This window comes from Streptomyces sp. LHD-70, assembly GCF_031157275.1.
GTDB lineage: Bacteria > Actinomycetota > Actinomycetes > Streptomycetales > Streptomycetaceae > Streptomyces.
Map to the genome: position 1 here is coordinate 1 of NZ_JAVIFW010000011.1, position 55,867 is coordinate 55,867.

Annotated in this window: 55 protein-coding genes (1 of these 55 cut by a window edge); 28 read left to right on the forward strand and 27 right to left on the reverse strand. The window is 71.0% G+C overall.

Going from position 1 to position 55,867, the window contains the following annotated elements; all coding sequences use genetic code 11:
* Window positions 1–1,056 precede the first annotated feature (1,056 nt).
* The 4 genes from RCO28_RS22030 to RCO28_RS22045 all read left to right on the forward strand — a co-directional run bounded on the left by RCO28_RS22030 (window position 1,057) and on the right by RCO28_RS22045 (window position 4,985).
* Entirely contained in the window at window positions 1,057–1,185 is a 129-nt protein-coding gene (locus RCO28_RS22030; RefSeq protein WP_308942924.1) for a hypothetical protein, read from the forward strand.
* Window positions 1,186–1,423: 238 nt separating this feature from the next.
* Window positions 1,424–2,020, forward strand: a complete 597-nt coding sequence (locus RCO28_RS22035; protein ID WP_308942925.1) for a TetR/AcrR family transcriptional regulator — start codon at window positions 1,424–1,426, stop codon at window positions 2,018–2,020.
* 103 nt (window positions 2,021–2,123) lie between these two features.
* Window positions 2,124–3,404, forward strand: coding sequence for an MFS transporter (locus RCO28_RS22040; RefSeq protein WP_308942926.1), 1,281 nt, complete (start codon window positions 2,124–2,126; stop codon window positions 3,402–3,404).
* Between the two features lie 762 nt (window positions 3,405–4,166).
* Window positions 4,167–4,985, forward strand: a complete 819-nt coding sequence (locus RCO28_RS22045; protein ID WP_308942927.1) for a hypothetical protein — start codon at window positions 4,167–4,169, stop codon at window positions 4,983–4,985.
* Window positions 4,986–5,127: 142 nt separating this feature from the next.
* Here RCO28_RS22045 and RCO28_RS22050 read toward each other — a convergent pair whose 3' ends face one another.
* The 7 genes from RCO28_RS22050 to merB all read right to left on the reverse strand — a co-directional run bounded on the left by RCO28_RS22050 (window position 5,128) and on the right by merB (window position 11,985).
* The gene (locus RCO28_RS22050) at window positions 5,128–6,669 is read right to left on the reverse strand and encodes a PLP-dependent aminotransferase family protein (protein ID WP_308942928.1); all 1,542 of its coding nucleotides are present in this window, start codon (window positions 6,667–6,669) and stop codon (window positions 5,128–5,130) included.
* A gap of 76 nt (window positions 6,670–6,745) precedes the next feature.
* Window positions 6,746–7,447: a phenylalanine--tRNA ligase beta subunit-related protein gene (locus RCO28_RS22055; RefSeq protein WP_308942929.1), complete on the reverse strand. Its 702-nt coding sequence runs from the start codon at window positions 7,445–7,447 to the stop codon at window positions 6,746–6,748.
* A gap of 1 nt (window position 7,448) precedes the next feature.
* Complete coding sequence (locus RCO28_RS22060; protein WP_308942930.1) at window positions 7,449–8,027, reverse strand: LysE family translocator; 579 nt, start codon at window positions 8,025–8,027, stop codon at window positions 7,449–7,451.
* A 141-nt stretch (window positions 8,028–8,168) separates the two neighbouring features.
* The gene (locus tag RCO28_RS22065) at window positions 8,169–8,924 is read right to left on the reverse strand and encodes an SDR family oxidoreductase (RefSeq protein ID WP_308942931.1); all 756 of its coding nucleotides are present in this window, start codon (window positions 8,922–8,924) and stop codon (window positions 8,169–8,171) included.
* A gap of 128 nt (window positions 8,925–9,052) precedes the next feature.
* The gene (locus RCO28_RS22070; RefSeq protein ID WP_308942932.1) at window positions 9,053–9,724 is read right to left on the reverse strand and encodes a hypothetical protein; all 672 of its coding nucleotides are present in this window, start codon (window positions 9,722–9,724) and stop codon (window positions 9,053–9,055) included.
* A 454-nt stretch (window positions 9,725–10,178) separates the two neighbouring features.
* Window positions 10,179–10,322: a hypothetical protein gene (locus tag RCO28_RS22075; RefSeq protein ID WP_308942933.1), complete on the reverse strand. Its 144-nt coding sequence runs from the start codon at window positions 10,320–10,322 to the stop codon at window positions 10,179–10,181.
* A 664-nt stretch (window positions 10,323–10,986) separates the two neighbouring features.
* Entirely contained in the window at window positions 10,987–11,985 is a 999-nt protein-coding gene (gene merB / locus RCO28_RS22080; protein WP_308942934.1) for an organomercurial lyase, read from the reverse strand.
* A 62-nt stretch (window positions 11,986–12,047) separates the two neighbouring features.
* Here merB and RCO28_RS22085 point away from each other — a divergent pair, with 62 nt between their 5' ends.
* On the forward strand, window positions 12,048–12,464 hold the full coding sequence (locus tag RCO28_RS22085) for a heavy metal-responsive transcriptional regulator (RefSeq protein WP_308942935.1): 417 nt from the start codon (window positions 12,048–12,050) through the stop codon (window positions 12,462–12,464).
* A 120-nt stretch (window positions 12,465–12,584) separates the two neighbouring features.
* On the opposite strand, the gene RCO28_RS22090 is transcribed toward RCO28_RS22085, so the two are convergent.
* Window positions 12,585–13,154: a YrhB domain-containing protein gene (locus RCO28_RS22090; RefSeq protein ID WP_308942936.1), complete on the reverse strand. Its 570-nt coding sequence runs from the start codon at window positions 13,152–13,154 to the stop codon at window positions 12,585–12,587.
* 318 nt (window positions 13,155–13,472) lie between these two features.
* Here RCO28_RS22090 and RCO28_RS22095 point away from each other — a divergent pair, with 318 nt between their 5' ends.
* The gene (locus RCO28_RS22095) at window positions 13,473–14,123 is read left to right on the forward strand and encodes a DUF2461 family protein (RefSeq protein ID WP_308942937.1); all 651 of its coding nucleotides are present in this window, start codon (window positions 13,473–13,475) and stop codon (window positions 14,121–14,123) included.
* A 498-nt stretch (window positions 14,124–14,621) separates the two neighbouring features.
* On the opposite strand, the gene RCO28_RS22100 is transcribed toward RCO28_RS22095, so the two are convergent.
* On the reverse strand, window positions 14,622–15,917 hold the full coding sequence (locus RCO28_RS22100) for a cytochrome P450 (RefSeq protein WP_308942938.1): 1,296 nt from the start codon (window positions 15,915–15,917) through the stop codon (window positions 14,622–14,624).
* 99 nt (window positions 15,918–16,016) lie between these two features.
* Between RCO28_RS22100 and RCO28_RS22105 the strand changes: the two genes are divergently transcribed.
* Window positions 16,017–16,646: a helix-turn-helix domain-containing protein gene (locus RCO28_RS22105; protein WP_308942939.1), complete on the forward strand. Its 630-nt coding sequence runs from the start codon at window positions 16,017–16,019 to the stop codon at window positions 16,644–16,646.
* A 546-nt stretch (window positions 16,647–17,192) separates the two neighbouring features.
* A complete protein-coding gene (locus tag RCO28_RS22110; protein ID WP_308942940.1) occupies window positions 17,193–18,806 on the forward strand; it encodes a phosphodiester glycosidase family protein in 1,614 nt (537 codons plus the stop codon).
* Window positions 18,807–18,818: 12 nt separating this feature from the next.
* Here the strand turns inward: RCO28_RS22110 and RCO28_RS22115 are convergent, their stop codons facing one another.
* Window positions 18,819–19,778 (reverse strand): LysR substrate-binding domain-containing protein, encoded by a 960-nt coding sequence (locus RCO28_RS22115; protein ID WP_308942941.1) that lies wholly within the window; start codon window positions 19,776–19,778, stop codon window positions 18,819–18,821.
* 71 nt (window positions 19,779–19,849) lie between these two features.
* Here RCO28_RS22115 and RCO28_RS22120 point away from each other — a divergent pair, with 71 nt between their 5' ends.
* Window positions 19,850–21,103, forward strand: coding sequence for an FAD-dependent monooxygenase (locus RCO28_RS22120; RefSeq protein WP_308942942.1), 1,254 nt, complete (start codon window positions 19,850–19,852; stop codon window positions 21,101–21,103).
* A 113-nt stretch (window positions 21,104–21,216) separates the two neighbouring features.
* On the opposite strand, the gene RCO28_RS22125 is transcribed toward RCO28_RS22120, so the two are convergent.
* The 4 genes from RCO28_RS22125 to RCO28_RS22140 form a co-directional block, all read right to left on the reverse strand.
* The gene (locus tag RCO28_RS22125; protein WP_374991216.1) at window positions 21,217–22,014 is read right to left on the reverse strand and encodes an energy-coupling factor ABC transporter ATP-binding protein; all 798 of its coding nucleotides are present in this window, start codon (window positions 22,012–22,014) and stop codon (window positions 21,217–21,219) included.
* Entirely contained in the window at window positions 22,002–22,763 is a 762-nt protein-coding gene (cbiQ, locus tag RCO28_RS22130; RefSeq protein WP_308942944.1) for a cobalt ECF transporter T component CbiQ, read from the reverse strand. Before cbiQ ends, RCO28_RS22125 begins: the two co-directional genes overlap by 13 nt.
* Window position 22,764: 1 nt before the next feature.
* Window positions 22,765–23,817, reverse strand: coding sequence for an energy-coupling factor ABC transporter permease (locus RCO28_RS22135; protein ID WP_308942945.1), 1,053 nt, complete (start codon window positions 23,815–23,817; stop codon window positions 22,765–22,767).
* A 169-nt stretch (window positions 23,818–23,986) separates the two neighbouring features.
* Window positions 23,987–24,478 carry a MarR family transcriptional regulator gene (locus RCO28_RS22140; RefSeq protein WP_308942946.1) on the reverse strand — a complete coding sequence of 164 codons (492 nt, stop codon included), beginning with the start codon at window positions 24,476–24,478 and terminating at the stop codon, window positions 23,987–23,989.
* A 75-nt stretch (window positions 24,479–24,553) separates the two neighbouring features.
* Between RCO28_RS22140 and RCO28_RS22145 the strand changes: the two genes are divergently transcribed.
* The 4 genes from RCO28_RS22145 to RCO28_RS22160 all read left to right on the forward strand — a co-directional run bounded on the left by RCO28_RS22145 (window position 24,554) and on the right by RCO28_RS22160 (window position 30,883).
* A complete protein-coding gene (locus RCO28_RS22145; RefSeq protein ID WP_308942947.1) occupies window positions 24,554–26,638 on the forward strand; it encodes an MMPL family transporter in 2,085 nt (694 codons plus the stop codon).
* Window positions 26,639–26,824: 186 nt separating this feature from the next.
* The gene (locus tag RCO28_RS22150) at window positions 26,825–27,745 is read left to right on the forward strand and encodes a hypothetical protein (RefSeq protein ID WP_308942948.1); all 921 of its coding nucleotides are present in this window, start codon (window positions 26,825–26,827) and stop codon (window positions 27,743–27,745) included.
* A 54-nt stretch (window positions 27,746–27,799) separates the two neighbouring features.
* Window positions 27,800–29,383 (forward strand): SDR family oxidoreductase, encoded by a 1,584-nt coding sequence (locus RCO28_RS22155; protein WP_308942949.1) that lies wholly within the window; start codon window positions 27,800–27,802, stop codon window positions 29,381–29,383.
* Window positions 29,384–29,500: 117 nt separating this feature from the next.
* Window positions 29,501–30,883: a deoxyribodipyrimidine photo-lyase gene (locus tag RCO28_RS22160; protein WP_308942950.1), complete on the forward strand. Its 1,383-nt coding sequence runs from the start codon at window positions 29,501–29,503 to the stop codon at window positions 30,881–30,883.
* A 136-nt stretch (window positions 30,884–31,019) separates the two neighbouring features.
* Here RCO28_RS22160 and RCO28_RS22165 read toward each other — a convergent pair whose 3' ends face one another.
* Window positions 31,020–31,595, reverse strand: coding sequence for a fasciclin domain-containing protein (locus tag RCO28_RS22165; protein WP_308942951.1), 576 nt, complete (start codon window positions 31,593–31,595; stop codon window positions 31,020–31,022).
* 297 nt (window positions 31,596–31,892) lie between these two features.
* Window positions 31,893–32,600 carry a sigma-70 family RNA polymerase sigma factor gene (locus RCO28_RS22170; RefSeq protein ID WP_308942952.1) on the reverse strand — a complete coding sequence of 236 codons (708 nt, stop codon included), beginning with the start codon at window positions 32,598–32,600 and terminating at the stop codon, window positions 31,893–31,895.
* 238 nt (window positions 32,601–32,838) lie between these two features.
* Here RCO28_RS22170 and RCO28_RS22175 point away from each other — a divergent pair, with 238 nt between their 5' ends.
* The 4 genes from RCO28_RS22175 (at window position 32,839) to RCO28_RS22190 (ending at window position 36,524) form a co-directional block, all read left to right on the forward strand.
* Entirely contained in the window at window positions 32,839–33,090 is a 252-nt protein-coding gene (locus RCO28_RS22175) for a hypothetical protein (protein ID WP_308942953.1), read from the forward strand.
* A gap of 110 nt (window positions 33,091–33,200) precedes the next feature.
* Complete coding sequence (locus tag RCO28_RS22180) at window positions 33,201–34,442, forward strand: NAD(P)/FAD-dependent oxidoreductase (RefSeq protein ID WP_308942954.1); 1,242 nt, start codon at window positions 33,201–33,203, stop codon at window positions 34,440–34,442.
* Complete coding sequence (locus RCO28_RS22185; RefSeq protein WP_374991217.1) at window positions 34,439–35,488, forward strand: MerR family transcriptional regulator; 1,050 nt, start codon at window positions 34,439–34,441, stop codon at window positions 35,486–35,488. The genes RCO28_RS22180 and RCO28_RS22185 overlap by 4 nt, the downstream gene beginning before the upstream one ends.
* Before the next feature lie 103 nt (window positions 35,489–35,591).
* On the forward strand, window positions 35,592–36,524 hold the full coding sequence (locus RCO28_RS22190; protein ID WP_308942955.1) for an immunity 49 family protein: 933 nt from the start codon (window positions 35,592–35,594) through the stop codon (window positions 36,522–36,524).
* Between the two features lie 12 nt (window positions 36,525–36,536).
* On the opposite strand, the gene RCO28_RS22195 is transcribed toward RCO28_RS22190, so the two are convergent.
* Both RCO28_RS22195 and RCO28_RS22200 read right to left on the reverse strand, forming a co-directional pair.
* Window positions 36,537–37,118: a DUF5655 domain-containing protein gene (locus RCO28_RS22195; RefSeq protein ID WP_308942956.1), complete on the reverse strand. Its 582-nt coding sequence runs from the start codon at window positions 37,116–37,118 to the stop codon at window positions 36,537–36,539.
* Window positions 37,119–37,184: 66 nt separating this feature from the next.
* A complete protein-coding gene (locus RCO28_RS22200; protein ID WP_308942957.1) occupies window positions 37,185–37,946 on the reverse strand; it encodes an IclR family transcriptional regulator in 762 nt (253 codons plus the stop codon).
* Between the two features lie 64 nt (window positions 37,947–38,010).
* Here RCO28_RS22200 and RCO28_RS22205 point away from each other — a divergent pair, with 64 nt between their 5' ends.
* From RCO28_RS22205 to RCO28_RS22230, 6 genes are all read left to right on the forward strand, one after another.
* Window positions 38,011–39,096 (forward strand): 2-dehydro-3-deoxygalactonokinase, encoded by a 1,086-nt coding sequence (locus RCO28_RS22205; RefSeq protein ID WP_308942958.1) that lies wholly within the window; start codon window positions 38,011–38,013, stop codon window positions 39,094–39,096.
* The gene (locus RCO28_RS22210; RefSeq protein ID WP_308942959.1) at window positions 39,093–39,734 is read left to right on the forward strand and encodes a 2-dehydro-3-deoxy-6-phosphogalactonate aldolase; all 642 of its coding nucleotides are present in this window, start codon (window positions 39,093–39,095) and stop codon (window positions 39,732–39,734) included. The genes RCO28_RS22205 and RCO28_RS22210 overlap by 4 nt, the downstream gene beginning before the upstream one ends.
* Entirely contained in the window at window positions 39,731–40,879 is a 1,149-nt protein-coding gene (gene dgoD / locus RCO28_RS22215; protein WP_308942960.1) for a galactonate dehydratase, read from the forward strand. Before RCO28_RS22210 ends, dgoD begins: the two co-directional genes overlap by 4 nt.
* 7 nt (window positions 40,880–40,886) lie before the next feature.
* A complete protein-coding gene (locus RCO28_RS22220; RefSeq protein WP_308942961.1) occupies window positions 40,887–42,215 on the forward strand; it encodes an MFS transporter in 1,329 nt (442 codons plus the stop codon).
* Between the two features lie 181 nt (window positions 42,216–42,396).
* Window positions 42,397–42,651 (forward strand): hypothetical protein, encoded by a 255-nt coding sequence (locus RCO28_RS22225; protein ID WP_308942962.1) that lies wholly within the window; start codon window positions 42,397–42,399, stop codon window positions 42,649–42,651.
* A 214-nt stretch (window positions 42,652–42,865) separates the two neighbouring features.
* Window positions 42,866–44,050: a serine hydrolase gene (locus tag RCO28_RS22230; RefSeq protein ID WP_308942963.1), complete on the forward strand. Its 1,185-nt coding sequence runs from the start codon at window positions 42,866–42,868 to the stop codon at window positions 44,048–44,050.
* Here the strand turns inward: RCO28_RS22230 and RCO28_RS22235 are convergent.
* Window positions 44,047–44,856: a YhjD/YihY/BrkB family envelope integrity protein gene (locus RCO28_RS22235; RefSeq protein ID WP_308943184.1), complete on the reverse strand. Its 810-nt coding sequence runs from the start codon at window positions 44,854–44,856 to the stop codon at window positions 44,047–44,049. The two genes, RCO28_RS22230 and RCO28_RS22235, sit on opposite strands and share 4 nt — an antisense overlap.
* Before the next feature lie 386 nt (window positions 44,857–45,242).
* Between RCO28_RS22235 and RCO28_RS22240 the strand changes: the two genes are divergently transcribed.
* The gene (locus RCO28_RS22240; RefSeq protein ID WP_308942964.1) at window positions 45,243–46,079 is read left to right on the forward strand and encodes a VOC family protein; all 837 of its coding nucleotides are present in this window, start codon (window positions 45,243–45,245) and stop codon (window positions 46,077–46,079) included.
* Window positions 46,080–46,161: 82 nt separating this feature from the next.
* On the opposite strand, the gene RCO28_RS22245 is transcribed toward RCO28_RS22240, so the two are convergent.
* A complete protein-coding gene (locus tag RCO28_RS22245; protein ID WP_308942965.1) occupies window positions 46,162–47,091 on the reverse strand; it encodes a hypothetical protein in 930 nt (309 codons plus the stop codon).
* 371 nt (window positions 47,092–47,462) lie between these two features.
* On the opposite strand from RCO28_RS22245, the gene RCO28_RS22250 reads away from it, so the two are divergent.
* Window positions 47,463–47,813, forward strand: coding sequence for a hypothetical protein (locus RCO28_RS22250; RefSeq protein ID WP_308942966.1), 351 nt, complete (start codon window positions 47,463–47,465; stop codon window positions 47,811–47,813).
* A 165-nt stretch (window positions 47,814–47,978) separates the two neighbouring features.
* Here the strand turns inward: RCO28_RS22250 and RCO28_RS22255 are convergent, their stop codons facing one another.
* Window positions 47,979–48,548: a TetR family transcriptional regulator gene (locus tag RCO28_RS22255; RefSeq protein ID WP_308942967.1), complete on the reverse strand. Its 570-nt coding sequence runs from the start codon at window positions 48,546–48,548 to the stop codon at window positions 47,979–47,981.
* A gap of 103 nt (window positions 48,549–48,651) precedes the next feature.
* Here RCO28_RS22255 and RCO28_RS22260 point away from each other — a divergent pair, with 103 nt between their 5' ends.
* Window positions 48,652–49,725, forward strand: a complete 1,074-nt coding sequence (locus tag RCO28_RS22260) for an FAD-dependent monooxygenase (protein WP_308942968.1) — start codon at window positions 48,652–48,654, stop codon at window positions 49,723–49,725.
* A 13-nt stretch (window positions 49,726–49,738) separates the two neighbouring features.
* Here RCO28_RS22260 and RCO28_RS22265 read toward each other — a convergent pair whose 3' ends face one another.
* The 5 genes from RCO28_RS22265 to RCO28_RS22285 form a co-directional block, all read right to left on the reverse strand.
* Window positions 49,739–50,881 (reverse strand): DUF6596 domain-containing protein, encoded by a 1,143-nt coding sequence (locus RCO28_RS22265; protein ID WP_308943185.1) that lies wholly within the window; start codon window positions 50,879–50,881, stop codon window positions 49,739–49,741.
* Between the two features lie 17 nt (window positions 50,882–50,898).
* The gene (locus tag RCO28_RS22270; protein ID WP_308943186.1) at window positions 50,899–51,306 is read right to left on the reverse strand and encodes a YciI family protein; all 408 of its coding nucleotides are present in this window, start codon (window positions 51,304–51,306) and stop codon (window positions 50,899–50,901) included.
* A gap of 170 nt (window positions 51,307–51,476) precedes the next feature.
* Entirely contained in the window at window positions 51,477–52,181 is a 705-nt protein-coding gene (locus RCO28_RS22275) for a class I SAM-dependent methyltransferase (RefSeq protein ID WP_308942969.1), read from the reverse strand.
* Window positions 52,182–52,274: 93 nt separating this feature from the next.
* The gene (locus RCO28_RS22280) at window positions 52,275–52,790 is read right to left on the reverse strand and encodes a hypothetical protein (protein ID WP_308942970.1); all 516 of its coding nucleotides are present in this window, start codon (window positions 52,788–52,790) and stop codon (window positions 52,275–52,277) included.
* Between the two features lie 56 nt (window positions 52,791–52,846).
* Window positions 52,847–53,548 carry a TetR/AcrR family transcriptional regulator gene (locus RCO28_RS22285; protein ID WP_308942971.1) on the reverse strand — a complete coding sequence of 234 codons (702 nt, stop codon included), beginning with the start codon at window positions 53,546–53,548 and terminating at the stop codon, window positions 52,847–52,849.
* Between the two features lie 122 nt (window positions 53,549–53,670).
* Between RCO28_RS22285 and RCO28_RS22290 the strand changes: the two genes are divergently transcribed.
* Entirely contained in the window at window positions 53,671–54,336 is a 666-nt protein-coding gene (locus RCO28_RS22290; RefSeq protein ID WP_308942972.1) for a CatB-related O-acetyltransferase, read from the forward strand.
* Window positions 54,337–54,477: 141 nt separating this feature from the next.
* Window positions 54,478–55,089, forward strand: coding sequence for a TOPRIM nucleotidyl transferase/hydrolase domain-containing protein (locus tag RCO28_RS22295; protein WP_308943187.1), 612 nt, complete (start codon window positions 54,478–54,480; stop codon window positions 55,087–55,089).
* Window positions 55,090–55,194: 105 nt separating this feature from the next.
* Here RCO28_RS22295 and RCO28_RS22300 read toward each other — a convergent pair whose 3' ends face one another.
* Window positions 55,195–55,867, reverse strand: the 3' portion of a protein-coding gene (locus tag RCO28_RS22300; RefSeq protein WP_308942973.1) for a lipase family protein. 539 nt of this gene lie beyond the right edge of the window; 673 of the gene's 1,212 nt are visible here — the last part of the coding sequence; its start codon lies off the right edge, out of view; it ends in the stop codon at window positions 55,195–55,197.

Genomic DNA, 55,867 nt, shown 5'->3' on the forward strand with positions numbered 1-55,867 from the left:
TACGGTCTTCGATCCATGCCCGCATCCCAGCATGCACATGACGAATGGTCGCCTCGTACGGCGATCAGTACCACGATCGAGCGATCACGAACCGAGGAAGATCGGACTTAACGACCTCTAAGACGTCCTCAAGCAGCAGCGGTTCTCGCTCAACTTCCGCCCAACGGCCACTGCGAGTGACCACTACACCTCTCCGAGCCGCTCCTGAACTCGCCCAAAAATGAGCTCCGGCCGGAGGTCCAGGGCTGAAAGCCCTGGCCGTGGAAGAGGTCGCACTCCGGCTAAAAGCCGTTGCTCCCATCGATCCCGGACACCGCGGTACGGCCGGTGGACATCAATATCGAGACAGCGCGCGACGGCACACAAAGCACCGCTGCCGGCGCCGCCTGCCCGAGATGCGGAGCCTGGTCAACTCGGGCTTCACAGCTCCTACTTACGACCTCCCGCCGACGTAGCGAGCGCCGGACGAACTGTCGTACTCCAACTCCGGGTTCGTCACTCCCGGTGCCAAAACACCATCTGTTCGCGCCGGACCTTCATCGAGCAGATCCCCGGACTGACCCGCAGGCACGGCCAACCCGCACCGAACGACTTCGCTCAACCCACACCTACGGGGACTTGAGCACGCCGCGTACGGGCGAGGACCGGTTCCTCCCTGTACGCGCCACCGCGGACCGGATCATGACCTGCTTCCTGGAATACGGTGAAGAAACCGTCACCGTCCACGACCCTCATCCACACCCGCACCAGCGCCACCTGGGCCCTGCACGCCAGCAGCTACCCGAAACTCCGCCTCCGCTCCGCGTGGGTCAGCGAGCAGTGCCGCACAGCCGGCCTCGAGATCACACACGACGAGACGGGGACAGGCGCGCGCTGCGCGTGCTCGCTGCCGTCAGGAGGGAAGGGGCACCTGGACAGGGCAGAGCGGGACCCTCGAGACGCTCGAGACGCTCGAGGCGCTCGAGGCGCTCGAGGACAACGCCGACGACGCACGCGGCATCGTCATGCTCTGGGGGCTCCGGCGAGGGCCTCGGCGAGAGCGCGGACGCCACGCATGTGACGCACATACCCGGCCATCTGGACTACGGGCAGAGCGCGGCCGGCGACCTCGACGGCAACGGGAAGGCGGATCTGCTGCTCGGCCAGGAACACGAAGTGGGCTCGTGCCAGCCACTCGACCCGTAACGCCGTCCAGTGCAGGACGGTCCGTTCAGGCCGAACCGGTTCGCCCCGTAGTGCAGTGGGATGCTGTCGAGTCAGGTGCGGTTCAGCCGGGCGACTTCGAGCAACACCCGTTCCATTGCGGTGAGTTCGTCCAGTTCGGTTGCGATGGTCTGCGGCTCGGGCGTGCTCAGGGCCTGAAGGGGTCCGGGGCCACGGAGAGTTTTGAAACGAGCAGTCCAATACATGCTACGCTTCCGGCATGGCACGACCGAGGACCTTCGACGAGGAACGCGCCCTGGAGGGTGCGATGCGCCTGTTCTGGGAGAAGGGGTACGAAGCCGCGTCCACCCAGGAGCTGTGTACGGCGACCGGTCTGGGGCGCAGCAGTATTTACAACACCTTCGTCAGCAAACACGCCCTGTTCGTCCGGGCGTTGGCGCACTACCTCGACAGCATGACGGACGGTCAGGCGGCCATCCTGGGGGACTTGGCCCTGCCGCCCCTCGCCCGTTTGCGGCAGTTGTTCCGCCGGGTCATCGACACAGAGGAGAGCAACCGTCATGAGCGCCTGGGCATCGGCTGCTTGGGGGTCAACACCAGTGCGGGACTCTCCCTGCGTGACCCAGAGGCCGCCGACCTGCTGCAACGCGATCTGGAGCGTCGCCTCGGGGCGCTTCAGGACGTGATCGCCTCCGGTCAGCACGCCGGAGAGATCTCGCGGGCCCGAGAGCCGCGCGAGGTCGCCCTGTTCCTCAACGCGACCATCGCAGGCATGCGCATCTCGGCCCAGAGCGGCCTCGACCGCACCGCACTCGAGTCGATCGCAGAGACCGCTCTGGACGCACTCGCCCCCTGACGTCTCCCATCTCCACCACTTCGCGCTTCCGTCTACCCCGGTTTTAGATAGCTCAGTACAAAACTATCGCGTAAGCGACCTTCCGTAAGGACGTGACCTGCTCATGCCACGTACCGTCTATGTGCTGGCCCTTGGCATCTTCGCCATGGTGACCAGCGAGTTCGTCGTCGCCGGCCTCATGCCTCAGATGGCGGCGGGGCTCGGTGCGACGATCCCCCAGATCGGCTACCTGATCACCGCATTCGCCGTCGCCATGGCGGTCGGCGGGCCGTTCCTGACCATGGCACTGATGAAGCTGCGTCCCAAGCCTGCGCTACTGGTCCTCTTCGTCATCTTCCTCGTCGGCAACGCACTCGCCGCGACCGCCACCAGCTACGGCGCCATGCTCACCGCCCGCATCATCACCGGCATCGCGGCGCAGGCGTTCTTCGGCGTCGCGATCTCGCTGTGCTCCGCGGTGACGCGGGAGGAGATCCGCGGCCGTGCCATCGGCGTCGCCATGAACGGCCTCATGCTCGGCACCCTCCTCGGCCTGCCGATGGCCACCTTCATCGGCGGCAACGTGGGCTGGCGCGCCGCCTTCTGGGCCATCTCGCTGCTCACCGTCATCGCCGCTGTGGCGACCTTCGTCGGGGTTCCGCGCCTAGAGCGCCCGGGCAGCTCCGGCGGTACGTTCCGGGAAGAGGCCCAGGTCTTCAAGAAGCCGCGGCTCTGGCTCGTGCTCTCCACCAGCACCCTCGTCATCGGCGCGACCTTCTCCGCCTTCAGCTACTTCAACCCCATCCTCACCGAGGCCAGCGGCTTCCGTGAGTCCAGCGTCCCCGCCCTGCTCATCGCCTACGGTGCCGCCACCGTCATCGGCAACAGCGCCGTCGGCCGCCTCGCCGACCGCCGGACCGTGAGCGTCCAGGTCGTCGGACTCGCCCTCAACACACTGTTCCTCGCCGGATTCGCCGTCTTCGCCGACGTCAGTGCGGCCGCGGTCGTCCTGATGACGGGCATCGGCCTGGCCGGCGTGACGATGAACCCAGCGATGGCGACCCGCGTCCAGCGCACCGGCAACCCGGGCCCGCTCGTGAACACGGTCCACTCCTCGTTCATCACCCTCGGCGTCATCATCGGCTCGTCGCTCGGCGGCGTCTTCGTCGAGAGCTTCGGGCTGCGCTCCCCACTCTGGCTCGGCGCAGCGATCGCCGTACTCGGCCTCGCCAGCCTGCTGCCTGAACTGAGCCGACGCAGCCGCACCGCCCCGGCCCCCGTCACGAGGAGGACGCTCACCAACCCGCCCCACCCGGCCACCCCAGCCACCCCAGCCACCCCAGCCAGAGACACCCCCTACCTGGCCCAGGAAGCGGAGCAGGCAGCGGAGCAGGCAGCGGCCTGACCTGCAACCCCGCCCCCTCCCGACCCTGCACGGCCAACTATGCGCTCAGGCCCGGCTCTTCGCTCACCACTGCAACGAGGACCGGGCTCCAGGCGTTGCCCAGCTCTCGTACCCCAGGACCAACAGGCTGAGGACGAACAAGCCCATGGCTACGGGGCGTTGCAACGCCGGAACGACCTGAGCCGCACAGCGAAACCGCCCCCCAAGCCAACCGCCCCTCGAATGGTCCGGGTGCTTCAGCACAGCGTTCGAGACGGCGCCCATCGACATAAGCCGATCGACGACGGAGACGTACCCACGCGCGTCATCCACTACAACAACATCAGGATCGTGGATCTCGCCCAGCAATGAAACCCGGAACCCCTGCCCCAGAACTGTTCGCGATCACGCGTGAGGGCGTTCCCGTGAAGCATGTCATCACCCCTGATGTGAGCAGTAACCGGAATAAAGGCCGCCACCACCACCACCACCACCGCATCAGTCGGCACCAGCACCTCTACGACGCCACCGCCGACCAGCAACCCGACCACGGCCCGGCACGGCTGCGGTGCGGGCCACGGTGCGGTTCTCGTACAGCCTGATCCGTTGGCCGGATTTCGGAGCACCTCCAGTGGCGCAAAGCGGCGCTCCGCCCATAAGCCGCGCCAGCAGGTGGTGGACGAGGTCGCCCCGCTGATCGACGCGATGCGTCGGGCGGAATTCCTGCGTTGTGTGCGCGTTTCGCTTCCTTCTCGAGGTCTCCTTCTCCGATGATCATGGATCATGTGGGTCACTGCGGTCGTTGCGATTTCAGCGCTGGTTATCGGACTGTTGCTCAAGCGCTTCTTACGTGTACGCCTGGTCGGCGAGAACGCTGAATCGGTCACCGTGCGGGACCTCATCAGCCCTGTAGAGACGCTCGCCACCTTGATTCTTGCCTTTGCCATTGTCGTTGCCGCTGAATCCTTCGGAGCCGCAGGAGAAGCGAGCCGAACCGAGGCTGGAGCTGTGGATCACCTCTACGAGGTGGCGGAATTCGTGGAAGGGCCGACCAGGGAGAAACTCCAGGCGGATACGGTCTGTTACGCGCGTGCCGTTCAGTTTCACGAGTGGCCGCGCATGGCCAAGGGCGAGACGTCCGACGTGCCGAGCGTATGGAGCACCCGACTTCGGTCCGACCTGAAGGCGTCCGACAAGAACGGGCCCGCCTTTGAAATGATCGTGGCGGCTGACAACGAACGATCCCAGGCGCGCCAAAAGCGGGTCTCCGAGGCGTCGCCGACCATTCCTGAAGTCATGTACTGGTTCATGCTTCTGGCGCTGGCCGTCGTGATCGCCGGGCTGGCTTTCTGTCTCCCGTACCGCAAACAAGGAACCGAACTTGTCTGCCTTGTCGTACTCTCCGCTCTGATCGCCGGTTGCTTGATGCTGACGCGTGACATCGACCGTCCCTTCGATGGGCTGATCAATATTGACGCAGCGGCCATGCAGGCCGCCCAGACGGATATCAGCGGCGATTTCGCCCGGGCCTATCCCAAGCAACCGCTCCCGTGCGATGCCTCCGGATCCACGACGACACGCCTCTCTGTCGCCTCACCCTGATCGTCGGCTGCCACCAGGCTTCGTCCCGCGCGCCGGTCCCTTTGTCCTCGCACCGGATGAGCTAAATGAGCTGCTCACTGGGCGGCCACCAGGCGCCACACCTGGGATGGTGGGTGGTGTCGTGAGCGCGTTTCGCGGTGTGTCAGCTCAGTTCGCGCAGTGCCTCGCCCAGTGCCGCCACACCTTCGGTGATGGTCCCTGGCGGGGTGGCAGCGTAGCCGAGGACGAGGCCGGGGTTGCCGGGTATCTGGCGGTGCCACGACAGCGGTTGGCACTTCACGCCTCGGGCGAGCGCGGCGGCGGCGAGTTCGGTGTCGGGCACTTCTGGCGCGTAGGTGACGGTCAGGTGCAGGCCGGCGGCTGCGCCGTGCACGACCGCGCCCGGCAGGTGCTCGGCGAGGGCGTCGATCATCGCGTCGCGGCGCCTTCGATGACGGCGGCGCAGCAGGTGGAGGTGCCGCTCCAGGTCTCCGGACTCCATCAGGCGGGCGAGGACCAGCTGCGGCAGTACCGCATTGCCCAGGTCGGTGAAGCGTTTCGCGTCAGTGAGCGGGGCTCGGTAGCGGGGCGGCGGTACCACCCAGCCGATGCGCAGCGCGGGGGCGAGGAGCTTGGACACGCTGCCCATGTAGCACACCTGGTCGGTCAGCAGGGCGCGCAGCGCGGGCACGGGTGGACGGTCGTAGCGGTGTTCCGCGTCGTAGTCGTCCTCCATGATCAGCCCGCCGTCCTGTGCCCAGCGCAGCAGCTCGCGGCGGCGCTCGCCGCTCGTCACCACGCCGGTGGGGAACTGGTGGGCGGGTGTGAGCAGCGCGGCGCGAGCGCCGGTGGCGCGCAGGGCGTCGACGCGCACACCACTGTGGTCGACCGGCACCGGTGGGGTGGCCAGGTTTCCGTTCTGCAGGTGCTGGCGGGTGCCGAGCGAGCCCGGGTCCTCCACCGCAACACTGTCGATCCCGTCGTCCCGCAGGACAGGGTGAAGGAGTGTCAGCGCTTGTGCTGTGCCCGCTACGACGAGAACCTCGTCCGGCTCCACCCGGATGCCGCGGATGGTCGCGAGCCAGGTTGTGACGGCGCGCCGCAGTTGTGGGGCACCCCGGGGGTCGCCGTAGCCGAGGTTCTCGGATGACAGGTCGGTGAGCACGGCTCGTTCGGCGCGTAGCCATGCCGCTCGGGGGAACGTGGTGAGGTCGGGCAGGCCGGGGGTGAAGTCGATGCGCGCGTCGGTGGCGCGCAGGGTGTCGAACACGTCCGCTTCGGGTTCGCCGGCGAACAGGTTCTGGGCCCCTGTGACCGTCCGGTCGGGCGCGGCCGGCGTCGGGCTTCGGAACGGACCGGTCGCGCGGGGCCGCACCTGCGCGAGGGGAGGTGCGGCGACCACCACTGTCCCGCCGCGCCGACGTCCCTCGACATGGCCGTCTTCGGCAAGGCGCCGGTAGGCCTCGGTGATCACCCCGCGCGAGACGCGGAGTTCGGCAGCCAGCACGCGGGTGGGCGGCAGTCTGCTTCCCACGGTCAACTGGCCGTCAGCTATGGCCTGTCGGAGTCGTCGGGCCAGCCAGGCGGCCTTGCCGCCGAGGGGTACGTCGCCTGCGCCGAGTTGCAGGAAGTCGGAGCCGTACGCCGGGGATTCGGGGGACGTGGGCGCGGCGTCGGTCGTGGGTACGGCAGCCGTTCCGTGCATTGCCTGTGTCCCCGTGTTCACCGGGGCCATGCTGTCATACGGCACCTCGGCTTCCCCCTGATCGCAGGGGCCTGGCCTACCCGCCGAAGGCGAACTCTGGTGCGGACGGGGTGAGGAGGGCGGTTGCCGGGTCGGTCGGCCAGTGGGTGGCCAGTTCCTCAGCGAGGGTGTTCAAAAGCTCCGGCACGGCTTCGGTGCCGTCGTCGTGCATGGCTTCCGCCACCACCAGGATCCTGCTGGTGTGCTCGCCGACCGCGGAGTGCCCGCTCTGACGGTTGGTCCAGCGGCGTGCGTGGGCCCGTCCGGTGGAGTCGATGAAGGTCACTTCGCCGGGTGCGGGGTGTTCGGTGCCGCCGCCGAAGGTCGTGCAGTGCTCGTCGCCGCGGGCGTAGCGCACCTCTAGCAGTGGGCCGACGATGCGGTCGGCGTCGAGGACCGCCACCGGCACGGCGTACGCGGCGGAGATCGCGTTGCACAGGTCGACCACCGGGTGGATGCGCGGCAGGTCTCCTTCCCTTCTCAGTCGCCGCAGCAGTGACTCCGAGGCGCAGCGGTACTGCGTCGGCTTGAGCCGCATCCGGGAGAAGGTCCGCCGCCAGGCCAGGACTTCGGGGAAGGTGCTTTCGGTGGCGCCGGCCAGCCGGGCGGCGGCACAGGCGGTGAATTCGGTTACGCGCGGGCCGACTTCGGCGGTGGCACCCACGCCGGTGGCCCGGAGGGCGCCTGCGGTGAGTTCGGGGTAGTCGGACCAGATGGCGTCCGCGTGCCGGAATCGCATGTCACGCCACCGCCAGCCACGCGCTCAGGCCCACGAAGCAGGCGGCGAACCCCCGGCGGATGCCCGTCATCACCTTCGGCCGGGCCAGCAGGCGGTGTCGTACGAGGGCGGCACACATCCCGTACGCAGCGAAGACGACGAAGGTCAGCGCCATGAACACGGCACTGAGCCGGAGCATCGCGCCCAGGGAGCCGGACTCGTCGGCGGGCACGAACTGTGGCAGGAACGCGACGAAGAACATCGTGAGCTTCGGGTTGAGAAGGTTGAGCAGTACCCCGGAAGCGATCAGACGGGCCGCCGGTCGGGGCTCCGTCGTCCTCTCTGCGTCCAGGGCCTCCGTGTCGCGAAGCGTTGCCCACGCCATGTAAAGGAGGTAACCGACACCGAGGTACTTCACCACCTCGTACGCGACGGCGCTGGTGTGCAGGGGTGCGGCGAGGCCGGTGATGGTCGCCGCCAGGTGCGGCAGGATGCCGAGGGTGCAGCCGAATGCGGCGGCTACGCCCGCCCGGCGGCCATGGGACAGTCCGGCGGTGAGTGTGTACACCACTCCGGTGCCGGGGGTGACCACCACGGCCATGGTGGTGAGCAGGAACGCGGGCAGCGCTGTAGCGCCGGTCCGGTGTCACGTTGGTGGACGAGGAAGTGGGCGAGGAAGTGGGCGCTGTCATCGTCGGCTCCTGTGCGTGAGTGTGCCGGGCCGCCGACTGGAGGAGCGGTTTCAGCCCCGGAGGCTGGATCCGCCGTCCACGTACAGGTCGTGCAGCGTGATGTGGCGGGCGCGGTCGGAGGCCAGGAAGGCGACGGCCTCGGCGATGTCGTCGGCAGCCGCGATGCGGCCCAGCGGGACGGGCACCCGGTAGGCAGTCGGATCGCCGTGGACGGCCTGCCCGAGGCCGGCCGGTCCGAGCCACTCTCTCTGCATCGCGGTGTCGGTGGCTCCGGGCGAGACGACGTTGCAGCGCACGCCGCTGGCGGCGAGTTCCAGACCAAGGCACCGGGTGAAGTGCACGGCCGCCGCTTTTGACGCGGCGTAGGCGGCCATCCCCGTACGAGGAACACCCGCCGCGTTGGACCCGACCGTCACGATGCAGCCGCGGCGCTGAGCGGCCATGACCCGGCCCGCCGCGCGACACAGGTGAAAGACGCCGGTCGTGTTGACGGCGAAGGAGTGGGCCCAGTCCTCGTCGGTGGTCTCGGTGGCCGCGGCCGGGCGCAGCACACCGGCGACGTTGACCAGGATGTCGAGGCGCTTGTTGTTCGCGACGATGCTGTCGATCATGGCGTCGACGGCACCGCGGTCGGTGACGTCGAGCTGCTGCGGGCGGCCGCTGCCCGGCGAGGTCACCGGCCCGGCACGGAGGTCGGTGGCCAACACCTGTGCGCCGCGTTCAGCGAGCAGGCGCGCGACCGCCGCCCCGATGCCGCCTGCGGCACCGCTGACCAGCGCGACCTGTCCCTCAAGATCCGATTCCACCGCTCGCTTCCGGTATGTGAGTTGGGCCGGAGGCCCGCCACCGTTGTGGGGGTGGCGGGCCCGTTTCCGACAACCGGTTCTGCCGTCTGACTGCCGGGCTGCTGGCTGCTGGCTGCTGGCTGCTTCTGTCAGGGGGACGGGGCGTCCAGCAGGTCGGTGACGAACTTGCGGACGACGCCGCTCGTCACCGGCGTCACGCCGTGCAGCAGCTGAGCTCCATAGGCGACGGCGGTCCTGGCCGGCGCGTCGGTCGTCCAGCGGGTCTGCGGGAGGCGCTCCGCCCACGTCGGTGACGCGTGGATCTGCGGCGAGGGATCGACCTCGTGGGGAAGGCTGCGGGTCAGTCGCATGCCCTGATGGAAACCGTCTGTCTCGGCGAGTTCGGTGTCCGTCCACAGCTCGGGGCTGGCGGTGGTGGCCACGTAGAACTCACCACCCTGCTGCGCCGCCGTGATGACCACGCCGATCCGGCCGATGCGCTTGGGGTGGGCAAGCGGGTCCGGGATGCCGTCGACGTGGACCGGCACAGAGTCACCCGGGACGATCTCCGCGTACGACCAGGGTGCTGCGGCCACGACAGCGGGCATCACGCGGTTCAGGGACGGCAGGGCACGCTCGAAGGCCTGCTGCAGGACCGACTGTGCCGCGGCAGGAGCACGCTCGTAGCGGGACGAGGGCTCGGCGCCCTCATCCGTCACCGGCGGGTCGGCTGTCATGACCTTCTCGAGCAGAGTGGATTCCTCTTCCGTGAGGAACTCCTCGGTGGTGTGCAAGGCGAAGGTCTCGCTGACGTGAATCACGGGCACCTCTCAGTTCGGGGGACACCATCGAGGTCAACCTGTCAGCCGCGCTCAGCGTTGGCGCTGTGGGAGCGGCATCGGGGTGATGGCCTGATGACTCGTACGCCGAACACAGGCGCCTGTACGTAGAACTGCGTGAAGCCGTGCAGGATCTCCCGGCTGTCGGACCGGTACTCGAGATGAGCCTGGGAACCCATGGGGCGGCCGTCGTCGGCTCCATGCTTCCGCTCGATCAGACCCATGCGTCAACGGTTGCACTCCAGCCGTCGCCGGTGGCAGGGCGCAAACCCGGCGCACATCCCTGCCGGGAGGCGCGAGGGGTCGGCCAGGATCTTGGGACGAGGGGACGTCCCAGCTCGCCGGGTGGCGGCACGGCCGGGCCGTCCACCGAGGGCGAGCGACTCCTTGCCCCCGCACCGCGCCGGATCACGACCGTGCCGAGCTGAACCGAACCTCAATGTGCGCCGGCCCCGAATTCTGCGTGCCGTGCGCGGGCCTCGTACAGATCGCCTGCGCTGACTTCCCGAGGGGCCAGGACGGTACGCCGGGCCTCCGCACGCGCCTGCTCGATCAGCCGGCTGAACTCGTCCTTCGTCATCGCACTCGCCTCACCAGGACTGCATGGCTGTCACTGGTGATTCGACGCCGCACCCGCGCAGGACTGGTGTCAGCCGCAATGAGTCATCGCGTCCCTCGCGCCAGGCCCAACGCCATCGGCCCTGTGGTCCCGGGCCCGAGCGGGAGACGAGAGACCTGGCATGTCTGGCCTCCGAGAGAGTCGCAAGGGTGGGCCTGTCTGGGCGGCGTCCCTGGACCGCGTGGCAGGGTCCTCGCGGCATCGCCCGCCTGGGCCGCACCGTGATCACCTACCGGGCCTGCTTCCGCTGGTCCCTGGGCGCTGTGACAGCGGGCGCCGGTCTGCGATCGGCGGCGGCATCGCCGAGGTGATGGTCCCCACCGGGACGGCCGCCGCCGGCCTGGCCGCGCTCTGGCCGGCGTTCACGCTGCGGGTAATCCGTCTCGGTCCGGCCTGCCCCTCCCCCGGCGGCGGCTCGGGACCCGGCGGCGCCGGCGTGCGCGAGCCCCGCCGAACCCAAGCCCTGCCCGCCGGGCGGGGCGATCGCCCTGCCGCTACCGCTACCGCTGCCGCTGCCGCTGCCGAAGGATCCGTCCGACGGCTCGGCCGCGCCCGCCTGACCGGGATTGCCGGGATTTGCCGGGCTTGCCTGACCGGGCTGACCTGAGCGGGACTGACGGGCTGGTCAGCCGGAGGTCAGCAGCGGGCCGAATGTCCTCCGGCCGATTTCTTCGGCGCGGGCCCGGTCCACGATCTGGCCGTTCACGTCCGGGTGCTGCGTGATCCACGTCTGGGCGGAGGCGGAGCCGGTGAAGAAGTTCAGGGTGTCGCAGCACACCTCGGCCGCGGGCCCGGAACATCCGCCCCTGCGTCCGACGAACACCATCGCCGCCGCGGGCTCCCACACCGTCTGCCCGTTCTCGCTGGTCACCGTGACGCTCTCGCCGGTGACCGGGTCGACGGAGGTGATCACCACATCGCGGCCGAGCATGGCGGGGATGCCGAGCGCGTCGATCGCGCACATCGACCACACCTGCACGCCGCCCGCGATCGTCACCCGGTGCCGGGTCGGTACCGCGGAGAACGGATACGCCGCCCGGATCCGCCCGTCCGGGCCCAGGGTCAGGAAATCCTCCCGTGCCAGCTCGGCCAGCACCTCCGGCGCTGTCCGGCCGACAGCGTTCGCGACCGGCTCCAGCACAGCCGGCTCAGGGGCGCTGCCGGTGTCGGCGAAGTGCCGCAGCACCGCTTGATGTACGGCCCGCAGCCCGTCGGCGTCGGGCGCGAGACGCCCTCGGCCGTCCCGGCCGACCAGGTCCAGCGCGTCCACCGCACAGCAGTCGTCGGCCGCGGACTCGGGCAGGCCCGCCGCGGTCAGGGCCTCGCGCAGTTCGTCCACCGTCGGGGCCCCGTCGGCCTTGCCGTCAGCATGCCGATAGATCCGGCACGACACACTCGGCGCCGCCCCCACGATCCCGAACGGGTCGGTGCCATCGAGCAGCACCGTTGGCGACCCGGTCATCCCCGATCGCTCGGCCTCCGCCGACCCGGTCACTTCCACGCGCTCCACCTCAGCCGTCCGCCCGTTCAGGGCGGCAGTGATCCGCTCCTGCACGACAGGCCCGTTGGGACAGTCCGGAACCGTCAGCACCGTGATCCGCATGGCGTCGTCCTCCCAGTTCATAGCCTCTGCAGCCGAGGCTAGACCTTCCAGCACGCTGGAAGGTCAAGGGCTAGTCTTGAGGCATGCGCATCGGGGACCTCGCCACGAGAAGCGGACTGACCACCAAGACCATCCGCTACTACGAACAGGCCGGCCTGATGCCGGATCCACCACGAACCTCAGGCGGCTACCGCGACTACCCGCCCGCCGCCGAAACCCGTCTCGCGTTCATCCGCGACGCCCAGCACGCCGGCCTCACCCTCGCCGAGATCCGCGGCATTCTCGCCCTTCGCGACAGCGGCGAGGCCCCCTGCGGGCACGTCACCGACCTCATCAACCAGCACCTCGACGAGATCAAGCGGCGCATGACCGAACTCCGCAAGACCCGCACCGCCCTCCGTGACCTTGCCCAGCGGGCCGCCGAGACCGACCCGCAGTCCTGCAGCGACGCCGACCACATCTGCCGCATCATCAGCCCACCCCGACCGCGTGAAATCTGAACCTCGCCACAGCGACACCCCACTGAGACGCAGACCGACACGGCTCGCTGCGAGATCGACGTGGTCGGGCTGTCGAGGTCGATGAGCTTCCAGGTGGAGAGGATCACGCCGCGGGGAAGGTCAGGGTGCGCTACGGTGCCCAGCTCTGCGGATGGTCCGTACCGACAGAACCGGCTCGACAGGCGGCACCAGCTCTGCCATGGCGACTTCTACCAGGTGTGCTGGAGCGTCGCCGTCTTTCAGGGCGGTTACGTACTCGATGACCTGAGCGTGGGAGAGCGCGGGAACCCTTTGGCGCATGGTGTGCATGGCATATATCCGTCCGCGATCGGTCGCTGCCGTCCGGACTTCATCGTGCAGATCGTCCACCGGGGTCCGTATGGCCTGACGTCGAATCCGGACTCGGTAGTCGGCCTCCCACGCCTTGGTTGCCGCGGACACGACGCCGATCTGATGCAGATCTCCGTCGACGCGGTCAACCAGGTATGGCCCGTTCCCGGCCGGCATGAAGTTCGGGTTTCGGGTCCGCAGATACTCCTCGGACGTCCAGGAGACGATCCACACCAGTTCGTGCTGCTCCACATGCGCCACAGCCATGCGGATCGGGTCCAGCCCCGACGACAACTCCCTCTGATAGTCGCGTTCCAGCTCTTCTTCAACGATCCGAACCGCGGCATCCTGCTCAATCACGCGTGCAGCATCCCCTATGGGCTGAGACAACGACCACCAGGTTTCCCGCCCGTAGCAAGAGGTCGAATGCGCCAAGAGTTGCGTATGACCCGGATGAGCGGTCCCGCGCTGTGGCCCAGGATCGCGAAGGGCCTCGGGTGGCGCGCGAGGTGGGTGGTGAGCTCCCTTCCCACCGGCCCGGCATGGCCGAGCGATCCGCAGCCAGCCTCTCCGGCCGGATCCCACGCATTGCATCGCATGCCTCGCATCGCATCGCCTCACCGGCGAACTCCCGTGATCCCGGGCCCATTAGGGCCCTGTGGTTCGTAGGGTGAGGCCATGCCCAGACAGTTCACCGGCTGGCCGGCCGGGGCCTTCGACGTACTGCTCCGCCTGCAGGGAGAGCCCGCGCGCGACCAGCGCGAGCGGCACCGCAAGGACCGGGAGCATCTCGTGCGCCGCCCCATGATCGCGCTCCTCAACGACCTCGCGGACCTCGACTCCGCCTACGAGGACTTCTCGGTCTGGGGTTTCCAGAAGAACCACTGGTGGTGGCAGCACCAGGGCGGGATCATCCGCATGTCGCGCAACGTCGAGATCAGCCTCCGGTTCGACCTCGACGGCCTTCACGTACGCGGGGCCTGGTGGTACCCGGACCCGGCGCAGCTCGCCAGGTTCCGCGCGGCGGTGGCCGACAGCGGACGCGGCGACGAACTGGCCGGTGTCGTCGAGTCGCTGAAGGCTCTGGGGTACGAGATCACCGGCGACGTCATGAAGCGCCCTCCGCGTGGCTTTCCGCCGGACCATCCGCGCAGCGCCCTCCTGCGGCATCGCTCGCTCATCGCCGAACGCCCCCTGGGTGGCGGGAACTGGATCCACACGGCGGCCGCCGTGGACCACGTACGCCGTACGTGCGAGGACCTGAAGCCCTTCCTGAGCTGGCTCACGCGCCACGTCAACGACGCCCGCCCCGCCGACGGCCTCCGATGATCGACGAACCGCGGCAGATCGGGGTGCAAGGACGTACAAGACCGGCCGTCCAGTCCTGGGTCAGCCTCAAGGGGCCACTGGCGGCGCCTGAGGTCGACCGTCGATACAAGTTCGTCGTAGCTCTCAAGGGGAAGCTTCCGCCGGGGGGGTGGCGGCGAATGGCGGCGTCGCGCCTGCGCCTGGACTGGCCGCCAAGGCCGCCAAGGCCGCCAAGGCCGCCACCGAACAGCCGGATCTGCTGCGCAAGATGTCCTTCCTCAGGTTCCAGGACGCCGACGGCGGAAGTCACGCGCCCCTCTCCGGGCTCCCTTGTCGTCCTCGAAGGGCGCCCGGCCTGGGTCCGGCGGTTGCGTGATCAGGCCGACGCTTCAGGGCTCCTGTACACCGACTTCACCGCGTTCTCTCTGCTGAACTGACCCCGGGATCCAGGATGTATCCGTCAGGATCTACGGCGTCACCGGCTCCCCCGAACCGCCCCAACATGCTCGCGTGCTCGCGTCACCAGCGCAGCGGCAGGCGGTTCAGGCCGCGGAGGAGGCTGGGGCGCCAGTCGGGGGTGGGGTCGCCGTCGATGGCCAGGTCCGGGAAGCGGTCGAGGAGGGCGCGCAGGGCGAGGTTCGCTTCGAGGCGGGCCAGGGGTGCGCCGAGGCAGTGGTGGATGCCGTGGCCGAAGGCGAGATGGGAGCGGGTCAGGGTCGGGTTCCGGTGGATGTCGAAGCGTTCCGGGTCGGGGAAGCGTTCCGGGTCGCGGTTGGCGGAGGCGAGGGAGATGACCACGCGCGCGCCCTGCGGGATGGGGGTGCCGGCGATGGTGACGGGCTCGGCGGTGTAGCGGTACGTGCCGGCCGGGGTGGGCGGTTCAAAGCGCAGTGCCTCCTCCAGCGCGTTCTCCAGGAGGTCGCCGTCGGCGCGCAGGGCGGCGAGCTGGTCGGGGTGGGTGAGCAGCAGATGGACGGCGTTGGCGATGAGGTTGACGGTCGTCTCGTGTCCGGCGACGAGCAGCAGGAAGGCCATGCCGAGGAGTTCCTCGTCGGTGAGGCGGTCGCCGTCCTCGTCGTGGGCGCGGACGAGGGCGTGCAGCAGGTCGCTCTCCGGGGCGTCCGCGGCCTCCCCGACCTCCCCGACCTCCGCGTCTTCTGCGGAGCGCCGCTTCTCCTCGATCAGGCCGGCCAGGTAGACCGTCATCTCCTGGGCCGCCAGGCCCGAGGCCTCCGGTTCGCCGATGGTGAGGATCTTCGCGGTCCAGGCGCGGAAGCGGTCGCGGTCGACGCCGGGGACGCCGAGCAGTTCGCAGATGACGGTGAGCGGCAGGGGGAAGGCGAAGGTGTCGATGAGGTCGGCGCGGCCCAACGGGCCCATGGCGTCGAGGAGTTGGTCCGCCGCTTCCTGGATGCGTGCCCGCAGCGCCTTGATGCGGCGCGCGGTGAACTCGCGGGCGACGAGGGAACGCAGCCGGGTGTGGTCGGGCGGGTCGGTCTGCAGCATGTTGCGGCCGATGGAGTACAGCCCGTCGCTGTCGTACTCGGCGGAGTGGCGGACGTCGTGGCGCAGTCGCGTGTCCGCGAGGGCGGCACGGGCCTCCTCGTGGCCGAGGATCATCCAGGCGGTGTCCCCGGTGGGGAAGCGGACGTAGTGGACGGGCCCCCGCTCCCGCAGGGCCCGGAGGGCCGAGTAGGGGTCGACGGCGAAATCTTCGGTCCAGGCGGCAAGTTCTTCGGTGGGCTGCGCGGGCGTGGACTGTCCGGGCGTGGGCTGTGCGGGCATGGGCTGTGCGGGCATGGGCTGTGCGGGCATGGCGAGCTCCCTTAAAGTGGGGACTATTCCCCGCTTCCTCTTCCCGGGGACCCTAACAGGAACTGGGGAGTGCTCCACAGATCCTGTACGGTGCGGTACGTGAGAAGGGACGCGCAGCGCAACCGTGAGCTGGTCCTCGCCGCCGCCCGGGAGGTGTATGCCGAGCAGGGCGTCGAGGCGCCGCTCGATGTGATCGCCCGCCGGGCCGGAGTCGGCAACGCCACCCTCTACCGCCGCTTCCCCGACCGGGCGGCCCTGATCGAGGCCGTCTTCCATGCGACGCTCAGCGCCGTGATCGAGGCCTGCGAGGAGGCGCGGCAGGCCGAGGACCCCTGGGCGGGCCTGAACGGCTATCTGGACCGGGTGTTCACGGTCCTCGCCGCCGACCGGGGCGCCAACGACCTGATGACGACCGGCATCCAGGGTGTGCCGACCCTGGAGAAGCTGCACGTCCACAACGCGGAGACCTTCGGCGGCCTGCTGGAACGCTGCCGCCGCCAGGGCCTCGTACGCGCGGATGCGGTCACCGAGGATCTGCTGCTCAGCCTCGCCGCACTCGGCCGGACGGCGCCCGCACTGGAGGCCGCCGTACCCGGCTCGTGGCGGCGGCCGCTCGCCCTCCTGGTCGACGGGCTGCGCGCCGAGGGGGCCCACGAGCTGCCCACGGAGCCCCTCACCGCGGAGCAACTCGCCGCAGCGCTCAGCGAGATGAACCGCCCCCGGAGGTGAGGCCGGGCCCGGGTCACGGACTCGGCGGTCGGTGCACCCGTCGGCATCGTCGGATCCGGGTGCGCGGAGCGGGTCGTAGGTCGCTACGAATTATCAGGATTTCTCTTGACATGAGAGGTACGCGGAGGACACTGGTTAACACACCAGAAAACCGAGGAATCGCACCGTCCGATAGAGACGTCTGTCGGCAAGAGATTCTGAAGGCTCTGGCCAGGCCCCCGAAGCCCCTCGCTACCGGAGCCTCAGCGACGACTGAGGTAGATGGCAACGGTGAGGACTCCGGGGACTGTTTTGTTCGGGCCCGTTTCGTTCGGGCCCTTTTTGTTTGCGCCGCAGTCCGCTTGCTTGCGCCGCAGTCCGCTTGTTTGCGCCGCAGTCCGCGCTCTACGGGGTGGGCCCGCCACGGTGTGTGGCGAGGTGCTGTGTGTCGGTACCGCGCACCGCCTTCCGCACACGTCTTGACGAGTGGTCTCGACCACCCGCACCGTTCCCGTTCGTGGTCATCCGTTTCCAGTTCGTGGTCAGGACTCGTGGTCAGGGGTGCGTGTGAAGGTCCAACTGCTCGGCGCGGGTGTGGTGTTGTCCTTGGTCGCGGTGGCGGGGGTACTGCAGGCGCCCGCGGCCGCCGGTCCGCGCGCGGAGCCGGAGCGGGAGCTGCCGCTGGGCGCGCCCGGACTGTCCGAGACACGGACCACGACGACGCTGCAGCCCGGCGTGACGCTCACCCGTATCGTGCGCGGCGCCGAGGCACCGGCGTTGCCGTGGACGGTGGAGGTGTCCATCCCGGGCGGGGAGACGTCACCGGACCCCGATGCCCCGCCGACCGCCCTGAAGGACCGGGCGAGCGCCGACGAGCTGGTCGGGAGGCTGCGCCGGGACGGCTTCGAGGCCCGGGCCGAACGGGTGGTCACGCCGGCCGTCGCCGACTACCGGGGCGGCACGCTCGGCTGGCGTGTGCGCGTGGGGACCTTCGCGGCACGCTCCGGCGCCGACGCCGAGCGGTCCCGCCTCACCGGCGCGGGCTACGCCGGCTCGGCGCTCTACACCGGCTGGGACGGCGATGCCCAGGACCGCGGCCCGTGGCGGGTCGATGTGCTCACGGTCGACCCGCGCCGGTTCCGCGGCAGCCTCGACGCGTCGTACGGAACGGACCTGGAGCGGCGTGAGCGGACCAGTGAACTCGCGGACGCGGGCGGGGCGTTGGCGGCGGTGAACGGCGGGTTCTTCGTCCTCGACCCGCGCTCCGGCGCACCCGGGGATCCGGCCGGAACGGGGGTGTATCGCGGCCGTACGTTGAGTGAGCCCGTGGGCGGGCGTCCCGTTCTGATGACGGATGCGGGCGGCCGGAGCCGGGTCGTCCGTACGGTCTGGTCGGGCAGGGTCGTCGGCCGTGACGCGGCCCTCCCCCTCGACGGCGTCAACCGCGTGCCGGGGCTGGTGCGGAACTGCGGCGGCACGGCGGACGACACCCCCACCGGGCGGCCGCTGCACGATGTGACCTGCCAGGACCCCGACGAACTCGTCGCGTTCACCGCCGACTTCGGCCCTCGTACGCCCGCGGGCGAGGGCGTGGAGGCCGTGCTCGACGCGCGGGGGCGGGTGGTGGAACTCCGGTCGGCGCGGGGCGGGGTGCTCCCGGACGGCGGCAGTTCGGTGCAGGCCACCGGCGAGCAGGCGGACCGGCTCGCCCGGCTGGCCCGGGTCGGCGAGCGCCTGCGCGTCGAGGAGGGGCTGCGGGACGAGCGAGGCCGGGTGCTGGCCGCGTCGCCGTCGACGAGTGTCGTCAACGGCGGGCCCGAGCTGGTCCGCGACGGACGCCCGCACGTCACACCGGCCGCCGACGGCATGGTGCACGCGGACAACCCGAGCTTCTACTACGGCTGGATGCACAAGCGGAATCCACGCACCCTGGCCGGGACCGATGCCGCCGGGCGGACCGTACTGATCACCGCCGACGGGCGCGACACGGACGCGCTCGGGCTCAGCATCCCCGAGAGCGCGGCCGTCGCCCGGTCGCTCGGGCTGCGCGACGCGGTCAACCTGGACGGGGGCGGCTCGACCGCGATGGTCGTGAACGGAGAACTGATCACCGACCCGTCCGACGCCGCCGGTGAACGACCCGTCGGGGACGCCCTGTTGATCCGGCCGCACCGGGACTGACAGATACGGAATTCACTCGGAGACCGTGGTCGTCATGGCCCTGGTCGTCAGGGCTGCAGCCGTCAAGGCCGTAGTCGTCAGGGCCGTAGTCGTCAGGGCCGTGCGGGCATGGGACAGGAAGGCCCGGGCCGCTGGGCTCTCGGTCTCTGCCGAGCGCCATGCCAGGGCGAGTCGGCCGCGCACGGCGGGGTCGAGGGACAGGACATGCAGCTCTTCCGGGTGGTCGCGGGCGATCGGCTCCGGCAGGATCGCCGTGCCCATGCCGTGCGCCGCGAGCCGTGCCAGTACGCCGGGGTCGCTCGCCTCGAAGGCGATGCGCGGCCGGAAACCGGCGGCGGCGCAGGCGGCGTCGATGACTCCCCGGGTGCCGGTGGTGTGGGTGAACGTGATGAGTGTGCGGTCGGCCAGCTCCGTGAGCATGAGCCGGTCCCGCCCGGACCGTGCGTACGGGTCGTCCCGGCTCACGGCGGCCACCAGCGGTTCGTCGGCGATGATCTGCAACTCGACGCCGGGCGGGGGCGTACGGGCCGGGGCGAGCACGGCCGCGTCGAGCCGGCCGGCGGTGACGGCCGCGGCCAGTTCGTCCGAGCCGGACTCCCTGAGGCTGAGGTCCACGGCCGGGTGGCGGCGGTGGAAGGAGGCGAGGAGCCCGGGCAGATCGAGCGCGGGCGCCAGCGTGACCGTGCCGACCGCGACATGGCCGCGCAGCAGTCCGGTGTACTCGTCCACCGCGAGTCGGGCACCCGCCACCGAGGCGAGCGCGGACCGCGCGTACTCCAGCACGGTGGCCCCGACCTCGGTGGGGCGGACCGTGCGGCCGGAGCGGTCCAGGAGCGGCTGGCCGAGCTCGCGCTCCAGCTGGCGTATCTGGGAGCTCACTCCCGGCTGGGTGACATGGAGCCGGGCCGCGGCCCTGGTGAAACTGGCCTCCTCGACGACGGCCACCAGATATTCGAGCTGCCTCAACTCCATAACTGACAAGCATAGTTGGGCGAAGAAGTACTACTTGGACTTCTGGACTCCTGCTGATCGACAGTGAATCCATGGCAACCAACGAACGCAGCAGCGCCGAGGAGACCGGTGTCCTGATCGCCGGAGCCGGCATCGGCGGACTGACGGCCGCGCTCGCCCTGCACGCGGAAGGCGTCAGGGTGACCGTCGTCGAGCGGGTCCGGCGGATCACTCCCCTCGGAGTGGGCATCAGCCTCCAGCCGCACGCGGTGCGCGAACTGACCCGGCTCGGCCTCGGGGACACGCTCGCCGCGACCGGCGTCCCCACCGCCGAGCAGGTCTACGCCGACGAACGCGGCGGCCGCCGGTTTGCCGAGGCGGTCGGGACGGCGGCCGGGTACCGATGGCCGCAGTACGCCATCCACCGGGGCGAGTTGCAGCTTCTGCTGCTCGACGCGGTACGGGAGCGGCTCGGCCCGGACGCGGTCCGCACGGGCACGTGTCTGGAGTCCTTCGCCGAGGAACGGGGTGCGGTACGGGTCACGGTGACCGACCGGGCGACCGGGGCGACCGCGCTGATCGAGGCTCGGGCGCTGGTCGGCGCGGACGGGGCCAGGTCGAGGGTGCGGGCGGCTCTGCACCCGGACGAGGGTCCGATGTGCTGGTCGGGCGCACGGATGTGGCGGGGCGTCACGGAGACGGCGCCGTTCCTGACGGGCCGGACCTCGGTCATCGCGAGCGGCGGGCGGAACGTCCAACTGGTCGTGTACCCGATCTCGGCGCGGCGCCCGCTGCTCAACTGGGTGTGCGCGGCGCCGGAGGCGGAGCCGGGACCGCTGGCCGAGAACGCGGGGTGGAACCGCGAGGGAAGCGCCGCCGACGTACTGCGCCACCTGGAGGGCTGGGACTTCGGCCCGCTCGGCCTGGACATCCACGCGCTGATCACCGGCAGCGGGGCCCTCTTCGCGTACCCCATGGTGGACCGGGACCCGCTGCCGCGTTGGGGCCGGGGGCGTACGACGCTGCTCGGCGACGCCGCGCACCCGCTGTATCCGACGGGCGCCAACGGCGCCTCCCAGGCGATCGTGGACGCCCGGGCCCTCGCGACGGAACTGGCGGCGGAACTGGCAGCGGGGGGCGGTGTGGTGGCCGGGGGCGGTGTGGCCGCAGCGCTCGCCCGCTACGAGGCGGCGCGGGTCGGGCCCACGGGCGACGTGCTGCGCGCGAACCGGGAGATGGACCGGAGCATGCGCGGCAGGGTCGGCGGGGATCCCGTCGCGGCGATCACGGAGAGGTACCGGCGGGCGACGGGCGGGGACGCGACGGCGGTCAACGCGAAGGCCTGACACCGTGCGGCCGCCCCTCCCCCGCCGCGCACCGGGTCTTCACCCGAGCGAGCCGCTCGGGTGAAGACCGCCGGTCGGCGTCACCGCCTCGCGGTGAACCAGTCCGGCAGGCGCTATCCCCCCGCCGCCACCGTCCGCGGGTCGAAGCCGAAGGGCAGTTCCAGGCGGTGGGCCCGCATCAGGTCCTCGTCGGCCAGGATGTCCCCGGTCGGCCCGTCCGCCGCGATGGCGCCCTCGCTCAGCACCAGGGAGCGGGGGCACAGCTCCAGGGCGTACGGCAGGTCGTGCGTGACCATCAGGACCGTGACGTCCAACGACCGCAGGACGTCGGCCAGTTCACGGCGGGAGGCCGGGTCGAGGTTGGACGACGGCTCGTCCAGGACCAGGATCTCCGGCTCCATGGCGAGGACGGTCGCGACGGCGACGCGGCGGCGCTGCCCGAACGACAGGTGATGCGGGGGCCGGTCCGCGTACTCCTCCATGCCGACCCGCTCAAGTGCCGTGCGTACGCAGGATTCGAGCTCGGCGCCACGCAGGCCCGCCGCCGCGGGGCCGAACGCCACGTCCTCACGCACCGTCGGCATGAAGAGCTGGTCGTCCGGATCCTGGAAGACGATGCCGACCCGGCGCCGCACCTCGGACAAGTGCCGCTTCCCGACCGGGAGTCCGGCGACGGCGACCGAACCGGCGCCCGCCGTCAGAATGCCGTTGAGATGCAGGACGAGTGTGGTCTTCCCGGCCCCGTTGGGCCCGAGCAGGGCGACCCGCTCGCCGCGGCCGATCCGGAAGTCGACGCCGAACAGGGCCTGGTGCCCGTCGGGGTAGGCATACGCGAGGCCGGAGACCTCCAGCGAGGGGGCCGCGGCAGGAGCCGCCTCGGGAGCGGGAACGGGTGGAGTCACAGGAACCATCCCAACAGACAGACCGCCAGGGCGGACAGCGGGAGCGTCAGGGCGTACGACCACTGCGCGCGCGAGGCCGTCACCTCGTCGATGACGGGCATGGACCCGGCGTAGCCCCGGCTGACCATCGCCAGGTGGACGCGCTCGCCACGCTCGTAGGAGCGGATGAAGAGCGCGCCCGCCGACTTGGCGAGGACGCCCCACTGACGTACGCCGCGGGCCTCGTATCCGCGGGACTCGCGGGCGATCCGCATCCGCCGCATCTCGTCGGTGATCACGTCCCCGTACCGGATCATGAAGGACGCGATCTGGACGAGCAGCGGCGGCAGCTTCAGGCGTTGCAGGCCGAGCAGCAGTTCGCGCAGTTCGGTGGTGGCGGCGAGCAGGACGGAGGCGGCGACTCCGAGGGTGCCCTTGGCGAGTACGTTCCAGGCGCCCCAGAGGCCGTCGGCGCTGAGCGACAGGCCGAGGACGTCGACCTGTTCGCCGCGTGCGACGAACGGGAGCAGCACGGCGAACGCCACGAACGGCACCTCGATGAGCAGCCGCTTCAGCAGGAACCCGGCCGGTACGCGGGCCGCGTGGGCGACCGTCGCGAGCAGCGCGGCGTACAGGCCGAAGGCCCACATGGCCTCGCGGGGTGTGGCGACCACGACGACCACGAAGCAGAGCACGGCGGCGAGTTTGCAGTGCGGCGGCAGCGCGTGCACCGGCGAGTCTCCTCGCCGGTAGAGCCGGTGGGCGTGACCGGCGCCCATCTCAGGCGGTCTCCTCGGATCGCGTCGAAGCGGCCGTGTGGGCAGGGGTGTTGCGGCGGCGCACCGCCCAGAAGACCCCGGTGCCGGCGGCCACCGTGACGCCCACGCCGATCACTCCGGCGAGGCCGCCGGAGAGGCGCCCGTCGGCGATGTCCTCGACTCCGTAGTCGGCGAGCGGGGAGTTCGCCGTCGCGTGCTCCTCGGCCTCCTTGTCCATGCCCTTGTCGGCGGCGACCTTCTCCAGGCCGTCGGGGCTCGCGGAGGCGTAGAAGCTGACGAAGCCCGCGAGGACGACGGAGGCGACGAGTCCGGTGATCCACACCTTGCGCGGGGACCGGACCGGTTCCCGGGCGGTGGCCGGGGCGGCGTCCACGAGCTCGTCGCCGACCCGCAGCTTCAGCGGCGCGGTCAGGCCGCGGGCGCCGTACACCAGGTCGGGGCGTACGGCGATGACGGCGCCGACGGTGGCGGCGGTGATGGCGGCCTCGCCGAGGCCGATCAGCGTGTGCACGCCGACCATGGCCGTGAGGACCGTGTCGACGGGGACGTAGGTGGTGCCGCCGAGCGCGTACATGCCGGTGAAGGCGGCGGCGGCCGCGGGCACGGAGACGAGCGCGGCGAGGAAGGAGGCGACGGTCACCGAACGGCGCTTCTTCGGCAGCACCTTGACCAGGCCGCGGAAGAGCGCGTAGGCGACGAGGACGGTGACGACGCCCATGTTCGTGATGTTCACGCCGAGCGCGGTGAGGCCGCCGTCGGCGAAGAGGACGCCCTGCATGAGCAGCACGACCGATATGCAGAGCACTCCTGTGTACGGGCCGACGAGGATCGCCGCGAGTGCGCCGCCCAGGAGATGGCCGCTGGTGCCCGCGGCGACCGGGAAGTTCAGCATCTGGACGGCGAAGACGAACGCCGCCACCAGGCCGGCGAGCGGCGCGGTGCGCTCGTCGAGCTCCCTGCGCGCGCCGCGCAGGGACACGGCGACGGCGCCGGCCGCGACGACTCCGGTGACCGCGGAGACAGGCGCGTTGATGAATCCGTCGGGTACATGCATCGGCAGGCTCCGCTCTCGGCCTTCGGGGGCTGGCGGTTGATGATAGAGCCCTGTTGCAAGTGATGTGCAAGAGCGGCCGGGACGGAACGCTCCGCGGGAGGCCCGTCCCGTCGCCTCAGCCGTGCTTCAGGTCAGGGTTTCGAGCTCCCGGTCTGCACGCTCCCGGTCTTCACCTCAGGAGTTCGAGCTCCCGGTTCATCTCGGCGAGGAACCGCGCCACCACCTCGAGTTCCTCGACGGTGAAGCGTCCTCGGGCGGCCTCGGTGCCGTGGGCCAGCGGCCGGAAGTAGTCCCTCGCGACGCCCTTCGCGGCCTCGGCGTAGTGCAGGTGCACGACGCGGCGGTCGTCGGCCGCCCGGACGCGGTGGATGTGTCCCGCCTTCTCCAGGCGGTCGAGGCATGCCGTCACCGCTCCGGACGTCAGGTTGAGCTGCTTGCGCAGGCGCCCCGGGGTCATGGGGTCGGCCGTCCCGTCCTCCCTGGCGTCCAGGATCGCGATCAGGGCCTGTACGTCGGTCAGATGCAGGCCTTGGGCGTGCGCGAACTCCTGGGCGATGCGGTTGAACTCTCCGTTCATGCGGCGCAGCAGAACCGCGAAGGACTGCAACCCGACGGGGCTGTCATCAGGAAGAGGTGACGGGGGGCTGCCAGAACCACTCATGCCCCCAGCATAAGATTACTCAATCATTGAGATACTTGATCTCAGACTTATTTCGACGTTCAGCTGAGGAACACCATGAGAACCGCACCGCGCTGGGCCAGGTGGCTCGTACCCCTCGTCCTGCTCCTCGTCTGGTTGGGGGTCGGCGGCATGCTCGGTCCCTACGCGGGCAAGTTGGGTGAAGTCGCGACCAACGACCAGGCGGCCTTCCTGCCGCGGAGTGCCGAGTCCACCCGGGTGCTCGAGGCACGCGAGGCGTTCGACCAGTCCGAGACCCTGCCCGCCATCGTGGTGTGGACAGCGGACGGGAAGCGCGTCACGGGCGAGCAGCGGAAGGCGGCCACCGATGCCATGGCGGAGCTGGCGGGCGAGGAGGGCGTGGTCGGCCGCCCCTCCCCCGCCCTGCTCTCCGACGACGCGGAGGCCATGCAGGCCGTCGTGCAGCTCCAGCCCGACCTCGGCGAGGAGCTGCCGACCGTCCTGGGCGAGGTGGGCCAGGCCGCGGAGCGGGTGCCGGGGACCACGGCTCAGCTCGCGGGTCCTGCGGCCAGTCAGGCCGATCTGTCGGACGCCTTCGGGGGTATCGACGGGCTGCTCCTGGGCGTCGCCCTCGGCGCCGTGCTGCTGATCCTCCTGCTCGTGTACCGGAGTGTCCTGCTGCCTCTCGTGATCATCCTGGGCTCGGTCTTCGCCCTGGGGCTCGCCTGCGCGGTCGTGTACGCGCTGGCGGAGCGCGATGTGGTGCGGGTCGACGGCCAGGTGCAGGGCATCCTCTCCATCCTCGTCATCGGCGCTGCGACCGACTACGCCCTGCTCCTGGCCGCCCGGTTCCGCGAGGAGCTCGCGACGAGCGACACCGCGGCCGGGGCCGCGGCGGCGGCCGTGCGGAGGTCCTTCGGCGCGATCACCGCGAGCGCGGGCACGGTGGCCCTCGGCCTGTTGGCCCTGCTGGCCAGCGATCTCACGAACAACCGCGCCCTCGGCCCTGTCGGCGCCATCGGCATCGTCTGCGCCGTGCTCTCCGCACTGACCTTCCTCCCTGCCGTCCTCGCACTCCTCGGCCGCGCCGCGTACTGGCCTTCCCGGCCCAAGGAGGCCGACGCCTCGGTCGAGGGGCACGGTGTGTGGCGGCGTATCGCCGCGACGGTGGACCGTCGGCCGCGGCTGGTGTGGGTGGCGACCGCCGTGGCGCTCGGTGTGTTCGCGGCCTTCTCGCCGTCGCTCTCGGCGAAGGGGGTGCCGCTCGACGAGATCTTCGTCAACGACGCGCCGTCCGTCGCCGCCCAGGAGACGCTGGCCCAGCACTTCCCCGGCGGCTCCGGGAACCCGGCGGTCATCATCGCGGACGCCGACCGTGCGGGACAGGTGAGGGACGCGGCGGAGCAGACCGAGGGTGTGGCCTCCGCGGCCCCGCTCGCCGCTTCGGGGCGACCGGGTGGGGGCGAGCCCCTCGTCGTCGACGGGCGCGTGCGCATCGACGCCACCCTGAACGCCGCCGCCGACAGCGACGCGGCCAAGGAGACCGTCGAGCGGCTGCGCGACGAGGTCCACGCGGTGTCCGGGGCGGACGCGCTGGTCGGCGGCTACACGGCCCAGCAGGTCGACACCCAGCAGACGGCCGCGGAGGACCGGGCTCTGATCATTCCGATCGTGCTCGGCATCATCCTGCTGATCCTCGTCCTCCTGCTGCGCTCCCTGCTCGTGCCCGTTCTGCTGGTCGCGACCGTCGCGCTCAACTTCCTGGCGGCGCTCGGTGTGTCGACGCTCGTCTTCGACCTGCTCGGATTCAGCGGTACGGACGCGTCGGTGCCCCTGTACGGATTCGTGTTCCTGGTCGCGCTGGGGGTCGACTACAACATCTTCCTGATGTCCCGCGTACGGGAAGAGGCCCTCGTGCACGGAACCCGGCAGGGCGTGCTGCGCGGGCTCACCACGACCGGCGGAGTGATCACGTCGGCGGGCGTGGTGCTCGCCGCGACGTTCGCCGCCCTGATGGTGATCCCGCTGGCGTTCCTCGTACAGATCGCCTTCATCGTGGCCTTCGGCGTCCTCCTGGACACGCTCGTCGTCCGCTCCCTGCTGGTCCCCGCGCTGGTGATCGACATCGGCCCCAGGGCGTGGTGGCCGAGTGCCCTGTCCCGCAGGGACGCCGACAGCTGACGCATCCGTACGCCGGAGCGGCCCCGCCTCGCGTCGAGGCGGGGCCGCCTCGGGACGTGCACGCTTGCCGGCACCGGCTTGCATCCGCGAAGACCCGCTCTGCGGAACATCATGGAGAGACGGGAACGACTGCCGCACCTCGCGGTGGGAGGCGCGTCAGCATGGACGGTGGGCAGGGACGGTGTCATGAGGAGCGAACAGCCGGTCGGCCGAGATTCCCCCGGCCCCGCCCAGCCCGGCACGGCGGCCCGGGCCGCCGAGAACGACGGCTCCGTCACCTGGTCGGAGATCGGCCTGGACACGATGGCGTCGATGCTGGTCGTCTCGCTCGGACGGAACAGCAGCCACAGCTTCACGGGGCACTGCCAGTGGCCTCGGCTGCATCCCCTCAACGAGCGTCGGCTTCCGGCTGTGCCGCATCCCCTGATCATGGTCGAGTCGACCCGCCAGCTCGCCAGGGCCATCGAACGCCGTCACCTCCGCGAAGCGGCGGTCGCCGCACTCGAACCGGTCAGTGTGAGTGCCGGTCTGCGACCGGAGGTACAGCCGCAGGAGGGGGACAGTGCCACCGCTGTCGAGGCCCGGCTGCTGCTGAGCGACCTCTCCACCTGCTCGTACGGACCCACCTCGTACCGGGTGACAGCCGAGTTCGCCCACCGCGGTGTGCCGTTCGCGTCCTGCACCATGCTCCTGGCCGGTGCGAGCCGCACCTGGGAGTTCCGCTCGGACGAGGGGAGCCTGGCGCGCCTGCTCCATCCCCCGGCCGCGGCGGTGGGTGCCGCCGCCGACACGGACGTCATGGTGGCGCGGGCCCCGCAAGGGCGCCTTGTGCTCCTCCCCCGCGATCCGGGCCATCCGGTGCTCCTGCCCGGCCGGCCGGACTTCCTGCCCGCCGCCGCCGTCCTGGAGGCAGGCCGCCAGGCGACGCTGCTGCACGCGGGGCGGACGGCCGATGCGGTGGTCGGGCTCTCCGTCGACCTGCGGGGGCCGGTGCCGTCGCGCGGGGCCGCGATCGAGGTGGATTCCGAGTCCGGGGGCGCGCGTTTCCTCGTCACGGCCGCCGGGCGCGCCGTCGCGACCGGTTCGGTGATGCTCCTGCAACCGTGATCGCCGTACAGGCGAATCCAACAGTGGACACGTCCGCAGGAAGGAGCCGTGAGCGTGAGCCCGCAGGACGAGCGACATGAGGGACGACAAGGGGCGGAGCAGCCGCTGCGCTGCCTGGTGACGGGGGCATCCGGGTACATCGGCGGCCGTCTGGTGCCGGAACTCCTTGCGGCCGGGCACAGCGTCCGGTGCCTGGCCCGCACCCCCCAGAAGCTGCGCGACCATCCCTGGTCGGAAGAGGTCGAGACCGTACGCGGCGATGTCACGGACGCCCGGTCGGTCGCCGCCGCGATGGAGGGCGTCGACGTCGCGTACTACCTCGTGCACGCCCTCGGGGCGGGCTCGGACTTCGAGGACACCGACCGCCGCGCGGCACAGATCTTCGCCGAGCAGGCGCAGACGGCCGGTGTGGGCCGGATCGTCTATCTGGGCGGACTCACGCCGCACGGCGTACCCGAACGGTCCCTGTCCCCGCACCTTCGCTCCCGTGCCGAAGTGGGGCGCATCTTCCTGGACTCACCCGTGCCCGCCACGGTGCTGCGCGCCGCCGTCGTCATGGGATCGGGGTCGGCCTCCTTCGAGATGCTGAGGTATCTCACCGAACGGCTTCCCGTCATGGTCACGCCGAGCTGGGTCCACACCCGGACGCAGCCCATCGGGGTACGGGACGTGCTCCGCTATCTGGTCGGCTCTGCCCGCATGCCCGGGGACGTGGACCGGGCGTTCGACATCGGCGGGCCGGACATCCTCACGTACCGGGAGATGATGCGCCGATTCGCCCGTGTCGCGGGGCTCCCGCGGCGCGTCATCGTCCCGGTTCCGGTCCTCACCCCCAGGTTGTCCAGCCTCTGGGTCGGCCTGGTCACCCCCGTCCCGACCAAGCTCGCCCGCCCGCTCACGGAGTCCCTGCGCCACGAGGTCGTGTGCCGTGAGCACGACATCGCCCGCTACGTACCGGATCTCCCCGGCCGGCCGCTGTCGTTCGACGAGGCGCTGGCCCTGGCCGTACGGCGGGTCCGCGAGGCGCAGGTCGCCACCCGCTGGTCGTCGGCCGCCGTCCCGGGGGCGCCCAGCGATCCGCTGCCCACGGACCCGAACTGGGCCGGCGGCAGCCTCTACGAGGACGAGCGGCACCTGCCGGTCGACGCCTCCCGCGAAGCGCTGTGGAAGGTGATCGAGGGAATCGGCGGCGACAACGGCTGGTACTCCTTCCCGCTCGCCTGGGCGGTCCGCGGCTGGCTGGACCGGTTCGTCGGCGGGGTCGGCCTGCGCCGCGGGCGACGCGACGCCGAGCGCCTGCGGGTCGGCGACTCGCTCGACTTCTGGCGGGTCGAGGAGATCGAGCCCGTACGGCTGCTGCGGCTGCGGGCGGAGATGCGGCTGCCGGGTCTGGCCTGGCTGGAGATGTACGTCGAGGAGGACGACGAGGGGCGTACCCGGTTCGGGCAGCGCGCGCTGTTCCATCCGCGGGGGCTCCTCGGGCACGCGTACTGGTGGTCCGTCTATCCGTTCCACAACGCCGTGTTCGGCGGCATGGCGCGCAACATCACCGAGACCGCCGCCAACGGCAAGCGGCCGCCGGATTCACCGCTCGGGCGCATCCGACGGGCCGTCCGCCGGCGAAGAGTCCGGCAGTGACCGGCCCACAGGCCGTCGCACCCCCCCGCACCACAGCGCCCCCGAACCACTAGCGCCAGGGCGCCACATCACCACCGCACCACATCACCACCGCACTTCCGCACCAGGAGTTCCGAAATGACCGTCGCGGTCGTCCTGTTCACCTCCGACCTTCGCCTGCACGACCATCCCCCGCTGCGCGCCGCCCTGCGCGCGGCGGACGAGGTGGTCCCGCTGTTCGTGCAGGACCCCGGTGTGCACGCCGTGGGCTTCGACTCGCCCAACCGGCAGGCGTTCCTGGCCGATTGCCTGACCGACCTCGACGCCGCGTTGCGCGGCCGTGGTGGCCGGCTGGTGGTGCGGGCGGGGCCGGTCGTCCGGGAAGTGTGCGCGGTCGCCTCGGAGTGCCGGGCCGTGGAGGTGCACATGGCAGCGGACGTCACGGCGTACGCGCACCGGCGTGAGCGCCGACTGCGTGAGGCGCTCGACGAGCGGGGCGTGGCCCTGCACGTGCACGACACCGTGACGACCGCCGTGGCGCCCGGAGTTGTGACGCCGTCCGGTTCCGGTTCCGATCACTACGCCGTGTTCACTCCCTACTTCCGCCGCTGGTCGCAAGTGCCGCTGCGCAAGCCGCTGCCGACCCCGCGCGTGGTGCCTGTGCCGGACGCGGTGGAGGGTCTCGCACCACCGGCGGCCGCGGACGTCGAGGGCACCTCACCCGGTCTGGCGGAGGGCGGGGAGACGGCCGGTCGTGAGCACTGCTCCCGGTGGTGGTCCGGCGGGGACCTCGGCCGGTACGAGGAGCAGCACGACGACCTGGCCGGGGACGCCACCTCCCGGCTGTCGCCGTATCTGCACTTCGGGGCGGTCTCGCCGGTGGAGCTCGTCACACGGGCCCGGGACCACGGAGGTCCCGGGGCGGACGCGTTCGTACGGCAGTTGTGCTGGCGCGACTTCCACCACCAGGTCCTTGCGGCACGCCCCGACGCGTCGACTGCCGACTACCGTGACAGGGACGACCGTTGGCGGAGCGAGGACGAGGCGGCGGAGGACATCGCCGCCTGGCGTGAAGGGCGTACCGGCTACCCGGTCGTGGACGCGGGGATGCGCCAGCTGCGGCACGAGGGCTGGATGCACAACCGCGCCCGCCTGCTGGTCGCGAGCTTCCTGACGAAGACGCTGTACGTGGACTGGCGGGTCGGGGCGCGGCACTTCCTGGATCTGCTGGTGGACGGTGACATCGCCAACAACCAGCTCAACTGGCAGTGGGTCGCCGGGACCGGCACCGACACCCGCCCGCACCGGGTCCTCAACCCCGTGGTCCAGGGCAAGCGCTTCGACCCGCAGGGCTCGTACGTACGCCGATGGGTGCCCGAGCTGCGCGAGGTGCCGGACCGCTGGGTGCACGAACCGTGGAAGCTCCCGAACGACGAGCGCTCCCAGGTCGGTTACCCGGAACCGCTGATCGACCTCGCCGACGGACTGGCCCGCTTCAAGCGGGCGCGCGGGCGCGACTGAGGAGCGGGAGCGCCGTCGTATACGCCGTCGTATACGGGAGCGCTCGTACGCGGGAGCGCGCCGAGCTGATGCGGCCGGACAGGAGCCGCACCAGCTCGGTGCGAGTCTGCGGACGTCACCGGTTCAGGACCGCCGCTCACGCCTTGGGCATCAGGACGGTGTCGATGACGTGGACGGTGGCGTTCTGGGTCGCCACGTCGCCGCAGACGACGGAGGCGCTGTCGTTGACCTTGTACGAGTCGCCGGAGCCGGCCGTGGTCAGCTCGCCGCCCTCCAGCGTCTTGTACGTGCCGTCGGCGAGCTTGTCCTTGGAGACCTTCTCGCCCACCACGTGGTAGGTCAGCACCTTGGTCAGCTGTTCCTTGTCGGCCAGGAGCTTGTCGAGGTCGGCCTTGGGAACCTTCGCGAACGCGTCGTTGGTCGGCGCGAACACCGTGACGTTCTTGGCGTTGTTCAGCGTGTCGACGAGCCCGGCCTTCTTGACGGCGCTGACGAGCGTCGACAGCTCGGGGTTGTTGGAAGCCGCCGTGGCCACCGGGTCGTCCGACATCCCCTCGGCACTGCCCTCGCCCGAGGTCGGCAGCGACGAACAGGCCGGCCCGAACGGCTCTGCCGGTGCTGCGGCCAGCGCGGACGGTGCGGCTCCGAGAGCCAGGGGCAGGGCGAGCAGGCTCGCGCAGACGGCTGAGCGTCGAAGTGTTGAGGTTTTCATGGCTCGTTCCTCCTCGATCGAGGGCGCGGGGCCCGGGCGCCGAGTCTCCGGGGCCGAGTCTCCGGGGCGTTCACGGAGCCGGCCTCGGCCTGTCGGCCTGATGCCTCGGCTGGGTGCCTCGGCGGGGTGCCTCGGCTGGGATGGGGGTCAGGCCCTCTGCCCATCTGCCACACCTCTTGTTCCGCCGGTACGTGTGGTTCGGATGCGCCTGGAGGGAAGCCGTGAGTCCGGTGAGCGTCCGGGGAGTCCAGGGTGCTCATGCGGCGGTCCGGTCGATGGCACCTGGCGGTGCGACGGTCAGGGGTCGCTGCTCTCCAGGCGCCGCTTCAGGGTGTGCATGCCCCGTCGTGCGTGGCTCTTGACCGTTCCGAGCGGCATGCCCAGGCACGCGGCGATCTGGGTCTGCGGGAGGTCCGAGTAGAAGGCGAGGCGGAGGACGGCCCGCTGCGCGGGAGGAAGCTGTTCCAGTTCGTGCTGGACGGCGACCCGGTCCACGGCCTGCTGGGCCAGATGACCGTCGCGCGTCGGGGATCGGGCTTCGAGCTCCGATTCCACCGAGGCGGCGAGCCGTGCCCGGCGGGTCCGCGCGGTCAGCGCGTCCGCGATCTTGTGCCGGGCGATGCCGACCAGCCACGAGCCCGCGGTCCCCCGGACCGGCCGATAGCCGCGGCGGTTCCGCCAGGCGGCGATGAACACTTGCTGCGCGACGTCCTCCGCCTCGAACGAGTCGCCGAGCGTGCGCCGCGCGATCGTGTGCACGAGCCCGGCCCACTGCTCGTACAGCTGCCTGAACGCTTCTTCGTCGCCCGCACGGAACGAAGCCGCGATCGCCTGCTCGCGCCGGATCCGTGCGTCCTCGGCGGGGGCGGAGGCGGAGGTGGCGTGGCCGGTGCCCGTGACCGTGCCTGTGGAAGTGCCCGTGCCCGTGGACGTTGCCGTGCCCATGCCCGTGGCCTTGGCTGCGGCTGCGCCACGGCCTTGGTTCAGCAGTCGTGACGAGGTCATCCTGCACGCTCCTCGGACGGGTCCACCGGGGCCCGGCGATGGCCACCGGCGACGCGGGATCGCGTCCGCCGCAAGGTTCGGCCAGAGTGATAGCGACGCACAATGTGCATCGTTTGTGAGTCGTTTCGCCGAGGCGGCGCAACCGGGAGCGGGTCTGCCGCCGAACAGTCCCAGGAGGACGTCGCCGCCGAGCGACGCGTGATCCCGCAGGTGAGCGTGGCGGGGAAGGGAGGCGGAGGTGACGCACATCGAGGCGGACGCACTGATCGCCGTCGCCCTTGGCGAGTCGCCGCGCGCAGCCGATCACCGTCACCTGTCACGCTGCGCCGCCTGCTCGAAGCACCTGGCAGCGCTGGTACGGATCGTGGAAGCCGCCAGGTCGAGCACGCCCGCCGACATTCCTCAGCCGCCCCCGGAACGGCTGTGGCACGCCATAGAACACGCCATCCGACGCGGCGGCGCATCCGGAGGTCCCCCGGATCACGAATAGACGACGCACCTCCCGGGGGGGGAATGGACGACGTACTTCCCGGGGCGGGAATGGACGACGCACTTCCCTCGACGGGAGTGGCGAGACCGCTGCGGAACTGAGGAGTCACCGTGACATGCGAACGAGCCCGGAGCGACGTGATCGTCGTCGGTGCGGGGCTGGCCGGGCTTGCCTGCGCCCGCGATCTCTCGGCGGCAGGACAGCACGTACGCGTTCTGGAGGCGTCCGACGCCGTGGGCGGGCGGATGCGCACGGACACGAGCGACGGCTTCCTGCTCGACCGCGGATTCCAGGTCCTGAACACCGCCTACCCGCAGCTGAGGCGCCGGGCAGAGCTCCGAGACCTGCGCCTGAGCCCCTTCACGCCGTCCGTCCTGACGCACACCCCGCAGGGCCGGCTCCGCTACAGCGATCCCACCCGGCGGCCTCGCGACATCGCCCTCTTCGCACGTCGGGGTCGGCACTCCGTACGGGACGGTGCCGGACTCGCGGCGCAGTCCCTGCTTGCGGCACTCGCCCCTGCCCGTGCGCTCAAGGGGCGTGCCGAACGCACGACGAGCGATGAACTGGGCCGCAGCGGCATCAAGGGCGACGTCCTTGAGGAATTTCTGCACCCGTTCCTGGCCGGAGTGTTCCTCGACGACCGGCTTGAGACGTCGAGCCGGGTGTTCCACATGGTCTGGCGGAGCTTCCTGCGCGGTACGGTCACGCTGCCGGCGGGTGGGATCGGCGCCGTTCCCGCGTATCTGGCCACCCGACTCCCGCCGGGCACCGTGCGGTTCGAGAGCCCGGTCGCTCAACTCACCACCGGGGGCGTACTGTTGGCCGACGGCCAGGAGCTGGACACGTCCGCGGTCGTGGTGGCCACCGACGCGGAGACCGCGTCGCGCCTGGTGCCGCAGCTGACGGTGCCGCCGACGCGCACCGTCACCACGTACTACTACGCGGCGCCCCGCTCTCCCCTGAAGGAGCCCACGTTGCTGCTTGACTCGCGGCGCAGGTTCCTCAACACCTGTGTGCCGAGCCAGGTCGTTCCCGGCTACGCGCCGCGGGGTCAGGCGCTGGTCTCCGCGTCGGTGCTCGGCGCGCACACCTCCGAGGGGAGCCCGGCACTGCGCGAGGCGCTCGCCGACGCCTACGAGACCGACACGTCCGGCTGGGAGGAGATCGCCCACTACACGATCCGCGGCGCCCTGCCCGCCATGGTCCCGCCCTGGCCGCTGTCGCGCCCCACCAGGATCGGGGCCCGGCTGTATGTGTGCGGCGACCACCGCGCGACCGGTTCGGTCCAGGGGGCCCTGGCGTCGGGGGCGCGGGCGGCGCGCGAGGTTCTGGCCTCGGGGTTGCTGTGACACCTCGGCGCGAGGTTCGCCGTCCCGCCGCGGAGCCCGCCGCCGGGACCGACGCACCGGAAGCCCACCTGACCACCGGGGCGCTCGCCCGCAGACTCGGAGTCGCGCCGACCACGCTGCGTACGTGGGAACGCCGTTACGGCATCGGCCCCAGCCACCGCGACCAGGGGCGGCACCGCCGCTGGTCCCCCACGGACGTGGCCAGGCTCGAGGACATGTGCCGCCTCACCGCGCGCGGGGTCGCCCCCTCGGAAGCGGCCCGTCTCGCGTTGTCGGGGACCCGCCCCTCGAAGGGTGCCGCGTCCCCGGGCCGGTCGCGGCCTCGCGGCACCGGCGGCTTCCGCGATCTGCCTCTGGGGCAGGTCTGGCCCGAGAGCCGAGGACTGGCACGCGCCGCCGTCCGCCTCGACTCCTCCGCGGTACAGGCCCAGTTGCGATCCGCCATCGATACGTACGGGATCGTGGTGGCCTGGGAGCAGATCATCGCGCCCACCTTGCACGCCGTCGGCCGCAAATGGGCCACGGCCGACGCGTCGTACGTGGAGGTGGAGCATCTGCTGTCCTGGCATGTCTCCACCACGCTGCGCTCGACCGTCGCCGTGCCCGGGGGCAAGGCCGCTCCGATCCTGCTGGCCTGCATGCCGGACGAGCAGCACAGCCTTCCGATCGAGGCACTCTGGGCGGCACTGGTGGAGCGCGGGCTCCCCACCCGCATCTTCGGCGCCGCCGTCCCCGCCGAGGCACTGCAGTCGGCCGTCCGCAGGCTCGGCCCCTGCGCCGTGGTGCTGTGGTCCCAGTCCCGGCACACCGCCGACGTCGGTGTGGTCCGCGCTCTGCTGGCGCTCGAGTGGGGCATGCGGGGCGCGCGGAGTCATCCCTTGGCGCTCCTGGCGGGGCCGGGCTGGGAGAGCGCACCCTCCGAGCCGGGAGCGGGCCGCCTCACCGGACTGGCGTCCGGCCTGGCCCTGCTGGAATCCCTGTTCCGCACCGTCAGAACCCCACCGCCGGCCCCGGATCCGGACTCGACGCGCCACGGCGCCACCTGAGGGCCCTTGCTCGCTCAACCATGGTCAGGTCACCCGTCCCAGGTCGATCGGAGGGTGTCAGAGGCCGCTGATAGCGTGCTGTGCCACTGAAACGATCACGGGGGTGGCAGTGCAGGACGTATCTCGTCACGAGGTCGACGAGCGGCTCATGGCCCGAGCGCTCGACGGCATCAAGGACCGGACCCTCAACCACTGGTACGGCCTGCGGTACGGCAGCCCGTCCCTGCGGAACGTCGCGGTGCTGCGCGACGAGCTCCTCGACCACGTCGCCGCGAGCGTCCAGGACGACGGGAGCCTGGCCGGGCCGTGGCGGAGGGTCCTGGAGACCGCCGCGGAGTGCGCTCTCGGGATCCTGAGCGTCGGTTGCTACCCCGACGGGGACCAGGAGATCCGCCTGCCGCTCCTCGGGGAGGAGATCAGCACGGATGACGACGAGGTCGAGTTCGGTGACCTCATGGTGAGTCAGGCGCCCACGACCGCGACGTGGGTGGAGGCCTTCTCGCTGTGCCTGGTCAGCGGCCTGATCCTGGAATGGCGACGGGTGATCGGTCCGCTGCTGCAGGACGAGTACGCGGGCGAGATCCGGAGCGGAGTGCCGTACTCCGAGCTGGAGTCGCGGTCGGAGCCCGCGGGGCTGGCAGAGATGGACGCGCTGAGCCTGTACCTCGCCCCGGCCACCGGCCACCGTCCCAGCGACTGGCCCCGTGTGCCCCTGCGCGAGCCCACCGCCGAGGAACGCGTGGCGGCGGCCGGTCAACTGGACGCGAGCGGGCCCCTGTCCCCGGACCAGCAGCTCTTGCGCGTGCTCCTGGACGACGATCAGCAGGCGTTCGAGCAGGCCCTGGCGGCTCGGCTCGTACGGCACCGCGAGAGCGTGGGATCCGACCCGGCTCCCCGTTCGTTGCTCCCGCTCGGCGCCCTCGCGCCGGCCGCGCTCGCGGTCCAGGTGCACGGGTGGGAGCTGGGTGTCAGCTCCGGCTACCTGCCGTACGACCTGCTGAGGTCCTCGCAGGCGCCGGGCGGCTCGGGTTCATGAAGGACGCCGGCGTCACAGCGCGTTCGCGTCGTACGCCCGGCGCAAGAGACCTGCGAAGGGTTCGTCCACCTCTTCGACGGTGGTGAGGGGTACGCGTACGTCCATGCCGTCGCCCAGGCCCTTCGCTGTCAGCAGTCGTCCGTCCGGCTCGGCGCTGGGGATCCGCAGACCCACGTCGAGACGGGTGCGGGTGGTGGGCCGTACGCGGGCGAAGGTTCGGCGGGGGCCGACCAGGGCCACGAATGTCTTGCGTACCTGGACGGTCACCTCGCCCAGTTCGGCGGCCCGCAGCAGGACGGCGTCCAGGACGGGGCGCAGTCCGGGGCGGTCCTCGTACTGGGCGTCGATGAGTTCGTCCGCGCTCTGGAGGAGGAACTCCGGGTAGCCGAAGGTCTCGTGCACCAGGAGCATTTGCGCGTATCCCTGGACGCCTTGGCCGCTCAGCCAGTCACGCAGTTCCTGCTCCGATCCCGGTGCCTGTTCGCGGATGCGCTCCGTCCACTCCGCGAGGGTCGCGCCGCTGCCCCGTTCCAGGAGGCCGATCTGCCAGTCCCGCATCTCCTGCCAGGACTTGACCTCGGGTGCGCCGGTCAAAACGATCACCTGCTGTCTGCGGTCTTGAAGTGCCTCGTACGGCAAAAGCTACCGGCCCGCGGCGGTTCAGGGTTCGCGGTGGCCGAGGGTTGCTGAGATGCGTTGGGCGGCGCGGCCGATGACGGTGGTCAGGCCGCGCATGCGGGCGGCGGGCATGTAGGGACGGGTGGCGGAGACGCTGATGGCGCCGGCGATGGCCCCGGTGGCGTCGCGGATGGGGGCGGCCACGCAGCGGATGCCGGGTTCGTTGTCCTCCAGGTCCATCGCCACGCCCGACTCGGCGTACGCGCGCATGCGGGCCAGGAAGGCGTCGAGGTCCTGCGGGTGGACCTGGTCGGGTGCCGTGGGGGCTTCCGCCTGGTAGAGCGCGGGCCACTGCGGTTCGGAGTCCAGGAGGAGGGCCATGCCGACGCCGGTGCGCGTGAGCGGCATGCGGTGGCCGATGCGGGAGCGCATCTCGGCTCCGCGGGTGCCGGGGAGTTTGTCGAGGTAGAGGACCGAGTCCCCGTCGCGCACGGCGAGGTGCAGGGTGTCGTGCAGTTGCGCGGAGAGTTCCTCGAGGACGGGTCTGGCCACCACGGGCAGCGGGTTGCCGTGCAGGGCCTGGAAGCCGAGTTCAATGAGGGTGGGGCCGAGGGTGTAACCGTCCCGCCCGCTGCGCAAGTAGCCCTCGGTGACGAGGAGTTGGGTGAGCCGGTGGGCGGTGCTGCGGCCCAGGCCGGTGCGTTCGACGAGGGTGCGCAGGTCGTCGGCGCCGTCGGCGACCGCGCGGATGATCGCGAGTCCGCGGGCGAGTGTCTGGGTGCCGGGCGCCGGGGTGTCAGCCATGGCTCGATCCTACATATAGGGACGGCGTTCGCATTATCGGGAACGGCCTCGCAGAGTGACGCCCATGACGGACACCGAACCGGGCCTGGTCGCGCTCGACTGGGGGACTTCCGGCCTGCGCGCCTGGCTGCTCGACGCAGGCGGTCGCATCATCGACACCCGCAGGTCGGGGCGCGGACTGCTCGCCACCACGGAGGGCATCGACGCCCACGACCCGAAGGCACGGGAGGCTGCCTACGAAGAGGCTCTCCGGGAGGCGTGCGGCGACTGGCTCACCTCGTACCCGCGGGTGCCCGTGGTCGCGTGCGGGATGGTGGGCAGCGCGCAGGGCTGGGTCGACAGCGGGTACCGCACCGTGCCGACCGCGGTGGACTTCGCCTCGCTCGTACCGGTGGAGCACCGCGCGGGCGTGCTGCATGTGGTGCCGGGGCTGCGCGTCGCCTCGGGCATGGCGCCGGGCGAGGCGCCGGGCGATGTGATGCGCGGCGAGGAGTGCCAACTCGCCGGTGTGCTGGCCGAGTTGGGCGACCGCGACGAGCCGTTCACGGTGGTGCTGCCGGGCACGCACACCAAGTGGGTCCGCGTCGACCGCGGCCGGGTGACCGGCTTCAGCACGGCGATGTCGGGTGAGGTGTACGGCCTGTTGACCCGGCACGGGATCCTCGCGCGTACGGCCGGTTCCGCCGTACGGGACGACGCGGCGTTCGCGCGGGGTCTTGCCGCCGACCGGTCGCGAGGGCTTGCCGCGGAGCTGTTCGGGGCGCGGCCGCTGGTGCTCGACGGCGTGCTCGATCCGGCCTCGCTGCCGGACTACGTCTCGGGCGTGCTCATCGCCGACGAGGTGGCACATCTGCTGCCCGCCGACGGCTCGGGCACGCCGGGCGAGGTGGTGCTGTGCGGCGCGGCCGATCTGTGCCGCCGCTATGCCACGGCGCTCGCGAACCGGGGGGTGCGGGCCACCGTCCTCGGCGAGGAGGTCACCGCCCGCGGGTTGTGGCGCATCGCGGGCCGGGCTGGGCTGCTCGGCCGTCAGGACGACGAAGGCGACGAAGGCGACGTACGCGATGCACGCGATGCACGCGACGTAAGCGACGTAAGCGACGTAAGCGACGTAAGCGACGGACGTATGGAAGGGACACGGAGACGATGACAGGGCTGATCGCGATCCTGCGAGGCGTCACGCCCGCCGAGGTCGTAGGGGTGGGCCGGGCGCTCGCCGACGCCGGCGTCACCACCATCGAGGTGCCGCTCAACTCGCCCGACCCGTTCACGAGTGTGCGTCTGCTCGCCGACGCACTGGGCGAGCGGTGTGCGATCGGTGCGGGCACCGTGCTCACCGTGGAGGACGTGGAGCGGGCGCGGGCGGCCGGGGCGCGGATGGTGGTGGCACCGAACTGCGACCGTGCGGTGATCTCCGCAGCGGTGGCGGCGGGCCTGACGCCGTATCCGGGGGTGGCCACGCCCACCGAGGCGTTCGCCGCGATCGCCGCGGGTGCCCGTCGGTTGAAGGTCTTCCCGGCGGAGACGGTCGGCATCAGCGGGGTGCGGGCCTGGCGGGCGGTGCTTCCGCCGGATGTCGGTCTGGTGCCGGTCGGCGGGGTCGACGTATCGAATCTGGCCGCGTGGGCGGCTGCCGGTGTGGCGGGGGTCGGGCTCGGTTCCGGTCTCTACCGGCCGGGCGACACGGCCGAGGCGGTCGGTGCCCGGGCTCGTGAGCTCTGCCGGATCTGGGAAGAGGCCGTCGGCCGGGACGCGGGCGGCCCCGTTGCAGGAGTGAGGAACGCATGAGAATCACGTCAGTGACGACGTATCAGGTGCCGCCGCGCTGGTGTTTCCTGAAGATCGAGACCGATGCGGGCATCACCGGGTGGGGCGAGCCGGTCCTGGAGGGCCGGGCCGCGTCGGTGGCCGCCACGGTGGAGGAGCTCTCCGACTACCTGATCGGGAAGGACCCTTCGCAGGTCGAGGACCTGTGGACGGTGCTCTACCGGGGCGGGTTCTACCGCGGTGGCGGCATCCACATGAGTGCGCTCGCCGGGATCGACCAGGCCCTGTGGGACATCAAGGGCAAGGCGCTCGGTGTGCCGGTGCACGAGCTGCTCGGCGGGCGCGTCCGTGACCGGATCAAGGTGTACTCGTGGATCGGCGGCGACCGTCCCGCGGAGACGGCCCGGGCCGCGCGGGAGGTGGTGGACCGCGGGTTCTCCGCGGTGAAGATGAACGGGACCGAGGAGCTGTCGTACCTCGACACCTGGGACAAGGTGGACCAGTGCATCGCCAATGTGGACGCGGTGCGGCAGGCGGTGGGCCCGAACGTCGGTATCGGTGTCGACTTCCACGGCCGGGTGCACAAGCCGATGGCGAAGGTGCTGCTGCGTGAACTGGAGCCGTACCGGCTGATGTTCGTCGAGGAGCCGGTGCTCTCCGAGCACATCGACGGCTTCGCCGACGTACTGCGCAACTCGCCGATCCCGATCGCACTCGGCGAACGGCTGTACTCCCGTTGGGACTTCAAGTCGGTGCTCGCCTCCGGGGCCGTGGACATCGTCCAGCCCGACCCGTCGCACTGCGGCGGCATCACCGAGGCCCGCAAGATCGCGCACATGGCCGAGGCGTACGACGTCGGCCTCGCCCTGCACTGCCCGCTCGGCCCGATCGCGCTTGCCGCCTGCCTGCAGATCGACGCCGGCTGCTACAACGCGACGATCCAGGAACAGAGCCTGGGCATCCACTACAACACCAGCAACGACCTGCTCGACTACCTGGTGGATCCCGCGGTGTTCACCTACCGCGACGGCCAGGTCACCATCCCCTCCGGTCCCGGTCTCGGCATCGAGGTCGACGAGGAGTACATCGCCGAGCGCGCCGCCGAGGGGCACCGCTGGCGCAACCCCGTGTGGCGGCACTCCGACGGCTCGTTCGCGGAGTGGTGAGCGGACGATGACACAGACCTCCCCCGCGCGTGCCGCCCAGGCCACGCGAGCGTCCCGCGCCCGTGCGCTCATCGCGGTGATGCTGTTCGTCACCGTCGTGATCAACTATCTGGACCGCTCGAACCTGTCGATCGCGCTGCCCGAGATCGCGCGCGAACTCGACCTGAACACGGCCCAACAGGGCCTGCTCCTCTCGGCGTTCGGCTGGACCTACGCCGCGCTGCAGATACCCGGCGGGTGGCTGGTGGACCGGGTGCCCGCGCGGGTCCTCTACCCGGTGTGCCTGACCCTGTGGTCCCTCGCGACCCTGTTCATGGGGATCGTGGGCGGTTTCGTGGCGCTGATCGTGCTGCGGCTGCTCGTGGGTGTCTTCGAGGCTCCCGCGTATCCGATCAACAGCAAGGTCGCGACCGTATGGTTCCCGGAGCGGGAACGCGCCACGGCCATCGGCTTCTACACCTCCGGCCAGTTCATCGGCCTCGCGCTGCTCACCCCCGTCCTGTCCTGGCTGCAGGCGACGGTCTCCTGGCACTGGGTCTTCATCGCCACAGGCCTGGTCGGCATCGTGTGGGCGCTGTTCTGGTACGGCTGGTTCCGCGAACCGCGCGACTCGCGGGCCAACGCGGCGGAGATCGAGCTGATCCGCGACGGCGGGGGCCTGGTGGACGCGACGCGGGAGCGGCCGCAGCGGGCACGGATCAGCCGCGCGGACCTTGCCGCGGTGCTCGGCCGACGGAAGCTGTGGGGCCTGTACCTGGGCCAGTTCTGCCTGACGTCGACCCTCTGGTTCTTCCTGACGTGGTTCCCGACGTACCTGGTCGAGTACCGGAACATGGACTACATCAAGTCCGGGTTCCTGGCCTCGCTGCCGTTCGTCGCCGCGCTGGTGGGTGTGCTTGCCTCCGGTGTCCTGTCGGACTTCCTGCTGCGGCGCAGGGTTTCGCTCGGCGCGGCCCGCAAGGGCCCGATCATCGCGGGGCTGCTGCTGAGCACGCTGATGGTCGGCGCGAGCTTCACCGACTCGACCGCGCTGGTCATCGTGTTCCTGTCGGTGGCGTTCTTCGGCAACGGTCTGGCCTCCATCACCTGGTCGCTGGTGTCCGCGATGGCGCCGCAGCGGCTGCTCGGGCTCACCGGCGGGATGTTCAACTTCATCGGCAACCTGTCGTCGATCGCGACGCCGATCGTCATCGGCATGATCATCACCGATGAGAGCTTCGCGCCCGGCTTCGCCTACATGACCGTGATCACCGTCGTGGGTGTCCTGTCGTACGTCTTCCTCGTCGGCAGGGTCGAACGCGTCGCGGACCCAGAGGAGTTGTCGGCGAAGGCTTGAGCCGACGCCGTGGAGAGCCCCGCGCCCCTTCAGGGGGTGCGGGGCTCTCGTGCTGCTGCGAGAGGGGGTGCGGGGCTCGTGCTGCGAGCGGGACGCTGCAGGTCAGGCGGCCCCGGCAGGGCACAGCTACTCGCCCACGGGTCCGGGCGGTCCAGGGTGTGGCGACACCGTCACCCTGCGGGTGGAGCCGCAGAGCGAGCAGACGACCTGGGTCAGGCACCCGGGCCGGTCGCCCGGTCCGGAGTGCGACCTCACCGGTCCAGGAACTGCCATCGGGGGCTCCGGAGGCCTCGTCGCGCTTGCGGGCGGGCTGACGCTGGCCGTCCTTCTTCCGGTCGTCGGCATCAGCGTCGACGCCGTCACCGCCCTCGTCACCGCCGTCCGCCGCGGCTCCCGTCGCAAGCGGCTCTCCCCTGCCGAACGTGCGGGCTCCTGACGTTCGACGCCGGTATCGGTGACGGTTTCGGGCCGACCGCTTCCCGAACTATTCGTTCAGGAACATCCCCCCTCATGGGGGCAGCAGGGGGCGACCAAATCTTCAATCGAGCAAGCCCAACAACCCTTGTCGAGCCTCCAACCCTTACTGATTTACCGAACAACTTGTACGGTAACGAGATGTGGCAACCATCCTCGATCAAGCGGAGTGACACGTGACCGGCACGACCTCACTGGCCGACCTCGTCTGGGCGCGGGGGTTCACGGACTCGACCTGGGCACGGCAACTCACGACGGCGGGCCGGGAGATCATGCCGAGCCGTCCCGTTTGGCGGGGTCCGGGGCGACCCGGCGTCCTTCCGGCGGCAGCGCCCGGAGCACTCGACGACCTGCGCGTGCCCGGCTCGTACGGGCGCACCCTGACGCTCCCGGAACTGCTCGCCGAGGCGGAGACCGACGCCCTGCTCGTCCTGCACCGGGGCAGCCTCGTCCACGAGCAGTACCTGCATGGTTACGAACCCCATGTCCCGCACTTCAACGCCTCCGCCGCCAAGTCCTATCTCGGACTCCTGGCCGCGACTCTCGCCCACGAAGGGCTGCTCGACCGCAGCGCCGAGGTCGGCAAGTACGTTCCGGAGCTCGCCGGCACCGCCTTCGGGGAAGCCCGGGTCGACGATCTCCTGCACATGGGCACGCAGATGAGCTACGCGGGCCGCCCCTACGACAAGGCCCTGGAGGCGCAGCGCTACTTCGCCGTCCTCACTCCACGGCTCCGCCCCTACGGCTACTCGGGTCCCGCCACGATTCGCGAGCACCTGGCGACCGCGCGGGCCACGGGAGCGCCTGGCGTCGAGTTCCGTTACGAGAACGGCAACGTCGAGGCACTCGCGGAGGTCCTGCGGCGGGTCACCGGGGTCAGCACCTCCGCGCTGCTGTCCGAGATGATCTGGTCCCGGATCGGCGCCGAGGAGGACGCGTACTACCTCGTCGACGCCGAAGGCACCGAGGCGGCCTGCGGCGGGTTCAGTGCCACCGCGCGGGACGTGGCACGCCTGGGTGAGCTCATACGGTGCGGCGGCGCCGTCGGCGACCGGCAGATCGTGCCGGAAGAGGTGACCGCCGTCGTCGCCGGTGTGCCCGACGGCTACCCGCGTCGCGTCCGCTTCCCCTCGGCCCCGGCCGACGCGCCCGCGACGCTCTCGTACCACGACCTGTGGTGGGTCCTGAACGATCCCTACGGGTCCTTCATGGCCAGCGGCATCCACGGTCAGCGGCTGTTCATCTCCCCCGCCCTCGACCTCGTCATCGTCCACTTCGCCTCGCAGGTCGTCTCCCCCGCCGTACCTCAGGCACCCCTGGTCAAGGCCTTCCTCGCGATCGGCAGGCACCTGGGGGCCTAGGTGCGGCGCCCCAGCAGCAAGTGCGCGAAGCGCGGGTAGTCCTCGTGCACCAGCCGCCCCACGACCGCGCCGCCGAAGACCACGACCGAGACGCCGACCAGCCAGGACTGGACGACGAGCACGGTGCCGTACGGCCCGTACGTCAACGCGTTCGAGGCGATCAGCGGGGAGAACACCAGCTGCGAGAAGACCCGCAGGCCGACGAGGCCGATCGCCGTGGCCACCGCGCCGGGGAGCAGGGCCTTCCACCCGACCCGGCCGCAGAGGAGCAGCCGCTGCGACCACCAGAAGAACAGCACGGCGCTCAGTACGGCGGTGGCGAAGTGCCACAGGGACGTCACGAAGGCGGCGCCCTGCGAGGCGCGGTCCAGGGTGATCTGGGCGGCCGCGAAGAGGTAGCCGATGAGCGCGGCCAGCCAGACCGCGTGCCGCCACATGGTGTGCCAGCGGGCGGCGGGCAGTTCCCACACCTTTTCGTAGCCGGTCTGCAGGGCCGAGCCGAAGGTGAGGCCGAAGACGGCGAGCGCGGCGAGACCGTAGGCGGTGGTGGCCTCCAGTGCCTTGCGGGGTGAGGCGAACAGGTCCTCGACCTCCTGCTGTGCGCTCACCGACACGCCCAGGCCTCTCCCGAGCCACTCGGCGAAGCCCTGGCCCTGGGCCGGGTCGACCGCCGCCACCACGACGAGGAGCGGCACCAGCGTGAGGAAGCCGAGGGCCGCGAGCCCCATCGACCGGTGCATCAGCTCCAGCTCGCCGCTCCGCCGCCAGCCGCGCGCCGCGGCGGACCGGACCGTCGCCCGGTACATCCGCCGCCACACCGAACCGCCGCCGTCCGCGTCGCCCTCTGAGCCCGGGTCGTCGGCGCCGGAAGACTTCTCGTGCATGCGATGTGGCCCACCCTCCGTGGTCGCGCCGACTGTCGATCATCCCGGCAGGGTGCGGCTCCATAAGTCCGCGGAGGTCACCTGGCCTGCCGTTCGCCCACAGTGACCATTCATGCCGCACCGGAGCGGCCCGCGACCCGGGTCATCCGGATGGGGTCCGGAAAGCCCTCGCGGGAGGGACGATCCCCGAGCCGGGGACGTCCGGGCCGCACAGCGTTTCGCGGGCGAGGGGACGGGAACCCGGCCGATGGCATCGAGAGCCGGCATGCCCGAAGGGCCGGCGGCAGCAGGACCGGAACGGTACGCATATGAACAGCCAGAAGGCAGTGAGCAGCAGAGCCGTCGCGAGTGGCTCGGTGTACGGGGCGCCCTGCTGGGTGAGCCTGACCACCTGTGATCTGTCGGCCGCCGAGAAGTTCTACACCGCCGTACTGGGGTGGGAATGGCGCACCGGAAAGCTGGGGGACCAATACCGGTTCGCGAGTGTCGGCGGAGTCCCGGTGGCGGGCGTTTCCGCCGTGGCGGCCATGCAGCCGAAGGCTTTCGCGTGGACCCCGTATTTCGCTACGGCCGACGCCGACGAAACCGTCTCCCGCAGCCAGGAGCGCGGGGGCACGACCGCCGTCGGGCCGCTTTCCTTTCCTCCGGGACGGGCCGCTCTGCTGGCCGATCGCGACGGCGCGGTCTTCGGCATCTGGGAGGGCGAACTGGTCTCCCGTTGGGAGGAGTGGCGCCGCGCGGCTCCCGTCTTCGTGGAGCTCCATACGCGGGACGCCTTCGACGCGGCCATTTTCTACGCGGAGGTTCTCAGCTGGGCCTCGGACACCAAGGACTGCTGCGAGGTTCATTACGAGAACGAGAAGGTCATCCTGCGCAGCCGGGGCGATGTCGTGGCCCATATTCATTCGGGTGCGGTCGACTCCGCCCGCGACCCCTCGATGCGGCCGCGCTGGCAGATCCACTTCGCCGTCACCGACGTCCATGCGTGCATCGAGGCGGCCCTGGGCCACGGCGGCGGTCTCGTACGGGAGGTAAGTGACGTCGGTGAGGCGATCCTGAGCGACCCCGAGGGGGCGCGTTTCGTGGTGAATGCGCGGGAGCAGTTCTCGCCCCGGTCCCGGGGGAACGGTCTCGGGATTCACTGAGGACTTTCGGAAATTCAGTGAGGACTTTCGGGAATTCAGGGGTGTGGACGGAAATTCTTCCCGGGGAAGAAGTCGCCCTCAACTACCCGCAGACGGAAGCCGTGGTGACGAATCCGCCCAGGTTCTCGTCGTCCGTGCCGAGTACCGCTTCGGGGCTGTCCGGGAGGCATTCCAGCGCCTCGATCTTGCGGTCGCCGAACGTCCCGAGAACGGTCGGAGAGGAGTCGATGCGCAGCCGTACTCGCGAGCCCGCCGCGTCGACGGTGACCGTGCCCGCTTCGCTCACCGCGGAGGCGAACGGCCCGTTGTCGCCCGCGTCCGAGGCCGAACTCACCAGGATGCGCCCGGAGTCGGTGACGGCGATGTCGGAGACGTGCCGCACCTCGCCCTCGGGCGCCGAGGCCCGGAAGCGGTCCTGTTCCACGGCTCCGAACGAGGCCTTCCCGTACGCGTCGAAGGAGAACGGGGCGGCGAAGACCGTCGCCGGGCGGCTCGCACCCGCTCCCCTGTCGGCCCAGACCGCGACCATCTCGCCGTGCTGCGAGGTGAGCGCGAAGCTTTCAAAGTCGGCGCCCTCGTTGATGGCGGGCAGGGGCGACACGTCGAGCACCTTCACGCCGCTGTCGTCGGCGCGCAGGTGATAGACGAGGCCGCGGCTGGCCAGCGCGACGTACTCGCCGGGCGTTCCGGGCACCGCCTCCACGGCCTCCAGGTCGACCGGCTCCGGGCCCTCCCACGCGATCGGCGCGACGGACGCCGAGCCCGACTCGCCCTGCTCGTAGGAGAGTTGGCCGATCCTGCTGTCTCCCGGCTTCTTGTTGTCGCGTACGACGAGTGCCTCGATGTCCTCGGTCGGGCTCCCGGTGAGGGCCAGGCCGCTGATGCCGGTCTTCGCGTCGTCGCCGACCTGCCGCCAGGCGGCTTCGGGCGCGGCGCCGGTATGTGCGGCGGTCGCCGTCAGGGCGAGGGTGGCGACGGCGGCCAGGAGCAGGGGCTTGTGGTGCGGCTGCATGAGGGCCTTTCAGGTGGGTGTGGGGGAGGGAGTGCGAGCGCTGGAGCGACGCGCGTAGATGCGTTTGGGCGGGACCGTAGCGATCTTCGTGAGGGGAGGCAAGAAGCCGCGCAGCGACGGGTCTTGAGGTGGGGTTCGCGGTGGGGTCAGCCGTGGGGTTGGCCTATGGGTTGGCCTATGGGTTGGCCGACTTGGGGACGGAGCACCGGGTGCACGCGTCGGAACCGGTCCCCGTAGTTCTTCGGACGCCCCGTCCCTACGCCGGGCGGGTGACGGCGAAACCTTACGTCTGCGGGACCGTGCATCGGGGCGGCGTGAGGCAGGTATGGGTGAGGCGCTCTGATCCACTTCCACACGAAACGAGAACCTTCGTGCGTCTGCGCAACACCCTCGCCGCTGCCGGCGGCGCCCTCGCCCTCACCGCCGTCCTCGCCGGCCCCGCCCACGCCGCGACCGGCGACTTCTCCTACAGCTACATCGGGGCCAACGGCGCCCGTCAGTCGGCCACGCTCCACAACCCCGAGAACGGGATGTGCCAGAACCTCCCCGAGGTCGGCTCCCCCCAGGCTCCTCCCGCCTTCGCTCCGCACAACAGCACCGACGCGTACGCGATGGTCTTCACCGGGCCCAACTGCAGCGGCGACTCATGGACGTTGCGCCCGCACGGCCGCCCGGCCACCGACCGGCTGACGCTGCGGTCCGTGGTCTTCCTCCCCGCCTGAGGCCACCCGATCTGCCTGAATTCGACTGAGACCGACTGAGCCGACTCAGGCCGACTGAGACTGGCTCACGGTGTTCGAGCCCCGCCCGGCGTTCGGGCGGGGCTCGTCGCGGTCGTGTACGTCGGCGCCCGGGCGCCAATCGTGCTGTGAGGACGAACTCACCGGCTAAGACTGCGCGGGCGAAGCCAGGAACGCGCCCAGGAGCACTCGGATGCCAGGTTCGGGATCGGCGGGTGCAGGTGCCGTGGCGAGCTGGTGGAAGAGGAAGCCGTCGAGGTAGTCGAAGAGGATCGTGCAGTGGTCCAGCGGGGCCGGTGAACCGAGTTCCGCCAGCCAGGCCGAGGTCAGTTCGATCATCGACGTACGGGCGCGGCTCATGGCCTCGCGCACTGCGGGGCGGGCGATACCTTCGAGCGCCAGGGCGTAGCGGGCGGCGGTGCGGTGGCGGGCGGGGCCGAGCATGTGTCCCACCACGCGCGCGAGCGCCCGCACCAGCGCTTCCGGATCGCCGGCGGGGGCGGTGGCCGCGAAGCGTTTCCAGTCCCGGGCGTCGAGGGTCTCCAGGTGGGTCACCACGCCTGTCACCAGCAGGTCATGGCTGCGGAAGTGGTTCGACGTGGTCCCGGCCGGCGTTCCCGCCGCCCTGTCGACCGCCTGGTACGTCAGTCCGCGCAGGCCTTTGGTGCCCAGCACCCGCACTGCCGCGTCCAGCACCTCGTCACGCCTGCTCGGCATTCCGTCTCCTGCCCTTCCGGCGGTTGGTGCCGGGTGTGCCCGGCCTGGCCCGCTTCACTACACACATAGTACCGAACACTATGAACGTAGTAGCGTGTGCTGCATGCAGAGGAGAGCGATCGTCATCGGTGGCGGGGTCGGGGGCCTCACCACCGCGGTGGCCTTGCGGGCCGCCGGCTGGAACGTGGAAGTCCATGAGCGCGCCTCCGGGCCGCCGGACACCGGGAGTTCGCTGGGGCTGTGGCCCGGTGCGCTGCGGGCTCTCGACGGGCTCGGCCTTGCCGACTCCACGCGCCGCGCGGCCCGGCCCGCGGCCTACGGGACCTTCGTACGCGCCGACGGCACCCGCATCGGGGACGTCGACATGGCCGCCCTGCAGCGCCGCAGCGGAGACCGCGTCCACGTCGTCGCCCGGCCCGTCCTGCTCAGGGCGCTCACCGATGCGCTCGACGAGGGCATCGTGCGCTACGGCTCCCGCATCACCGACGTTCAGCACCTTGACCATGACGTGGTCATCGCGGCCGACGGCCTGCGCAGTCGTGCCCGTACCGCACTCTTCGGGGACGCCCACGGTCCGCGCTACAGCGGCGTCACCGCCTGGCACGGCACCGTCGGCTTCGACACCGACGGCATGACCGAGACCTGGGGCCGGCGTGCCCGCTTCGGCGTCATCCCGCGCGCCGGGGGCCTGACCCACTGGTTCGCCTGTGCGCCGGCCGCCGAGCTTGAGCCGTCGCCGGGCGGTGAACTGGCAGCTCTGCAGGGGTGGTTCGGCGACTGGCATCCCGGTGTCCGCCGCGTCCTTGACCACCTCGCCGAGGCCGGTGAGGCCGCCATCGGCCGGAACGACCTGTACGACCTCAGCACCCCGCTGCCGCACTACACCAGCGGCCGCATCGCGCTGATCGGCGACGCCGCCCATGCCATGACGCCCGACCTCGGGCGGGGCGCGTGCGAGGCGATCGTCGACGGCGTCACCCTGGCCCGCGCGCTCACGACCCACGCCGACGTCCAGGACGCCCTCACCGTGTACGACACGATCCGCCGCCGCCCCACGCAGCGACTCGCGCGCGCCGCCCGCCTCATGAACCGCGTGGTGCACACCCCGCGCCGTGTCACCAGGGTGCGGGACGCCGCCATGAAACTGTTCCTGGCGGTCGGGAGACCACCGGCCTGAACCGGCCCCGGGCTCAGGGGAGTTGGGCGTTGAGGCGGGCCGCCCGGCGGGTGAGGTGGTCGCGTTCGGCGAGGTTGGATGCCTTGAGGGCCGCCTCCGCGTACAGCCGTTGTGCCGTCGCGAGGTCACCGGCGCGCTCGTGCAGGTACGCCGCGACGGCCGCGTGGCGAGGCAGTGCGGTGTCAAGGCCGTCGAGCGCGGCGAGGCCGGCGCGCGGTCCGTCCGCCTCACCCACGGCCACCGCGCGGTTGAGCCGGACGACGGGGCTGCCGGTGAGGCGTACGAGCTCGTCGTACCACTCGACGATCTGCACCCAGTCCGTCTCCTCGGCGGTGGGGGCGTCGGCGTGGAGGGCCGCGACGGCGGCCTGGGCCTGGAACTCGCCGAGGCGATCACGGGCGAGGGCCGCCTGCAGGATCTCGACGCCCTCGGCGATCGACGCGGTGTCCCACCGGCCGCGGTCCTGCTCCGCCAGCGGTACGAGGCTGCCGTCGGGAGCGGTACGGGCGGCGCGGCGGGCGTGGTGCAGCAGCATGAGCGCGAGCAGGCCCGACACCTCGGGGTGGTCGATGGCCGCCGCGAGTCGGCGGGTGAGGCGGATGGCTTCGGCGGCGAGGTCGACGTCGCCGGAGTAGCCCTCGTTGAAGACCAGGTAGAGGACGCGCAGCACGGTCGCGACGTCGCCGGCCTTGTCGAACCGGACGCCGGAGACGGTGCGCTTGGCCCGGCTGATCCGCTGCGCCATGGTCGCCTCGGGCACCAGGTAGGCCTGGGCGATCTGCCGGGTGGTGAGGCCGCCGACGGCGCGCAGGGTGAGTGCGACGGCGGACGACGGGGTCAGCGACGGGTGGGCGCACAGGAAGTACAGCTGGAGCGTGTCGTCCGCCGCGGGCGCGGGCCCGGGCGCGGGTTCCTGGTCGACGGTCTCCTCGCGCCGGCGGCGGGCGGTGTCCGACCGGGCCGCGTCGAGGAATTTGCGCCAGGCCACGGTGATCAGCCAGCCCTTGGGGTCGCGCGGCGGGTCGGCAGGCCAGGCGCGGACCGCTTCGAGCAGCGCGTCCTGGACGGCGTCCTCGGCCGCCGCGAAGTCGGCTCCGCGGCGGACGAGGACGGCGAGCACGCCCGGTGTGAGGGTTCTGAGCCGGGCCTCGTCCATGGCGTCCATGGGCTGTGTCATTCCGTGATGGTGGGCTGCTCACCGTAGAACGGGCGCAGTTCCAGCCACTCGTGGATCGGCTTGCCACCCGCTCCCGGGGCCGCCGAGAGCTCCCCGGCCAGTTCGAGGGCGCGTTCGTAGGTGTCGACGTCGATCACCATCCAGCCGGCGATCAGGTCCTTGGTCTCCGCGAACGGGCCGTCGGTGACCGGCGGGCGGCCTGCGCCGTCGAACCGCACCCAGGTCCCCTCCTGGGCGAGCGCCTGGCTGTCGACGTACTCGCCGGTCTTCTCCAGGCGGTCCGCGAAGTCCTGCATGTACTGCACGTGGGCCGAGATCTCCTCCGGCTTCCACTGGTCCATGGGGATGTCGTTCACCGCGGCCGGGGCGCCGCGGTAGTGCTTGAGCAGCAGGTACTTGGCCATCGTCGTCTCCTCGGTGCTGTGCGGCCCATTGTGGTCGCGTTCATAGCGGAGACGGAGCCGTTCGCTGCTTCTCGACATCCCCGTACGCATTCTTTCGGCCCTCGGGGATGACCCCTGTGGTCACGCCGGAGAACGCCGGAGAACGCCGGAGAACGCCGGAGGACGCGGGGTCAGCGGCGGACGTACCGGCGCAGCAAACGGTCACCGGTGAGGAACCGGAATCCGGCCTGTTCCAGGAGGGCCTCGGACTTCTCCTGGGGGAAGAGACGGAAGCTCAGGCGCTGGTGCGCGACGAGGGTGTCGTGCCGCCTGATGAAGTAGTCCTTGGTGTGCCGGCCCTCCGGGTCCACCTCGATCTCCTGGGCGTACGTGAGCCCTCCGGGCAGGGGGCGTTCGTAGGGTTCGTGCGGCCCTTGGACCGACATCAGGAGCAGGCCGCCGGGTTCGAGGGCCGTGGCGATGTTCTTCAGCGCGGTCGCGGTCTCTTCCTCCTCCATCAGGTGGCTGCTCATCCACCAGCGGTCGCCGTCCTCGACGATGAGGCAGACGCCGCCCACGGAGTACGCCACGTCGAAGTCCTCGGAGAACGACAGGTCCATGGCGTCCTCGGCCTGGAGCCGCACGCGGCTGCCGAGTCGGTCGCGGGCCTTGTCCAGCATGCTGTCGGTGTGGTCGATACCGGTGATCCGCAGGTCGGGCGGCCCCAGTCGGAGGAGGCTCTCGCAGACCAGGCCGGTGCCCACTCCGACCTCGAGGAGGTCCCGTCGGTCGCCGACGGCGTCCAGGAGGGCCTGGGCGTAGGTGTCGTAGTCGTAGTAGCCCGAGGTCATGATGAGGTCGTAGTGGTCGGCCAGATCGGTGTAGGAATCAGGCATGCGCGGGACGGTAGCCACGGGACGGTGGGCGTCACCAGGGCGCGAATGAGCCATGGGGTCGCCTGGGCCGACGCGCGCTCCTGGTCGGGGAGTTCAGTCGTCGGCGATCTGCAGGGCGAGGACGAAGTGCTCGCCGTCCGTTCCGGCGAGCAGGCTGTCGAACAGTGGGGTGAGCCCGTTCACGGCACCGCAGTCCTCATCGTGGTTGGTCCACCAACTGGCCTCCGCCCCCAGCAGGGACACCACGCGCGCCGCCCCGCGTTCGGCGGCCTCGGCGGGCAGGTGGCGGTGGCTCGGCCACACCAGGTCGACGGCCACGACCTGGGCGAGGAACGCCGCGACGGCGTGCGTCTCGACCGGTTCCAGGGCGGCGCAGAGCTGCGGGACGGGGGCCGGGCGGTACCTGTGCAGGTAGCGCTGCCAGGGCTCATCCGCCGCGACCATGTCGAGGAGCGCGCGGATCCGGGCCGCGAGCTCCGGCAGGTCGGGGTCGGGCTCGGTGAATCGTCCGGCCGTCACGTACACGCGGTGCGGGGTGGCCAGCCGCGTCACGGAGTCCGTGAGCTGGGCCAGTCGGGGCTTCGACGGCACCAGGGGATTGTTCCGCACGCCGTCGGCCGCTGCTCCTGGGTGGCGATCGTGGCCGACGCTCCGACGCGGCGTGCTCATCGCGCATCCCGACGCGGGCCGAACGCCCCCGCGTTCGCCGCCGCCGTCGCCATCTCCGCCGCTTCCAGGGGCAGTTGAGGGCGCGCGGGGGTACGGAGGAGGATCAGCTCGTGGTACAGCGGTGCCGTTGCCGCGATCAGGAGGCGGCGGGCGTCCGTGCCGGGTGGGAGTTCGGCGCGCCGGACGGCACGTTCGACGATCACCCCGCACTGCGCGTACCGCCCCTCCCAGAGCCGCTGTTGCGCGTGGGCCGCCCGGTCGGAGTGGAACGAGGCGGCGATCAGCGCGGCGGGGACGGACGCCGGGGTGCGGAGTGAATCGTAGATCTCGGTGTTGAGGGCGTGCAGGTCGCCGTGGAGTGAGCCGGTGTCCGGGGGCTGCCAGGTGGTGTCCTCCCCCGCCGCGTCCAGCGCGTCGGCGAGGAGGCCGCCGACGTCCTGCCAGCGCCGGTAGACCGTCGTGCGGTGCACCCCCGCGCGCGCGGCCACGCCCTCGACCGTCAGCCCTGCGAAACCGCGCTCCCCCAGCTCGGCGAGGACCGCCTCCAGGACCTGCGCCCGGACACGGGCCGTACGGCCGCCAGGGCGGCGCGTCGCCGGGGCCTCCGAGCGGCAACCGGCTTGCGGCACAGGCGAACCGGCCTGCGGCACAGGCGAGTTGGGCGGCGCCTCGGGCGGTTCCTGTCGTGCGTCCGTCATGGGGCATCCAGCTTGCTCGGCGGTGTCGGGCGTGACAGCATCCTAATGCATCAGACGTTGCGTTAGCTTGTACGGGGGTGGGGCGCCCGGCCCCGGCCTCCCGCGGAAAGGACCCGCCCTCCATGCCCTCCCCGCCCCTCACCCCCGCCGATCCCGACGTCCTGCACCCCATGCCCGGTCAGCCCCGGGTCGTCCTGCTCAAGCCGCTCGTCAGCTCGCCGCTCATCGAGGTCGGGGACTTCTCGTACTACGACGATCCCGAGGACGCGACCGCCTTCGAGACGCGGAACGTCCTCTACCACTACGGCCCCGAGAAGCTCGTGATCGGCAAGTTCTGCGCCCTGGGCACCGGAGTGCGGTTCCTCATGAACGGCGCCAACCACCGCATGGACGGCCCCTCGACCTTCCCTTTCCCCACCATGGGCGGCTCCTGGGCCGAGCACTTCGACCTGCTCACCGGCCTGCCGTCCCGCGGTGACACCGTCGTCGGCAACGACGTCTGGTTCGGGCACGGCGCGACGGTCATGCCGGGCGTACGGATCGGGCACGGCGCGATCGTCGCCGCCGGTGCCGTGGTCACCCGTGACGTGCCGGACTACGGGATCGTCGGCGGCAACCCCGCCCAGCTCATCCGTACCCGGTACGAGGCCGCCGACGTCGGCCGCCTGCTCCGGCTCGCCTGGTGGGACTGGCCCCTCGACCACCTCACCCGCCACATCCCCACCATCATGTCCGGCACCGTCGACGCGCTCGAAGCCGCGGCCCCACCGGCACAGCCCACCGGCTGACGCCCGGCACGATCACCGGCTGACACCCGCCCCGGCGTCCCGGCCCGGCGCCCCGGCCCGACGTCCGCCCCGACGTCCGCCGGACGAAAATGCCTGTCCAGCGGCCCGGCGATACCAGAGACTGGCACCGTGACCGATTCTGTGACCACCATCGAAGCGTTCCGGGAAGCAGTCACCGCATGGGCGGCCGCAGGCGACCCCGACGGGGACGGCGAGGCCGGAGCGCGTGCGCGGGCCGCCGCACGGGGCGTGCGGACCGTCGTCCTCCTCGAAGGGCCCAGCGACCTCGCGGCGATCGAGGCGCTGGCCGTCGGCCACGGACGGGATCTGGCCGGAGAAGGAGTGTGCGTGCTGCCGATGGGCGGTGCCATGAGCATCAGGCGCTTCACCCGGATCCTCGGCCCCACCGGGCTCGGCCTCGGCCTGACCGGACTCTGCGACGAGAACGAAAGTCCGTACTACGCACGCGAGTTGGACACCTTCTCCGTCTGCTCGGCCGATCTCGAGGACGAGCTGATCCGCGCGCTCGGCGTCCCGCGCGTCCTGCAACTCGTCGAGGAGCAGGGCGACTTGCGCGCACTGCAGACGTTTCAGAGGCAGCCCGCGCAGCAAGGGCGGGCCCCGGAGCAGCAGTTGCGGCGGTTTCTCGGGACGAAGAAGGGGCGCAAGATCCAGTACGGTCGCGCCCTCACCGAGGCCCTGCCGACGGGCCGCACTCCCGCCCCGCTCCAGGCCCTGCTCAGCAGCCTCTGACACCTCGGCCGGGACCCGGGTCCGCCAGGCCCGGAGCCTGGAGCCACCGTGCCCCGAGCCCCGAGCCCCGAGCCCCGAGCCCCGACCGAGGTGTCAACTACCCGTTCAGGTAGCGCAGTTGCCCGTGGTCGGCTGGTCCGTGAAGCGCTGGCCCAGCCACTCCAGGGCCGGGCCGTTGCCCTGGATCGCCGTGCCCACGTGGGACTGGCCCGGGAACGTCTTCCATTCGACGGCGTGGCCCTGGCCGCACCAGTCGGCCCGCAGCTTCTGCCCGACCGTGTACGGAATCGTCTCGTCCGCGTCCCCGTGGTAGAGGAAGACCGGTGCCGACGGCCGTACGGTGCCGATGAGTTGCTCGGCGATGGTCTGCTGCCACTCCGGGCGCTCGAGCGGGTTGGACGTCGTCACGTCCTCGATGGTCTTGCCGCGGCCCGCCTCCAGGACCGTGCCGACGCATTCGTTGCGGACGACGTCGGCGAGCTTGCGGCCCTCGTCGTTCAGGTAAGCGTCCAGGTCCAGGGACGGCTTCGCCGCGTTCTGGCCCACGGCGGACATGAGCAGGTAGCCCGCGCTGTCGCCGCCCTCCAGCGACTCGGCGACCTTCGCGAGGTCGGCCGGAACGCCGCCGCTCGCGGTGCCCTTGACCTTCAGTTCGGGTGCGTACGTCGCGGCCATCTCGGCGGCCTTGGCGCTGGCGCCGCCGCCCTGCGAGTAGCCCATGATGCCTACCGGCGCCTCCGCGCTGACGCCGAACTTCGCCGCGTCCGGGTGCCGTTGG

Bases quoted from the DNA above. Each gene is read 5' to 3' on its own strand.
- RCO28_RS22035 (WP_308942925.1), top strand. From the start codon at position 1,424: ATGGCACGACCGAGGACCTTCGACGAGGAACGCGCCCTGGAGGGTGCG.
- RCO28_RS22200 (WP_308942957.1), bottom strand. From the start codon at position 37,946: ATGGCTGACACCCCGGCGCCCGGCACCCAGACACTCGCCCGCGGACTC.
- RCO28_RS22120 (WP_308942942.1), top strand. From the start codon at position 19,850: ATGGCAACCAACGAACGCAGCAGCGCCGAGGAGACCGGTGTCCTGATC.
- RCO28_RS22145 (WP_308942947.1), top strand. From the start codon at position 24,554: ATGAGAACCGCACCGCGCTGGGCCAGGTGGCTCGTACCCCTCGTCCTG.
- RCO28_RS22140 (WP_308942946.1), bottom strand. From the start codon at position 24,478: ATGAGTGGTTCTGGCAGCCCCCCGTCACCTCTTCCTGATGACAGCCCC.
- RCO28_RS22060 (WP_308942930.1), bottom strand. From the start codon at position 8,027: ATGGCCGTGGTGGTCACCCCCGGCACCGGAGTGGTGTACACACTCACC.
- RCO28_RS22275 (WP_308942969.1), bottom strand. From the start codon at position 52,181: ATGCCTGATTCCTACACCGATCTGGCCGACCACTACGACCTCATCATG.
- RCO28_RS22255 (WP_308942967.1), bottom strand. From the start codon at position 48,548: ATGCCGAGCAGGCGTGACGAGGTGCTGGACGCGGCAGTGCGGGTGCTG.
- RCO28_RS22075 (WP_308942933.1), bottom strand. From the start codon at position 10,322: ATGACGAAGGACGAGTTCAGCCGGCTGATCGAGCAGGCGCGTGCGGAG.
- RCO28_RS22165 (WP_308942951.1), bottom strand. From the start codon at position 31,595: ATGAAAACCTCAACACTTCGACGCTCAGCCGTCTGCGCGAGCCTGCTC.
- RCO28_RS22160 (WP_308942950.1), top strand. From the start codon at position 29,501: ATGACCGTCGCGGTCGTCCTGTTCACCTCCGACCTTCGCCTGCACGAC.
- RCO28_RS22150 (WP_308942948.1), top strand. From the start codon at position 26,825: ATGAGGAGCGAACAGCCGGTCGGCCGAGATTCCCCCGGCCCCGCCCAG.
- RCO28_RS22220 (WP_308942961.1), top strand. From the start codon at position 40,887: ATGACACAGACCTCCCCCGCGCGTGCCGCCCAGGCCACGCGAGCGTCC.
- RCO28_RS22245 (WP_308942965.1), bottom strand. From the start codon at position 47,091: ATGCAGCCGCACCACAAGCCCCTGCTCCTGGCCGCCGTCGCCACCCTC.
- RCO28_RS22135 (WP_308942945.1), bottom strand. From the start codon at position 23,817: ATGCATGTACCCGACGGATTCATCAACGCGCCTGTCTCCGCGGTCACC.
- RCO28_RS22040 (WP_308942926.1), top strand. From the start codon at position 2,124: ATGCCACGTACCGTCTATGTGCTGGCCCTTGGCATCTTCGCCATGGTG.
- RCO28_RS22055 (WP_308942929.1), bottom strand. From the start codon at position 7,447: ATGCGATTCCGGCACGCGGACGCCATCTGGTCCGACTACCCCGAACTC.
- RCO28_RS22285 (WP_308942971.1), bottom strand. From the start codon at position 53,548: ATGACGGACGCACGACAGGAACCGCCCGAGGCGCCGCCCAACTCGCCT.
- RCO28_RS22210 (WP_308942959.1), top strand. From the start codon at position 39,093: ATGACAGGGCTGATCGCGATCCTGCGAGGCGTCACGCCCGCCGAGGTC.
- RCO28_RS22170 (WP_308942952.1), bottom strand. From the start codon at position 32,600: ATGACCTCGTCACGACTGCTGAACCAAGGCCGTGGCGCAGCCGCAGCC.
- RCO28_RS22100 (WP_308942938.1), bottom strand. From the start codon at position 15,917: ATGCCCGCACAGCCCATGCCCGCACAGCCCATGCCCGCACAGCCCACG.
- RCO28_RS22085 (WP_308942935.1), top strand. From the start codon at position 12,048: ATGCGCATCGGGGACCTCGCCACGAGAAGCGGACTGACCACCAAGACC.
- cbiQ (WP_308942944.1), bottom strand. From the start codon at position 22,763: ATGGGCGCCGGTCACGCCCACCGGCTCTACCGGCGAGGAGACTCGCCG.
- RCO28_RS22205 (WP_308942958.1), top strand. From the start codon at position 38,011: ATGACGGACACCGAACCGGGCCTGGTCGCGCTCGACTGGGGGACTTCC.
- RCO28_RS22270 (WP_308943186.1), bottom strand. From the start codon at position 51,306: ATGGCCAAGTACCTGCTGCTCAAGCACTACCGCGGCGCCCCGGCCGCG.
- RCO28_RS22115 (WP_308942941.1), bottom strand. From the start codon at position 19,778: ATGGAGTTGAGGCAGCTCGAATATCTGGTGGCCGTCGTCGAGGAGGCC.
- dgoD (WP_308942960.1), top strand. From the start codon at position 39,731: ATGAGAATCACGTCAGTGACGACGTATCAGGTGCCGCCGCGCTGGTGT.
- RCO28_RS22265 (WP_308943185.1), bottom strand. From the start codon at position 50,881: ATGGACGAGGCCCGGCTCAGAACCCTCACACCGGGCGTGCTCGCCGTC.
- merB (WP_308942934.1), bottom strand. From the start codon at position 11,985: ATGAACTGGGAGGACGACGCCATGCGGATCACGGTGCTGACGGTTCCG.
- RCO28_RS22045 (WP_308942927.1), top strand. From the start codon at position 4,167: ATGTGGGTCACTGCGGTCGTTGCGATTTCAGCGCTGGTTATCGGACTG.
- RCO28_RS22290 (WP_308942972.1), top strand. From the start codon at position 53,671: ATGCCCTCCCCGCCCCTCACCCCCGCCGATCCCGACGTCCTGCACCCC.
- RCO28_RS22235 (WP_308943184.1), bottom strand. From the start codon at position 44,856: ATGTACCGGGCGACGGTCCGGTCCGCCGCGGCGCGCGGCTGGCGGCGG.
- RCO28_RS22095 (WP_308942937.1), top strand. From the start codon at position 13,473: ATGCCCAGACAGTTCACCGGCTGGCCGGCCGGGGCCTTCGACGTACTG.
- RCO28_RS22240 (WP_308942964.1), top strand. From the start codon at position 45,243: ATGAACAGCCAGAAGGCAGTGAGCAGCAGAGCCGTCGCGAGTGGCTCG.
- RCO28_RS22050 (WP_308942928.1), bottom strand. From the start codon at position 6,669: ATGCACGGAACGGCTGCCGTACCCACGACCGACGCCGCGCCCACGTCC.
- RCO28_RS22125 (WP_374991216.1), bottom strand. From the start codon at position 22,014: ATGGTTCCTGTGACTCCACCCGTTCCCGCTCCCGAGGCGGCTCCTGCC.
- RCO28_RS22260 (WP_308942968.1), top strand. From the start codon at position 48,652: ATGCAGAGGAGAGCGATCGTCATCGGTGGCGGGGTCGGGGGCCTCACC.